Source organism: Lysinibacillus sp. NPDC056220, assembly GCF_049315265.1.
GTDB lineage: Bacteria > Bacillota > Bacilli > Bacillales_A > Planococcaceae > Lysinibacillus > Lysinibacillus pinottii.
Map to the genome: position 1 here is coordinate 1 of NZ_JBMOXD010000010.1, position 57,671 is coordinate 57,671.

Sequence of the window (57,671 nt, forward strand, 5' to 3'; positions counted from 1 at the left end):
CCCGTTCCCATACCGAACACGGAAGTTAAGCTCTTTAGCGCCGATGGTAGTTGGGGGCTTCCCCCTGTGAGAGTAGGACGTCGCTAGGCAACAAAAACAGTCAGCTGTGTGCTGACTGTTTTTTTAGTTAATTCTTTTTATGCATATTACTGTATTCTATCCAAAACTCGGCGTTTTTAATTCCAACTTCTCTTGGATCAAAAATAGGATCTAGACCGGCCTTTTTTTGTCGGTCATAATCTTGCAAAACTCGAATGGCTGGTTTGGTTAATAATACAATAGCAATAAAGTTCAAATAACTCATACTCCCAAATCCAATGTCTCCAAGTCCCCACATAAGACTAACAGATTGAACACTTCCAACATAAACAACTAGTAAGAAGACCATTTTTAATACTAATTTTAAAATGGGGAAGCGTAGCTGATTATCTAAATATACAATGGTTGTCTCTGCAATGTAGTAGTATGCCATTAATGTAGTGAATGCGAAAAGGAATATGGCTGTAGCCACGAATCCACTTCCGAAATCATTGAACACTGTAGATACAGCTGCTTGTGTATAAGCAGTGCCTGCTACGACGCCTGGAATATTTTCAACTAATGGTGTCGTTGTTCCAGAAGGAGTAACATTATACATACCTGTAATGAGAATCATTAAAGCTGTAGCTGTACATACAATGATTGTATCAATATAGATGGAAAAACCCTGAACTAAACCTTGTTTAGCAGGGTGAGATACTTCAGCAGCAGCAGAACTAAATGTTGCTTCTCCCGCTCCAGCTACGTTTGAAAATACCGAGCGTCTTACACCCCAAGCGATTGCAGTCCCCACTATACCACCAAAAATGGCATTTGTACCAAAAGCACTTGTAATAATAAGTTTAACCATACCTGGAATTTCACTTACATTCGCTCCTAAAATAATGAGTGTTAAAATTACATAAGCAAGTGCCATAATAGGAACAACTTTATCTGCAACACGTGCTATACGCTTTACACCACCAAATATGATTAATCCTAAAAGAATAACAATTAGAGCACCTGTTATAAATGGTGGAATATGAAAAGCCGTATTAAAGGAAGTGGCAATGGTGTTCGCCTGGATTCCTGGCACTAGAACACCATATGAGAGACAGATCACACACGCAACAAATATGGCAAATCCCTTTAGTCTCAACCCCTTTTCGATATAATATGGCGATCCCCCGCGATACTGATCATCAGCCTTTTCTTTATATAATTGAGCAAGAGTAGATTCAATAAATGCACTTGCTCCCCCTAAAAAGGCCATAATACCCATCCAAAATACTGCACCTGGTCCACCAGCAGCAATAGCCGTAGCCACTCCTGCAATATTACCAACACCAACCCGCCCAGACAATGCCATACAAAAGGCTTGGAACGATGAGATTCCTTCCTTTGACTCTTTCCGTTCACGTAATAATCGAATCATCTCAGGAATATAACGAAATTGAACAGCTTTTGTTAGGACGGTAAAATAAAGACCTACACCTAATGCTAAGTATACAAGTGCATTCCCCCAAATATAATCGACCAATGTATTAACGATTGTCTCCATAGATGTTTCCCCCTTGTTTTCTTAAATCAAAACGCGAAATTACCACCCTAAAAAATTGTGTACGATCCATTAATAGCCTTCATCTCTTTACCCAAATGATGACTAAAGTGTGTATACAGCTTTAATTTAGATGAATGTTTAAATAGCTAAAACCTCCCTTCATAATTTTTAGGCTCATCATATGTATTGCATGTTTTATGCCATAAAGTAAAAAAGCCTTTTACTCACGAAAATGAGTAAAAGACTTTTACACTTTCATATGGATTTTTAATGAATAGAAAGCGACCCAACAGATTCATTCCAAATTTGCTTCATTTGCTGACGGCCAGCTAAAATTTCTGGATGAAACTGAATATGTGCAGTGGCTCGTGTTTTTTCAACAGCCTGGATGGCAAGCTTAATATCATGGTTGGATGCTCCTCTATTTAGGTGTTGAGCAATTGTAAGAGCTGCAACTTCTCCCTGCGCTAATGCTACCTTGGCTCCTTCAATGCCCGTAATATTTCCTGCTACATATAATCCCTCTAAATTAGTTTCCATTTGTTCATTATGTAAAGGAATGAACCCACCTAATTGTTCGATGTAATGAAATGGACAACCTGCTAAAGAAGCAAGCTCTGCAAGAGGGTACAAACCACCAGCGATACAAATAAAATCTGCTTTGATATGTTGTTCGCTTCCTTTCACAATAGAGCCATCTGTATTCACTGTTGCTAAAATGACCCCTTCAACTTGATTTTTACCAACGATTTCAATAACAGCTTTACGTAACATAATAGGAATATCCCACATTTTCACACCATTTTTGGGATAAAAGGTAATACCAAGCTTTTTCATAAAGTCTTTTTTCATCAATTTGCTGCCTATTTTAACAAGAGGGGAGGGAGCCATATGAGCCACATGCAATAATGAGGTCATAACTTCTAAAGGATTGCTATAACCCTCTGTTAATAAGTTAGTGGGGGGTAATGTAATAGCGGCTACATGAACACCTGCTAATTGTAATTCCATTGCAATAGCTGAAGAAAGTACATTAACTCCGACAATGACACCACGTTTTCCAGGTTTCACACGATGCACATTTGTCATTACTTGTGCTGCTCCAACAGACATGACCCCTGGAAGAGTCCAACCTGGAATAGGGAAAGGCGATTCGGCAGCTCCAGTAGCTAATAGCAGGTGTTGGGTACGAAATGCACCTTTAGTTGTATGGATGACCCACATTTGACCTATTTTTTCTAAGTCAGATACACTCGTTTGTAATAAAAATTCAACATGGACTGCTTTAGCTCGTTCTACTAAACGTTCTGATTCTACAATACCGTTCCACCATGTTCCTGGCTTCTCTTCATAAAGTTGTCCTAGTAATCGCCCTCCAGCATATAAATATTCATCGATAACAAGGACTGCAATATTTTTTTCTGCTAATGTAATAGCCGCCGCAAGACCCGCAGGACCAGCCCCAATTATAATTACTTTATTGTTCATCGTTCTTCCTCCAGTCTCTTACTGTCGTAGGAAGTGTCTGCCCACTTTTTACAGCCATGCCATCTGAAAGAGGAGTTAAGCATGCTCGTTCACCTTCTAAGCCATTTACATTGACACGGCATTCAAAACAATGACCAATATTACAATAGATGCCTCGGGGCTGGCCAGTTTCTTCGTGCAATCTTAAAGTGCGTATTCCTTGTGCTAGCAATGCAGCAGCTAGGGACTCGCCTTTGTAACCTTCAAACAAATGATTGTCATAAGTAAAAGTTACTTTTTCTTTTTGCGTTAAAGCCCCTAAAACTGGGTGGTTTATTATACGCTCTGTCATGATTTTACCTCCCCTAAATTGGAGAATCGTACTGGTCGAATAGGGGCTTGATGTTTTAATGAAACTTCATCATTTTTGCGAGGATGATGAAGATGAGCAATAGAATCTACCATGGTACGGCATGTACGACCGCCACAATAGCCCATTCCTGCACGCGTTCGTAATTTCAGTTCTCGTGCAGAGCACTTATATTTTGATGCGCTTTCTACTAATTCATCGTAACTAATTTCTTCACAACGGCATACAATCATAGATTTATTTTGCATAGTTCCACCTCTACTATATAAAATACTTAACATAGTACATAATGCAAAAACTATGCCAAAGAAAAAAATAAATATGAAGGGGATATCTAGTTGAATGTGAATAATGTGTATAAAAATATTGACATATATTTAATAAAATTAGACATCTATGTTTAATTTCTTTAATCGATTATATAAAGTGGCGCGAGTAATACCTAAGTTTTTAGCACATGTTTTTTTATTACCATTTACTTTGGCAAGCTGGTCTAAAATTATTTCACGTTCATAATGTTCAAGCTGATTGTTAAGCTCTGTTCCTAGAGGAAAATCTATCTTAACGTCCATTGCTTTATCTTTTGGCATCACCGCTAAAATATCAGTAGGGAGGTCTTCCATATGAATGGCCCCCTCATCAGAAAATACAACCAGTCGCTCGATAACGTTCGATAATTCACGGACATTGCCTGGCCAATGGTATTTTAAAAGAGCATTTGCTATTTCAGTTGGGATTCCTTGAATAGGTCGATTATATTTAATTGACTTTTCATATAAAAAGTAATTGCTAATTTCTAATATATCTGATGCCCGCTCCCTAAGAGGAGGAACGGTGAAATTCACCACATTTAGTCGATAATATAAATCTTCTCTAAATTTCCCCTCTGCCACCAATTGCTTCAAATCTCTATTAGTAGCTGCTACTAGGTTAAATTCGACATCCATTTCCTTTGTACCACCAACTGTATAAAAGGTCTTTTCCTGTAGTAATCGCAAAATTTTGACTTGCATTTCTAATGGCATCTCACCGATTTCATCTAAAAATAAAGTACCTCCACGTGCAAGCTCTACCTTACCTTTTTTTCCTTTTTGATGGGCACCAGAAAAAGCTCCTTTTTCATAACCAAAAATCTCACTTTCAAATAGGCCACTTGGAATGGCACCACAATTGATAGCAACAAAGGGTGCTTCAGACTTTTCTCGAATAGCATGAACCGCACGTGCAAATAATTCTTTACCAACGCCACTCTCTCCGTAAATTAAAATATTTGCCTCTGTTTCTGCGACCTTTTTTACTTTTTCTAATACTTCTTTAAGCTTTGGACTATTGCCACGAATAAGGGTGAACGGGTCAAATGCTAAACCATTAGTACTCATCTGTTTCTCTAAATTTAATAATTTCTCAGATGTAATATGGAGCTCTTCGTTTAATTTTTTGACATGGGTAATATCTGTTTCAGCAACGACTGCCCCAATTGTCTTATTATGCAGCATAACTGGATTAGAATTAATCATGACGACGAGATCTTCCCGAGGAAAATGCTGCTGTTGATAAACAGATTTTCTATGCTGTAAAGTATGTAAAATTTCTAGTTGATCTTCTTTGAAAAAATGAGTGATTGGCTTTCCGATAATATTTTCTCCTGACACAGAAAAAATGCTTTCGGCTCCTTTCGTCCAATAAACCACATTTTGTTCAGCATTAATGACTGTGCATGATTCATTTATTGTATTTAAAATGGTTTGTAAATAAGCATTTCCACATTCTAATTCATAGGCAAGATCGTAGGCTAAGGTCTCTCTCCGTAAATATCCTAAATATTTTTTTTCCTCATTACAAACTAGTAAAAATTCGTATTCCTTCATATATTCAATAGCATTCTTGAGTGGGCAATCCAACTGGATGGTATGACAGGCAACATAGTGAACATCGTTTTTTCTTTTACCGCGAACTGCTCCATAAGGTTTATGATTTTCAATCACAAAATATTGCTTGCTGGCATCGTTTATTTTGGAAACAATATCGTCAGTAGATGTTATAGCAAAATTACGCTTTAATATTTTATTCATTATTAAATGATATGGATGCAAGGTAAGTACCCCCTCATTGTTAATTTGTCTAATTATTTAGAATAATATAAATAATTTTGACACATAGTGCCTAGTTTATCAAACAAATTCCAGTTTGGGAGGTTGGCATGTTTTTTGCATCATACAGTCATGAATAGAAAGGAGGAGGGAGATATGAAGAATTCCCATCATGATATCGTAATTATTGGCGGTGGCATTATTGGTGGAGCAATAGCTTATTATTGTGCAAAGGCGGGCCTAGATATCACAGTACTTGAAAAAAACGAACTTGCAAGTGGGACTTCTTCTCGTTGTGATGGCAATATTTTAGCTATTGATAAAGATCCTGGCTTTGACAGTCAAATGTCTTTAGTCAGTCAAAGATTGGTTCATGAGTTAAATAGAGAGTTAGATATGAGCTTTGAATATCGGAATCCTGGCAGCATTCTTGTCTGTGAAAGTGAGCTAGAGATGGAGGCTGCACAGCAATGGGTTAATCGTCAACAAGAGGCGGGTCTAGATTTTACAATGTTAGATCGTGAGGACCTGCGGAACGAATCAAAATACTTCGCAGATGATTTATACGGTGGATTGGAATGTAAAACGGATTCAACAGTGAACCCATACATGCTGACATTTTCTATGTTTCACTCCGCTGAGAAATTGGGTGCAAAGATAAAAAAACATACAGAAGTCAAAAATATTAAGAAGCAGCCAGATGATACATTTTCACTTGAAACGAATGAGGGGTGGATAACCGCAAATAAAGTCATTAATGCTTGCGGAATTTGGGCACCGTTTATTGGACAAATGCTTAGTGTTGATATTCCCATTAAACCTCGTAAAGGACATATTTTGGTGGCATCACGTCAGGAACCAGTAGGACTAAGAAAAGTTATGGAATTTGGTTATTTAATTTCAAAGTTTGGTGGAGAGCGTAAGGTGGATGCGGATATTGAAAAATACGGAGTAGCCTTAGTGTTTGAGCCGACAGAGGCACAAAATTTTTTAATAGGAAGTAGTCGAGAATTTGTAGGATTTGACACGAAGGTGAATCATGATGTGGCAAAAATGATTGCTAGACGTGCGGTACGCTTCTATCCAAAAATTGCTGATATGTCGATTATTCGTACATATGCAGGGTTAAGACCATGGACAGAAGATCATTTACCTATTATTTGTGAAGTAGAGGAAGTACCTGGCTTCTATATCGCTGCAGGTCATGAAGGAGATGGCATTAGCTTAGCTGCAGTTACCGGAAAGCTTATCCAAGAATTACTACAGCACAAAGATTCATGCATTCCTACTGAACCGGTTCATCTTAGTCGTTTTCAGAAAGGAGTGCTTCACGAATGAATTTTCAAAAACTATTTACGACCATTGATACACACACGGGTGGAAATCCGACCCGTTCATTAATAAGTGGGATGCCCAAGCTTGAAGGCAAAACTATGTCTGAAAAAATGTTATTTATGCAAGAGAATTATGACTGGATTCGAAAATTTCTTATGAATGAGCCACGAGGGCATAGTGTAATGTCAGGTGTTATCATTACAGAACCTTGCCAACCAGAAGCCGATTTCGGAGTGATTTATATTGAAACAGGTGGTTATTTACCAATGTGTGGACATGACACAATAGGTGTTTGTACAGCACTTATTGAAGCGAATTTAATAGAGGTTACTACACCCTTTACAAATATAAAATTGGACACACCTGCAGGTTTAATTGATGTACAGATTAAAGTAACGGATGGTGTAGCGAAGGAAGTGACCTTTAAAAATGTACCATCCTTTTTATTAAAAACAATTGAAATTAATGATTCTGAGCTAGGTGTAGTGGAATGTGAAATAGCATATGGTGGGAATTTTTACGGCATTATTGATGCTAGAAAAATCAATCTAGACTTAGCTGTAGACAATTCGACGAAGATTATTAACACGGCTATTCGTCTCCGCAATGCTGTGAATGCTGTGGAGGATATTGTCCATCCGGAGTACTCGTTTATCCATGGACTTACACATATTGAGTTTTATACAGATCCAGTTAACCCATTAGCTGATTTAAAAAATACAGTTGTTGTTCCGCCAGGAGGAATCGACCGTTCTCCTTGTGGCACTGGTACATCTGCCAAAATTGCTACACTCTATTTAAAAAATAAGCTCGTTCTCAATGAGTCCTTCGTCTATGAAAGTATTGTGGGAACAATGTTTAAAGCACGTGTACTAGAAGAAGTAACTATTAGTGGTTTAACAGCTGTTATTCCGGAGGTAACAGGGTCTGCATGGATAATGGGGATGCATCGATTTTTTTACAATGATCAGGACCCATTAAAAGAAGGCTATTTGATGATTCCACCAATGGATCACTAAGGGAGGATAAACATGAATTTTCATAAGTCTTTTCAAACGATAGATACACAAGTAGTGGGAGAAGCCTTTCGCATTATTGTGCAATCTCCAATCATGCTGATGCATGAAGATATTTTGGAAGCGGATCATCAGTTAAATACACAATTTGAAGATACAAAACAATTGCTGTTGAATGAGCCGAGAGGACATCGTGGAATGAATGGCTGTCTTGTTTTACCATCCGCTATTGCTTCCTATCGATTATTATTTTTCCAGCATGCAGCTTCTACAAATTTTAAGTATGAAGCACTTGTAGCCACAATGACTGCATTGATTGAACAAGGAACAATAGAACTCTCAAAAAATAATACTTACTCTATTGAAACAGTCAAAGGTGTCTATGAAGCCTATGTCAAGCTTTCTGAAAAGAGAGATGCAGTATTATCAGTTCATTTAATATTGAAGCCAGCACAATTAGAAGGTGAGCAAGTCATTATCGATAATGAGCGACGATACATTGTTGTAGAAAAACCACAGCAATTTAAAGCAATTGTTTTAGAAGAATTAGCAGAAATCAGTACATGGGGATTACTAGAAAGTGAGAAATATAGTACAGCAGATGGGGTCATTATGTATGAACAATTAAATAGCTCTGTCAGGTCCGTTACCTTTGAGCGAGATGGCTATATATTACGTTCACCTGGTGTAGACAGTATATTGGCATTAATAGCAGTTTTAGGGGAAGAGGCTGTCAGAAAAAATGACAGTATTTTTGGTAGTAGCATTGAAATTATACAAAAACATGAAGCTGGCTACGAAGTTGCATTAACAGCTTATATCACAGGAATCCATCAATTTGTAGTGGACCGTGAAGATCCTTTGCATCATGGATTTATCATTGTGTAATAAAAGAGTTTAGAGGAGGAAGAAAAGATGAAAAAACTTGAAGGTGTATTTCCTGTATTAGTAACGCCGATGAAAAATCAAACAGACATTGATTGGGACGGTTACCGACAAAATATTGAACATTTTATTGAAGCTGGGGTCACAGGTATTGCTATTAATGGTAGTACGGGTGAATTTGTAAGTTTAACTAAAGAAGAACGGTTTAAAGCAGTAGAAGTAGCTGTAGATCAAATTAAAGGGCGAATGACATTGATTGTTGGGACAGCAGCTGAAACAACTGCAGAGGCAATCATCTATACACAGCAGGCAGAACAGGCTGGTGCAGATGCAGCATTATTAATTAATTCCTATTACGCACATCCAAAAGATGAGGAAATATATGTTCATTTTAAATCAGTAGCCGAATCTGTAAAATTTCCCATCATGATCTATAATAACCCGTTTACTTCGGGGGTAGATATTGGCTTAGAAACGATTTTAAAAGTAGGTAGAGATGTTCCAAATATTACACATATTAAAGAATCGAGCGGCAGTATTGGTAAAGCGCGTGATATCGTACGTCAAGGTCAAAATGATATAGAAGTATTTTGTGGCTCTGAGGACTTAGCTATCGAATCACTTTTAGTTGGGGCTGTTGGGTGGATTTCTGTATCTGGAAATATTGTGCCAGAGCTTGTCACAAAATTATATAGTCAAGTAAAAGAGGGGAACTTAGAGGCAGCTTGGGCAATTTACGATCGTTTATTACCTTTATGTGCATTTTTAGAGGGATCGGGTAAATATGTACAAATTACCAAACGTGCAATGGAATTAAAAGGGTGGGCAGGGGGACCCTGTCGTCTACCACGACTCCCACTAACAGAGGAAGAAGATGCACAACTAAAAGCAATTATGACAAATTTAGACGTACTGGCAATCGAACATTATTAATGGAAAAGGGGGAAGACCGATGGAGGCAGTGTTGACATTAAAGCCACAAATAAAGGAATTTCTGCAGTCTACAATTGGCTTATATATCGATGGTAAATATGTGCAAGCTCAATCAGGTAAAACATTAAATGTTTTAAATCCTGCTAATGAAGAGGTCATTGCCGTAGTAAGTGAAGCACAGGCAGAAGATATCGATCTAGCCGTGCATGCTGCTCAACAAGCTTTTGAAGGTCAATGGTCAATGATGGAGGCAGCTGAACGCTCACGAATTATTTATAAATTGGCAGATTTACTAGAAGAGCATCGTGAAGAGCTGGCACAGCTAGAATCATTAGACAATGGAAAACCATATAAAGCTGCTCTTGCAGATGATGTGGATGGCACAGTTCAACATTTCCGTTATTATGCAGGCTGGGCAACAAAAATTACAGGACAGACTGTACAAGTGTCAAAGGATTACTTAAATTACATTGTACATGAGCCCGTTGGAGTTGTAGGTCAAATTATTCCTTGGAATTTTCCTCTTGCAATGGCGGCATGGAAGCTAGGGGCAGCGTTAGCTGTAGGATGTACGGTTGTCATCAAACCAGCAGCTGAAACGCCATTGTCGTTATTATATGTTGGCCAGTTAATGAAACAAGCTGGTTTTCCAGATGGTGTAGTAAATATTGTTCCAGGTACGGGAGAGGCGGGTGAAGCGATAGTTACACATAAAGGTGTAGCAAAAGTAGCCTTCACTGGGTCAACAAAGACGGGAATACACGTGATGAAAAAGGCTGCTGATGATGTGAAAAGTATAACATTAGAGCTTGGAGGAAAATCGCCTGCTATTGTGTTACCAGATGCAGATGTCGAGGAAGCGATCGAAGGAACTTTTGCTGGTACGATGTACAATCATGGACAAAACTGTAGTGCATGTACGCGGGTATTTGTGCATAGTAGTCTATACAATCTATTTATTGAACGACTCGCAGAAAAGGCTAAAGCATTAAAGATAGGGTCAGGTTTAGACCCAGAAACAGATATGGGTCCATTAGTGTCACAAAAGCAATTAAATACAGTTCTTGATTATATCGAAAAAGGAAAAGAGGAGGGTGCTCGTATAGTAGCAGGTGGCGATCGAGCACTGGAAAAGGGATATTTTGTCCAACCAACTATCTTTGCTGATGTACAGGACACGATGATAATTGCTCAAGAAGAGATTTTCGGACCAGTGATGTCCATTCTGTCGTTTGAAACAGTAGATGAGGTAATCGTACGTGCTAATAATAGTAAGTATGGACTTGCTGCAAGCATTTGGACTGAAAATGTAAAAAAGGCACATTATATAGCTAGTAAACTACAAGCTGGGACCGTATGGATTAATGATTTCGGTTTAGAATGGGAAACGATGCCATTTGGTGGTTACAAACAGTCAGGAATTGGTCGCGAAATGGGCGGTGAATATGGTTTGTCCAATTACACTGAGGTGAAAAGTGTATTTGTTAATATGAAGCAATAATTAGTGAGTATGCATTAAATTTGTATAGAAGTAAAAGGAGCTAACTTCAATAGATAGCTCCTTTTCACGTTATTTAAAAGGTATTATTTTACGTCTTGCCGAGGAGGGGATACTCATGTCCTCGCGATATTTAGCTATGGTACGTCGAGATATTTCAATACCTAAAGCAGAGTTAAAATATTCAGCTATTTTTTGATCAGAGAAGGGCTTTGCCTTATTTTCTGATTTGATATAGTCTGATAGCAAAGATTTTACCTTTATTTGTGACACACTATGACCATTTGCTGTCGACAATTTAGAGCTGAATAATTCTTTTAATTCAAATGTACCAAAAGCAGTTTGTACATACTTATTTGTTGTAATGCGACTAACCGTCGATTCATGAACATCTATTTGGTCAGCAATTTCACGCAACGTAAGTGGTTGTATGGCGTCAAGGCCATCAAGAAAGAACTTTCTTTGTTTTTCAATAAGGGCCTTCATAATGTTGATCATTGTATTTCGACGTTGTTCTATGCTGTTCACTAGCCAGTGGTAGTCAGCTAAGTGTTTTTTAAAATAACTCTTTTCTGAGGAATGAGCTTTTATATAAGGAAAGTAGTCAGCATGAATACTAACCTTTGGTAAATAATAATCGTTCAACGAAAAGGTAATCCCACCGTCCACAATATCAACAATAATATCTGGTATTGTTGTATGTACCAATTCCTGATAAAACAATGAGCTTAGCTTTGGCTGTAGTGATTGTATAAAAAGATAGATGATTTGTAAGTCATTTAGGGATATATCCAGCTCTTTTGATATTTTTTTCCAATTATTATGAGCGAGCTCTTCTAGATAATTAGAAATAATGGTATCGGCATGAGCAGGGCTGTTAGGACCATAAATAGTTTGTAATAGTAAACACTCTTTTAAATTGCGTGCACCGATTCCTAGAGGACCAATCGTTTGTAATAAATGAATGCCCTTTTCTATTTCTAGGTCATTATAAGAAGATTGTATGGATTGCTCATAATACCCATTGTCATCTAAATGGTAAATAATATGTTTTAAGAGCTGAATGTCCTTTTCATTATCAAAAGTTAGCCTGACCTGCTGAAACAGCTCATCACGGATATTTTTTTCACATTTTGTAGAAAGATGCCAATTGTTATAGTGTCTGCCACACGTTTTGGAAATCTGTAGATGCTCTTTAAATGTTGGTTCACTTAGCTCGATTAAAGGATTAACGAGTTCTTGTTCACGTATATATTGTTCTAGCTCCTGAGTTGAATATTGGAGTAGCTCAATTGCCTGACGAAGTTGGGCAGACATAACTATTTGTAATTCTTGTGTTTGTTTAATAGAAAGTTGCATACAAAAAACCTCGATTCTCTATCAATCTATCTAACTAACTTAGAAAAATATAGTGACAAGAAACTTTGACATGTGCAACAAAATGAATCATGAGCTTTCAATAAAAAGCTCAAAATGTTGAAATAAAAGGTTTTAAAAAGTGTAAAAAAAGTAAACATCTTATAGTTAAAGTGTAAATAAATTATAAGATAATGAGTTCTTTTGGTGAATGTGTGATTACTTCAACACCATCTTTTGTAATGATGACATCATCTTCTATTCGAACACCTCCAACTTGTGGGAGGTAAATGCCAGGCTCCACGGTAAGTACCATATTCTCCTCTAAAACGTCTTCACAAACTGTCGACATAAATATATCCTCGTGAATATCTAGGCCAATGCCATGACCTGCTCCGTGTCCATAATTGTCCCCGTAGCCTTTAGCTGTAATGTAGTCTCGTGTATAGCTATCTGCATTTTGCCCCGTAATACCAGCCTTCATATTAGAAAGAGCATGTTGTAAGGAGTCGTAAACAATTTGATAAATCTCCTTTAATTGTTCAGGAGGCTCGCCGACTGCAATAGTTCTTGTCATGTCAGAACGATAGCCTTGATAATAAGCGCCAAAATCAAGTGTTATCATGTCACCTTGCTCAATAACTTTTGAAGATGCCACACCATGCGGTAGAGCAGAGCGGTGGCCTGAAGCAACAATCATATCAAATGCTGCACCAGTTGCCCCGTTCTTACGCATATGAGATTCCAATTCATTGGCAATTTCAATTTCTGATAAACCCGGTTTAATGAATGTCAGAATATGCTTAAATGCCTCATCTGAAATCCAAGCTGCTTTCTTAATGATTTCAATTTCCTCTGGTGTCTTAATCATACGCAAATTTTCCACAATAGTAGATAAAGGCTTTAAAGTTGCTGTTAATTTATTAGCCATTAATTGATAAGTGTAGTAAGTTACGTGATGCTGTTCAAAGCCAACAGATTGAATAGATTCCTGATCTAAAATTTCTTGAATCATGTCATATAAACGATTGCGATCTATCTCATGAACCTCAAATGTTTTACTTTGCTCAGTTGCTTGCTGAGTATAGCGGAAGTCCACCAATAAAAGTGCACGTGTGTTAGTCACTATAACCGTTCCTGCACTTCCTGTAAATCCTGTTAAATAACGTCGGTTTTGTGCATTTGTAATAATAATTGCGCTCGTACCTTGTGCTTGTAGAGCATTTCTTAATTGTTCTAATTTTGACATGTTGTTATTCTCCCTTCTTTCATGAAATTATAATGCAAAATCCGTGCCAATTTTTAAAAAATTAGAATCGGCATGGAAATTGCATAGATTTTTATAGTGCGATTTCTTTCGTGCAATAAACATAAAGGGGTTTTGAGGATGGCTAAAAAAACAAAATGGCTCTTCGTATTGTTAGGATTAATGCTCGTTATATTGGTAGGGTGCTACGGAAAACCAACTTCTGGAAATACTGCTAAAAGTAATGAATCAGACAATGCAACTGCTGATGGGGACGACAATATTGCTACACAGGAGCTTCATTTAGTGGCAACAGGAGATTTAACGACGATGAGCTCTTTGGGGAGTGTAGATGCACTTGCTGTAACAGCAATGAACTCTGTATTTGAGGGATTATATCGTATAGGTCCTGAAAATACACCCATCCCAGGAATGGCGGAGTCACATGAAGTTTCGGAAGATGGTACAGTATATACATTTAAAATACGGAAAGATGCTGTTTGGAGTAATGGGTCTCCAGTGACGGCATATGATTTTGAGTATGCGTGGAAAAGAGCAATAAATCCCGAAACTCAAGCAATTTATTCATACTTAATGTTAGATATAAAAAATGCTGCCAATGTGCAAACAGAAGAGGATCCCCTTTATGGGAAGGTGGAGGAAATTGGTATTAAAGCTTTAAATGATGATACATTAGAAGTGCAGCTAAATGCGCCCATCCCATACTTTATTAGCTTAACGACGTATGCCCCGTTTTTCCCATTAAATAAAGAATTTACAGAGTCCCAAGGTGATCAATATGCGCTAGAAGCGGATAATATGATCTATAATGGGCCTTTCATGATGGAATCTTGGCAACATGGTCAAGGATGGACATTCGTTAAAAATGAAAGTTATTGGGATAAGGACACTGTAAAGCTTACTAAAATTACGCAAAAAATTGTTAAAGATACAGCAACGGCTGTCAATCTCTATGAGGCTGGTGAAATAGATACTGCCGAGTTATCTAGTGAGTATGTGGCTCAATATAAAGATAGTCCAGAGTATTCTACGTTTTTAAAGCCAAATACGTATTTTATTCGTATGAATCATGAGAATAAATATTTATCTAATCTAAACATTCGTAAAGCCATTGATATGGCATGGGACAAACAAGGCTTCGCTGATGTGATATTGCAGGATGGTTCCATCCCTGCTTACTATTTAGTACCACAGGGATTATCAACAGATGACAAGGGGAATGATTTCCGTGATGGCAACGGCGATATGAATAAAACAGATATCGAGCTAGCAAAGGAAGCGTGGGCTACTGGATTAAAGGAACTTGGTGTAGACCAAGTAAAGCTGGAGTTTTTAACATATGACCGTGCAGAGTCTAAGAAAGCAGCTGAATTTATTAAAAATCAACTGGAGACGAATTTAGAGGGCTTAGAGCTAACAATTAATATGCAGCCGAATAAGCAAAAGCTTGCATTAGAGGGGGCTGTTGATTTTGATTTAGATTATGGTGGTTGGGGTCCTGACTATCAAGATCCTATGACTTACATTGAATTATTTGAGTCAACTGCTTATTATAATCAATCAAACTACAAAAATGAAAAAGTGGATGCATTCATTAAACAAGCGAAAACTACCTCTGATGTTACAGAGCGTTGGGAACTTATGCAGCAAGCCGAAAAATTAATGATGGAAGATGTAGCATTTGCCCCAACCTTCCAAAAGGGGTTAAGCCGTTTGACAAAACCATATGTAAAAAATTTATATGAGCATCCATTCTCAGCTGACATAAGCTATAAATGGGTAGAAATTGTAAAATAAAAAATGCTGTCCTCTTCTTTCAGAGGACAGCATTTTTTATTTATAGATAGAAAACTATAGATAAAATCGCTGTCGTAGAGCAGCCAATTATACCTGCTAATAAAAGCGGATAAGTAAAGTTGCAGGAGGGAGCATGAACAAATTCTAAATCACCATCTAATTCAAAGGCATAGACACCATTTTTAGTAACACGTGCAAAAAAACGTTTGAAGCTATAGGTGATACCATTAAAAAGCCCACCTTGCACAACAACCAATGAAGCACCTATAATTGTAGAGGTAAGTGATACAAGAAAAATATTGTTAATCAATGTTAAAAAAGTGATTGGTTGATGGAGGAACAAAATAAAGCTAAGGGAAACTATGATCATACAGCTAGCAAGTAAGAGGAAGGTCTTTTTTTTCAAAGTAATATACCTCCTTCTTGGGCAGAACGATAGTGGATAAGCTCCTCTTCTGTCAGCATAACAAAGTGACCAGGGCGTATCTCAACAAAGCTTTCACTTTCAGTATTTCGATTAGCTTGATAGGTAACTTCATTAAAAATAATGCGTTTGCGGTCTCGCTCTAGCTTAGGATCTGGTAATGGAATGGCTGATAATAATGACTTCGTATAAGGGTGTACTGGATAATCATAGAGTTCTTGACTGTTCGCTAACTCAACGATTTTTCCTTGATACATCACACCAATACGATCACTAATATATTTCACCATTGATAAGTCGTGTGCAATAAAAAGATAGGTCAATCCGCGTTCCGTTTGTAACTGTTTCAGCAGATTCACTATTTGTGCCTGAATGGAAACGTCCAATGCAGAAATAGGCTCGTCTGCAATGATGAGCTCAGGCTCTACAGCAAGGGCGCGTGCAATACCAATACGCTGACGCTGCCCACCACTAAGTTCATGAGGATAACGGTTTGCGTACTCTTTTGTTAAGCCCACTATGTTTAATAACTCATATATTTTAGGCTTCCATTCACTTTTAGGCACTTCATGGATGGCCAATCCTTCTGCTATAATATCCATTATTTTCATACGCGGATTAAGAGAAGAATAGGGATCTTGAAAAATCATTTGCACCTTGCTATTGAAGGTAAGCTTGTCTTTTTTTGTTTGATTGTCATTGATATTACGACCATCAACAAGAATTTCCCCGCTCGTAATCGAATGGAGCCCAATAATGGAACGTCCAGTTGTAGATTTACCACAACCTGATTCTCCTACGAGGCCAAAAATTTCCCTTTATAAATATCGAAAGTAATGCCATCTACAGCTTTATTAACTGAGTTTTTCCCTAAAGAGAAATGCTGCTTGACCTCTTTTAATGATAGATATGGATGTTCTTTATCTAAAATAGCTGATGCATTACGCTTCTCTTGCTGTACTTGAGCAAGGTGCTGATGAACCGGTACTATTTTAGGTGCGTGTTTATGCAATAACCAAGTTGCTGCGAAATGGGTGTCGCTGACCTGGAACATAGGTGGCTCCTCTATAAAGTCAATTTTTAGTGCATGTTTATTACGAGCTGCAAAGGCATCACCAGTAGGAGGATGAAGTAGGTTTGGTGGTGTCCCAGGAATAGCATACAATGAATTTGTACCCATATCAGGATTAGGCATGGCTGCCAGCAGTCCTTGTGTATAAGGATGCTGACAATGATAAAAAATTTCATCAACTAAGCCAATCTCAATGATTTTTCCAGCATACATCACGGCAACACGATCAGCCATTTTGGCGACAACACCTAAATCGTGGGTAATAAAGATAATGGATAAATTCATGTTTTGTTGTATATTTTTTAATAATTCTAAAATTTGCGCTTGGATCGAAACATCTAGTGCTGTGGTAGGCTCATCAGCAATAATAATACGTGGTTCACAAGCAAGGGCCATAGCAATGACGATTCGTTGGCGCATTCCTCCAGAAAATTGGTGTGGATACTGTTTATATCGTTTATCAGCTTCTTTAATACCAACGAGTTGCAATAGTTCTATAACACGGTTTGTTATTTGTTTGCCACGTAACGTCGTATGTTTTTTTATACTTTCTGCGATTTGGTGACCAATTGTCATCGTAGGGTTTAAAGCGGTCATTGGATCTTGAAAAATCATAGCTATTTCAGCTCCGCGTATTGCTCGAATTTCCTGCTCACTGGAAGATAAAATATCATGTCCGTTATAAAAAATATGGCCGCTTTTCACCATTGTTGACTCAGTTGGATTGAGACGAAGAAGGCTTTTCGAAGTCACTGATTTTCCTGAGCCAGACTCGCCAACAATAGCTAAGATTTCGCCCTCAAATAAATCAAATGAAATATTGCGTACGGCTTGTACCTCACCATTGTACGTGTTGAAGGAAACACTTAAATTTTTTACTTCTAATATTTTCTTCATTTAGAGCACCTTCCTATTTACGAGTTTTGGGATCGAATGCATCACGCAGTCCATCACCGAGTAAATTAAAGCTAATCATAATTAAGCTAATGACAATAGATGAAATAATCATGCCATGTGGATAAATTCTTAATAATTTATATGAATCGTTGACAATTGTCCCCAAAGAAGCAGTTGGAGGCTGTAGTCCTAGGCCAATGAAGCTTAATAGGGCTTCCGTGAAAATAGCACCTGGTATTGTAAATGTAGTCGCAACAATAATTGGCCCAAGCGTATTGGGAATTAAATGCTTCCATATGAGACGTTGGTTACTAGCACCAAGTGTTCGTGAAGCAAGCACATATTCATAAGATTTTAGCTTCAATATTTGTGCTCGAACAATTCGAGCCATACTAATCCAACCCACAATTACCATTGCAATCGTAATCGAAATAATTCCAGGCTTTAAAATAAGAATCAGCAGTATGTTCACAATTAATCCAGGTATACCGACCAACACTTCAATAATACGTTGCATAATATTATCTGCTCGACCACCATAAAATGCTGAAACAGCCCCATAAGCAACGCCTATAATTAGATCAATGGTTGCTGCTAAAAAAGCAATATAAAGAGAAATTCTTGTTCCTTCCCAGATACGTGTCCAAAGATCTCGCCCTAATTCATCTGTACCGAACCAAAAATATTCCCCAATACCTTTCGCTTCATATTGGTCTATGCCTCGGCTATCGACGCCATTCAAGCCTAAGAAGGAAATATTCTCAAGGATAGGGATTTTTGGCGGTAAATTAGTGCGTGCGATATTTTGTTCATCATAGCCATGGCTATTCATAAAAGGGCCGAAAATGGCAAGTAATAGAACAACAATAATAGTACATAGCCCAATAATAGCTGCTTTATTTTTTCGCAAACCCCGCCAGGCATCCTGCCAAAATGATTGCTCAGGACGATAGGTGAAATCATCCGTAATATCAGTTTCCGGTGCATATTCAAATAATTCCTTTGGATGGCTTTTAGTTGTACTATCTGTCAGTTTACTAGTCATGTATTATCGCCTCCTGTCACACGAATTCGGGGGTCAATCAATCCGTATAAAATATCGATAATTAAAACGACGGTTACAAATAACACCGCATAAAAAATAGTCGTTCCCATAATGAGCTGATAATCATTCGTTATAATTGAATTAACAAATTGCTCACCTAAACCTGGAATACTGAATATCTTTTCAATGACAAGTGAACCAGTAATAGTGTTAACGGTTAAAGGACCAATAATAGTCACGATTGGGATCATGGCATTTCGAATACCATGCTTTGTAATGATAATTGGCTTTGATAATCCTTTAGCTTTTGAGGTTAAGATATATTCTTGACTAAGGACTTCAAGCATTTCCATGCGCGTAAAACGAGCAATTGTTGCAACTACTCCAACTGCTAATGCAATTGTTGGTAAAATGGAATATTCAAAGCCATTCCAAAAGGTAATGGGTAACCAACCCAATTTAACGCCAACCCAATACTGTAAAAAACCTGCAAAGACAAATGATGGAATGGATATACCTAGTACAGCTAATATTGTGGCACTATAGTCAATAATTGTGTTGTGTCTTAGAGCAGCGATAATGCCTAATAGAAGCCCAATAATTGTGCCTACTATTATGGCTTGAAAGCCCAAAATCGCCGATGCACCAATACGTTCTTTAATAATCTTAGTTACTGGACGGTTATCAAAGACAAAAGAAACTCCTAAATCCCCCTGTACAAGATTCGTTAAATAAATTCCGAATTGCACAGGAACGGGCTTGTCTAATCCATATTTTTTGTAAAGAAGCTCTTTTTGTGTCTCTGGAAGGCGTTCATCATTAAATGGTGAACCTGGCAAAGCTTTCATTAATAAAAATGACAGTAGGATAATAATAAAAAGCGTAATAATCATATATCCAATTCGTGTAAATATGTACCGAACCATGGCACCAACCTCCTACTAAAAAGTGTGTTAAAACTATTAAATTATTTGCAAGATTGATGCCAATTGTAAGGAAATAAGAGAAGAAAAAATATGAAAATATATATTGCATATCATTTTTTTATATGATATATTTATAAATGTCTTAAAGAGGTCCCGTGGTGTAGCGGTTAACATGCCTGCCTGTCACGCAGGAGATCGCCGGTTCGATCCCGGTCGGGACCGCCATTTATACTTGATATGATCGCTCTTATGTACTGTTACAGTCATAAGGGCTTTTTTGTATATAAGGAGGATTTTCTTTCTGCTTAGCTTTTTAATCATAAGATCTTTTCAAGCATTTGTTGTATGTATAAACGTATCACTCTATGAAGACCCAATGCACAGGGTGGAAACATAGAGGTTAAAAGCTTTACATTTGGTGAAGCCTTTATGACCAACCTCCCATTGATTTTAATGAAATAACATCTATTGCCCTAAATAACCCCACTACGTTCACTTAAAAAACGCTCAATTTCAATGAATTTAGTTGAATTACTAAAGTAAGTCTAACGAATTGCATATATTTAACATTATCTAAAAATAGTAAAAATTACCGATAAATGATGATGATTTTATAAGGTAAAATGAGTTATGTTTCTAAAATAAAAACTAAGGGTAAAAATTAGAGGTAATTGGATTGACTACGGAGGTGTTTACATGAGCAAAGATCAATTTTTAAAATATTTTTATTTACCTTTGCTTATTGGTTCCATGTTAATGATGGTAGGCTGTGGAGATCCTATTATAGAGATTGAAGAAGCAAATACGTATCACTGGCAAAAAAATATGAACGAAGTAGAATTTGAGAAATTAAAAAATGATATGTCATATATTGAGGTAGTAGAGACAGCAGGTGGTGCAGGTAAAAAGGTGAAAAATAATGAATATCGTTGGAATGATGAAACCTTGTTGACTCAGGCTTATATAGTGAAATTTAAGGATGATAAATTAATTGCTAAAGAGATCGTAGCTGTAAAAGGCCATTCTAATCGATAGTTGTAAAAGAAGACATATTTGACTGTAGGCAGAAGCCATTGAGAAGGTTCACTCTCGATGGCTTTTTCTTCTTATCACATTCATTAAATGGATGCCCATGAGGATACTGATGAGACAATGAAAAATGGAATAATAATAGCTCCTTGAATCTAATCGTTTAATTGTTCACATATTTTTGGATTTTCAAAGCAAGTATAATGAGTATTGGATGCTTTGAACATTTTCGCTAGTTTAGGTAAACTAGAGGTAATGTAGTGATGAGAGGAAAAAGAATATGTATGAAATAATCATGAATTCACTTGATGATACAGAACGTTTTGCCAGCAAACTTGCAAATAAATTAGAAGCTCAGGATACGATTACATTAGAAGGTGATCTAGGTGCGGGGAAGACGACATTTACGAAAGCCTTGGCGAAGGAGCTAGGGGTCAAACGAACAGTCAACAGTCCAACATTTACGATTATTAAGCAGTATGAGGGAAGATTACCGTTTAATCATTTAGATGTATATAGGTTAGCAGAAAGTGATGAAGACCTTGGGTGGGACGAGCTTTTTTATGGAGATGCGGTATCAGTGGTCGAATGGGCGCATTTAATAGAACAGGATTTGCCACAGGATCGCCTAGCGATAGAGATTTACCGAATCGGAGAAAATGAACGACGCTTTGTGTTAATACCTCGAGGAGAACGCTATGAGGCACTATGTGAGGAGCTAATGAAATGATTTGGTTAGGAATAGAAACAGCAAATACACCACTTTCCATTGCAGTTATAAAGGACGGCAAAATAGTGGCCGAGATGGTACAAAATATAAAATTAACGCATTCTGCAGGTGCGATGCCAGCGATTGAAGAAATTCTAGCACGCATAGATGTAAAACCGAATGACTTGGATGCGATTGCAGTATCTGAAGGACCAGGTTCTTATACGGGTGTCCGTATAGGGGTGACATTAGCAAAAACATTAGCATGGACATTACAGAAACCTTTAGTGGGCGTATCTAGTTTAAAAGCATTGGCTGCCAACGCTGCCCTTTATAACGGGTTGGTTTGTCCAATTTTTGATGCTAGAAGACGCAATGTCTATACGGCAGTTTATCAAGGTGAAACTTTAGAGGCACTTGTGGAGGATCATCATGCACATATTGATGATGTATTAGTGCGTTTAAAGGCATTAGAGCAACCTATTCTATTTGTAGGAACAGATGTTGATATATTTTGGGAGAATATTGTGCAGATGCTTGGTGATTATGCAGTACGTGCACCATTTAGTATTGATTTGCCACGTGCGACGGAAGTCATTCATATAGCGACGAAAATGGAGTTACCGAGTGTCGAAGCTACCCATCACTTCGTTCCACAATATAAACGGATTGCCGAGGCTGAGGCAAACTGGCTGAAAGAACAGAAGGAGAAGGAACATGACTAGGAATGTAACTTATCGAAAAATGGTTTCGGACGATGTGCCAGCAGTTTATGAAATTGAATTGGCTTCATTTCCAGTGCCATGGACGTTAGATTCCTTTTACTACGAAGTGCATGAAAATCAGTATGCGCATTATGTGCTGGCTATAGATGAAAATGGTAGTATTATTGGTTTTTGTGGAATGTGGATGGTCATAGATGCAGCTCAAATAACAAATGTAGCGGTAATTGAGCAGGCTCGTGGCAGAGGGATAGGCGAAGGATTGATGCGTGAGGCGATGCATATAGCGCGTTTACATGGAATGGAGGTTATGACGCTTGAGGTACGTGTGACAAATACGGTTGCACAAAATCTCTATCGCAAGCTTCATTTCCAAGATGGTGGTATACGGAAAGGCTATTATACTGATAACGGGGAGGATGCCCTTGTCATGTGGGTGAATTTATAATGAATAATGGGTTGATATTAGCAATAGAATCGAGCTGTGATGAAACAGCTGCAGCAATTATTCGAAATGGTCATGAAATTGTTTCGAATGTTGTTGCGTCACAAATAGAAAGCCACAAACGATTTGGTGGAGTTGTTCCTGAAATCGCTTCACGTCATCATGTTGAACAAATTACAGTGGTTATTGAGGAAGCTTTAGCACAAGCGAATATAAAGCCAGCCGATTTGGATGCTGTTGCCGTTACGGAGGGTCCAGGTTTAGTCGGTGCGCTGCTAATTGGCATAAATGCGGCTAAGGCGTTTGCTTTTGCCAATAATTTACCGATTATTGGTGTACATCATATTGCAGGTCATATTTATGCGAATGCTCTAGTCCAACCAATGGAGTTTCCTTTATTGGCACTTGTTGTATCAGGTGGGCATACGGAGCTTGTTTATATGAAGGAACATGGCTCCTTTGAGGTTATTGGTGAAACAAGAGATGATGCAGCAGGTGAGGCATATGATAAAGTGGCACGAGTTTTAAATTTACCTTATCCAGGTGGCCCACGCATTGATCAGCTCGCTCATGAGGGAGAAGAGGCTGTACCTTTTCCAAGAGTATGGTTAGAGGAGGGGTCTTATGATTTTAGCTTTAGTGGCTTAAAATCAGCGGTCATCAATTATAAACACAATATGGATCAACGTGGCGAAGCCATTTCACCAGCAGGCGTTGCAAAGGGCTTCCAGGAAAGCGTTGTCGAAGTACTAACAGCGAAAACATTGCGTGCTGCTCGCGAATATCAGGTGAAGCAGGTCATCGCAGCTGGCGGTGTAGCAGCCAATAAAGGCTTACGTGCTTCATTAGAGGCAGTGTTCACTGAGGAAGGGATTCCGTTTTTTGTACCACCACTCAAATTATGTACGGATAATGCGGCAATGATTGGAGCAGTTGCCATGCCAATGTATGAAGCGGGTATCCGAGGAAACTTAACGATGAATGGTCGTCCAGGAATGGAGTTAAAATCCTGGGTGTAGTAGTAAGGGAAGGAGGTATCTTATGGAAGATATCTCTTTTTTTATTTGTCGAAAATTTGTTGATAAAAAATGAATGTAATGAAGGGATTCGTAAAATAGTACACTTTAATTGACAAATTTTTCAGAAAATTATCCACAGGTAATGGAGCGAACTAAATACCGAACACGCGTACTTATGCACAAATTGTTGATAACTTGTGCATAACTTGTGATTATTCAATATATAGTAGCATGTTTTACACGGGATGATGTGGATAAAATAATTTTTAATTGTGGACAGTGTGGAAAACTCTGTTGATATGTTGGTATTACTAGATTTATGGTGTGAATAAAACTGTGGGCATTTTTTGTCGAAAAATAGCACTTGACCAATATATATGAAAAATGAAGGAGAGTAAAGAAAAAAGCCATGTGACAATGCACACGGCTTAAATCAAATTACATATTTATATGTTCTAATTCTTCATTTAACTCTAGCCACTCTAATTCTAAAAGCTCATGCTTCTCCTTTGCAGTAGCCAATTCGCCTTGCAGTTGGGCAATTTTTTCATGATCTGTAAAAATTGCAGGATCACAAAGAGCTTCCTCTAGCCTATCAATGATAGTCGTCGTTTCTTGCATCTTGCCTTCTAGTTCTTCGATAGCACGTCTTATTTGTCGTTCACGTTTTTTTGCCTCTTTATCAATTTTGGAGGTTGAGGTCTTATCAGGTAGAGTCTGCTGTAGTTGCGGTTGGGAAGCACTCTTCATTTGTGCTAGCTCAAACAGCTCCTGTTTTTTCTCTACATAATAATCATAGTCCCCTAAATATTCGAACGACCCAGTTCCAGACAACTCCACCACTTTGGTAGCGATACGATTAATGAAGTAGCGGTCATGAGAGACAAATAGAAGCGTTCCAGGATAATCGATCAAAGCATTTTCAAGAACCTCCTTACTATCTAAATCTAGATGGTTGGTAGGCTCGTCGAGAATTAAAAAATTGGCCTTTTGCATCATTAATTTTGAAAGTGCAAGGCGTGCTTTTTCACCACCTGATAAAGAAGAGACCACTTTATCGACATCTTCTCCACTAAATAGGAAGCGTCCCAATACAGTACGTATATCTTTTTCATTCATAAGCGGCCATTCATCCCATAGCTCTTTTAAGACACTTTTATTGCTCGAAAGCTTTGCTTGCTCTTGATCATAATAGCCAATTTGCACATTCGTACCATAACGGATATCACCTGCAAGAGGCGTTAAATCTTTTACAATCGTTTTTAATAATGTCGATTTACCAACCCCGTTTGGTCCAACAAGAGCAATTCGATCCTCGCGAAAAGTACGTAGCTTAATACCACTAGATATACGCTGATCGCCATAGCCGATTGTTAAATCATCAACGGATAAAACATCATTACCACTTTGACGTTCAATCGTAAAACCAAAACTAGCGGATTTTTCATCACCATCTGGCGATTCCATCCATTCTGTTCGTTCAAGCATTTTTCGTCGACTTTGTGCCATTTTTGTTGTAGAGGCACGTGCAATATTCTTTTGGATAAAATCTTCTAGCTTGGCCTTTTCATCTTGCTGACGCTCAAAAAGTTTGACATCACGTTCATAGTTTTTAGCTTTTACATCTAAATAAGCACTGTAGTTACCTGTATATTTTGTGACACGATGGCGTGATACTTCATAGACAATAGAAACAACTTGGTCTAAGAAGTAGCGGTCATGAGAAACAATTAAAATAGCGCCTTCATAGCTCTTTAAATAAGATTCTAACCAAGATAATGTTTCAATATCTAAATGGTTCGTAGGCTCATCGAGAATTAGAAGATCTGGTTTACTAAGTAAGAGCTTAGCTAGTGCTAAGCGTGTGCGTTGGCCACCAGATAGGGAGCTAATGGGTTTATCGTAGTCTTCCGGATAGAATTGCATTCCATGAAGCACTGATCGCATGTCCGATTCATATTGATAGCCGCCAGCATCCTTAAAAGTATGCTGTAGTTGATCATATTCTGACATAACTTTCGCATACAAAGTAGGATTTTCATAAACAGTAGAATCTGCCATTTGCTGTTCGAGCGAGCGGAGCGTTTGTTCTTGGGCTAAAAGGGGTTCGAAAATGGTCATCATTTCATCCCAAATAGTTAACGTAGAATTTAATCCGGCATGTTGCTCTAAATAGCCAACCTGGATGCCCTTTGGAATAATGATATCCCCTGAGTCATAGGACATTTGCCCAGCGATTATTTTTAATAAAGTCGATTTACCTGCACCGTTTCGCCCTACTAAGGCAACACGATCACGGTGTTGAACTTCTAATTTCACACCACTCAAAATTTCATCTGCAAGAAAGGATTTAGTTAGTTGATTGACCTGTAAAACAATCATTCTTGACACCTCAATTCTACCTTAGTGTAATGGATGAACGATTTGCATGCAATGTCGGTGCTTTACTTATTCCAAGCAGTCATGTAAGATTGAAACGATTTCTTTTTAGTTAGCTGCGTACATAGCGCCATTAACTAAAGAGAAATACGCTAGTGGATTGCAAAAATGTTGTATATAGTTAAGGATAAATGTATTAAAATTAGTAGTTAAATACAGTAAAATTGATTGAGGTTCAACATAAGGAGGAGAAAGTTTGAAACAAGAATTAAAAATTCCACAAGCCACTACAAAAAGACTTCCTCTTTACTATCGATTTATTCAAAACTTTGCACAAGAAGGTATGGAACGTATTTCGTCGAAGGAACTGAGTGAAGCGATGAAAATAGATTCTGCAACCATTCGCCGTGACTTTTCTTATTTTGGTGCACTTGGAAAGAAAGGCTATGGCTACGATGTACAGCATCTATTACAGTTTTTTAGCCAGACGCTTGATCAGCATGAAACAACAAAAGTAGCGTTAATTGGCGTGGGGAATTTAGGCAGTGCATTATTAAAATATAATTTTCAAAAAAACCACAACACACATATTGTTGTAGCATTTGATTCGAAAGCTCCGAAGGATGGCAAAATGATTAGTAACATTCCTGTTTTTCATCCTGATTTGCTAGAAGAAAAGTATGCAGAATACGGGGCAGAGCTAGCAATTTTGACAGTATCACCACGCTCTGCACAAAAAATGGCAGATCGCTTAGCGGCTATGAATGCAAAGGGAATTTTAAATTTTACGCCCGAGCGATTGACTGTGCCAGATAGCATGCAGCTCTTAACCATTGATTTATCGGTAGAATTGCAAGCGCTTATTTATTTAATTCGTAATCAGGAAGTGTGAAAATTTTACATATTTAAAGTGGAGTTCACCGTTTCTGTCAAATAGTAATTTTAAACAAAACGCGGTAATATCAGTGAGAGTGACGAAAAACTTTCACATATAATTAGTTAGCAAAATGGCGAAATATGCGTTAAAATGATGGATATAAAGAGGAGGTGGCTGTAATGGGTGGTATTGGTCCTATGAGCCTCATTATTATCGGAATTGTCGCGTTACTAATTTTTGGTCCTAAAAAGTTACCAGAGCTTGGTAAAGCATTTGGTTCAACACTACGTGAATTCAAAAATGCTACTAAAGGTTTAGCCGACGAAGATGATGATGACAAGAAAAAGAAAGAACTAGATAAGTAAGTTAGGATGTTTGAGGAATGAATCCAAAAGATCTAACTGTCATTGAGCATATAGAAGAATTAAGAAAACGGCTGTTCATTGTTGCCGTTTTCTTTGTTCTCGCTATGGCTGGCGCCTTTTTTGTCGCAAAGCCACTTGTTAAATATCTTCAAACTACAGGAGCAAAATATAATATCGAGCTCCATGCATTTGACGTAGTAACACCACTAGCCATTTATATTCAAGTTGTTTTTTTAATTGCATTTATTCTTTCATCGCCAGTTTTAATGTATCAATTGTGGTCGTTTATTAGTCCAGGGTTAAGGGAAGTAGAGCGAAGAGCAACCTTAAGCTATATACCATATTCTTTTTTATTGTTTATCGCAGGGTTATCATTTTCATACTTTTTACTATTCCCGTATGTCATCAAATTCATGATGAATTTATCAAATGATTTAGATATTCAGCAAACAATTGGTATACATGAGTATTTTACATTTTTATTTAAACTCACAATACCATTCGGTTTTCTATTCCAATTACCTATTGTAGTATTATTCTTTTCACGGATTGGAATATTAAGTCCAGATCTATTAATTCGTATTCGTAAATATTCATATTTTGGTTTATTTGTATGTGCTGCTCTCATTGCGCCGCCTGAATTGGCGTCTCACTTAATGGTATCAGTACCACTGTTTATCCTGTATGAAATTAGTATTATGATATCTCGGGTTGGTTATAGAAAATATCTAAAATCAGAGGAAATTCGATTAAAAGAAGAGCAGGAAGCTGAACAAAAGCGCCAGATTGAAGAGGCATTGGAACAGCAACGACGACAAATAGAAGAATTGAATAATCAGTAATAGTTAAAGCTCGGTGGCCTCATGAAGGCACCGAGCTTTTGTATTTTTGGCAACTTTATATAGCTTTTAAAAAAATTATTGCATTTTTTCTAGTTCTTGAAGAAACTTTTGCAATGGTTCTGCATAGAATTGTACAAGTGTCACAAATCCATTCAACATGACGTGTGCAATAATAGAAGTCCAAATACGTTTTGTTTTGTGATATAAAAAGGCAAAGATTAAACCACAAATTGTATAAAGTAAAATATGAGAGAAGTCGAAGTGTATAATCGCAAAGAATATAGCACTTACTATTGCCGCCACCCAGAAGTTTGTTGTTTGGACAAGTGATCCAAATATAACTCTACGGAAGACGAACTCTTCTAAAATGGGACCGAATACAACAATCGCTAATATGGCAATAGGAGCTCCTTTAGCTATAGCGACAATATCTGCGGTATTTTGGGAACCTCCTTCGATACCAAAAACGGCCATTTCAATAGCTGCTCCAATCATTTGACCAAAAAATACAAGGATGAAGCCAAGAATACCCCAAATAATTGTGAGCGGTATCGTTTCTTTTTTTCCTTGATAAACGTTCCAAAAGGTTTTATCACGAGATGTTAAGATTAAACTTAAAATGAGCGCAATTGCAAAGCTAAGCGCAATATACCAGCCTTGAGTTATAGGCGCTGCTTGCTCAGAAGTTAGGTCGGTCATCTTCATAACGAGCTTGTGAAACGGTAAGAGCAACCATCTACTTGAGATTTGCATTAGGATATAAATCAGTAAAACATATAGAGCGGTTTTTTTATGTTTTGTTACTTTTGGAGAATTAGTCACAGTCAAAATCCTTTCCATTCATAGGCTTCCTTTCTATTGTAGATGAATATGGAAAGAAAACAAAATTTTTCGAAGTTCTGACTTGCAAAAAAAAGTGTGATTGATTATCATAATAATTGTGTTAGCACTCGATGATATAGAGTGCTAATAAATTCAACAATTATTATTATTAGGAGGTTGTTTCACTTGTTAAGACCACTAGGAGATCGTATTGTAATTGAACTAATCGAGGTAGAGGAAAAATCTGCATTCGGTATTGTACTACCTGACTCTGCAAAAGAAAAACCACAAGAAGGTAAAGTTGTAGCAGTTGGGACAGGTCGTGTTTTAGAGAACGGACAACGTGTAGAGCTTGACGTTAAAGTTGACGACCACATTATTTTCTCTAAGTACGCTGGTACAGAAGTTAAATATGAAGGTAATGAATACCTAATTTTACGTGAAAGCGATATTCTCGCAATTATTGGATAATTTTTAATGCACCTTCAATGAAGGTGAATGCTTATTGTTTCTTGAACGAAAAGTGACAATAAGATGAAATTGATATAAATATATTGAAGAAGCTTAACGAATATTCCATTTCAGGAGGGTAAATTCTCATGGCAAAAGATATTAAATTCTCAGAAGACGCTCGTTCATTAATGTTACAAGGTGTAGATAAATTAGCGAATGCAGTAAAAATAACATTAGGTCCAAAAGGACGTAATGTAGTGTTAGAAAAAAAATTCGGTTCACCACTTATTACAAATGATGGTGTGACAATTGCAAAAGAAATCGAGCTGGAAAATCCATACGAAAACATGGGAGCAAAATTAGTAGCTGAGGTTGCTTCTAAGACAAACGAAATCGCTGGTGATGGTACAACTACTGCAACAGTTCTTGCACAAGCAATTATTCGTGAGGGCTTGAAAAACGTGACAGCTGGTGCAAACCCTGTAGGTATCCGTAAAGGGATTGATAAAGCTGTTGCTGCGGCATTAACTGAATTACACACGATTTCGCGTCCTGTAAGCAATAAGGATGAAATCGCACAAGTTGCTGCTATTTCGGCAGCTGATGATGAAGTTGGACAGCTTATTGCTGAAGCGATGGAACGTGTAGGTAATGATGGTGTTATTACAATTGAAGAATCTAAAGGCTTCACAACAGAGCTTGATGTAGTAGAAGGTATGCAGTTTGACCGTGGCTATGCATCACACTATATGGTAACAGATACAGATAAAATGGAAGCAGTTCTGGATAACCCATATATCTTAATTACTGATAAAAAAATTACAAACATCCAAGAAGTATTACCATTATTAGAACAAGTGGTACAACAAGGTCGTCCACTTTTAATTATTGCTGAAGACGTTGAAGGAGAAGCACTTGCAACACTTGTCGTGAACAAGCTTCGTGGTACATTCAACGCTGTAGCAGTAAAAGCACCAGGTTTTGGTGATCGTCGTAAAGCAATGCTTGAAGATATCGCTATCTTAACTGGTGGTCAAGTAATTACAGAGGAATTAGGTTTAGACCTAAAATCAGCTGATATTTCTTCGCTAGGTCGTGCTGCAAAAGTAGTTGTGACAAAAGACAATACTACAATTGTTGAAGGTGTAGGCGGTGCAGATGCAATCGAAGCACGTATTGGCCAAATCCGAGCACAACTTGCTGAAACAACTTCAGAATTCGATAAAGAAAAACTACAAGAACGCCTTGCGAAATTAGCGGGTGGTGTAGCAGTTATCAAAGTAGGGGCTGCAACAGAAACAGAGCTTAAAGAGCGTAAACTTCGTATTGAAGATGCTTTAAACTCAACACGTGCAGCAGTTGAAGAAGGTATCGTATCAGGTGGTGGTACTGCACTTCTTAACGTGTATGCAGCAGTGGAAAAAGTGTCTGAATCTGAAGAAGGCGATGTAGCAACAGGAGTGAAAATTGTTCTTCGTGCTTTAGAAGAGCCAGTTCGTCAAATCGCTAACAACGCTGGTCTTGAAGGCTCTATCATCGTGGATCGCTTGAAACGTGAAGAAATTGGCATTGGTTTCAATGCAGCAACAGGCGAATGGGTAAACATGATGGAAGCAGGTGTAGTAGACCCAGCAAAAGTAACTCGTTCAGCATTACAAAATGCTGCGTCAGTAGCTGCTCTATTCTTAACAACAGAAGCAGTAGTTGCAGATATTCCTGAACCAGCTGGCGCAGGTATGCCAGATATGAGTGGTATGGGCGGCATGCCAGGAATGATGTAATCGAACGCTAAATGCGATTTGAGTAATAAACTTATAAAAGAAACCAGTTCTCAGTTATAAAATTGAGAGCTGGTTTTTTGTTATGGATACGAAATTCAAATTAAAAATTTTTTCCTGTTGTTTTTCTATAAGATATCACTTACAATACAAATTGATAATGATAATCGTTATCAACGATAGTGATTTTGATAGATAGAGGTGACATTTTGGATAAACAGGAAGCTAACAGAATAGGGATGGGCAATATATATTATGTCATAGTTTTACTATTAATTGCCTCCATTGTAATATCTGCCATTTTTTCTGTATCAATTGGGCAGGTCAGTATACCCTTCAAGCAATCAATGGATATCTTGTTGCATGCTGTATCTAATGGGAGATTTGGCACACTTGATAGTATGGATAGTGAATCCTATCTGAATATTATTTTACAGGTCAGAATGCCGCGTGTTATTTTTGCATTGCTCATCGGTATTGGACTTGCTTTATGTGGGGCTGTGATGCAAGCAGTTGTACAAAACCCCCTTGCTGATCCATACATACTTGGCATTTCTTCAGGTGCATCCTTAGGTGCAACTTTTGCCATTCTCGTTGGTTTTGGGAGTAGTGCATTACTGGCACAATTTGGTGTAGCCTTTGGTGCATTTGCTGGAGCTATGCTTACTTCTATGGCAGTGCTTATTTTATCTAGTATAGGTGGTAAAGCAACATCGGTAAAACTTGTTTTATCTGGTGTTGTCATAGGTGCATTATGTAGCTCCTTTTCAAGTCTTATTATCTTTTTTGCCAATAATGCTGAGGGCATAAAAACTGTTACTTTTTGGTCTATGGGAAGTTTAGCCTCTGCAAGCTGGGATAAAACACCGATTTTAGCAATCGTCATTGTATTAGGAGCTGCGTTATTTCTTTTTCAACATCGTGTGCTTAATACGATGCTACTTGGAGATGAATCTGCAATTACATTAGGTATCAATTTAAGTGTTTATCGTAAATTGTATATGATTCTCACATCACTAATAACAGGAACGATGGTTGCTTATGCAGGTATGATTGGTTTTGTCGGCTTAATTATTCCGCATATTACGAGAGGGATTTTTGGAGCAGATCATAAACGATTAATGTTAGGAACGTTACTCTTAGGAGGACTTTTCATGATATGGGCAGATATTTTATCTCGAACATTAATCGAGAATGTAGAACTACCGATTGGCATCATTACTTCTGTCATTGGATCACCATTATTCATCTATATGATTGTAAAAAAAGGTTACAACTTCGGAGGGTAGAACAATGGAATTAGTAGCGAAGGAAATAGAAGTAAAGATTGGAAAGAAGGAAATTGTAAAAAACATATCGATTCATGTAAACAAGCAGCAATTTGTGGGCTTAATCGGACCAAATGGATGCGGAAAGTCAACTTTATTGAAAAGTATTTATAAAAGCTTAGTACCACAAAAAGGGATGGTCTTTTTAGATGATTTAGACGTTTTGAAAAGCCCAGAAAAAAAGATTTCACAGCATTTAGGTGTAGTGGGGCAATTCAATGAAATGCACTTTGATTTAACGGTACAGCAAATGGTGATGTTAGGCAGAACACCTCATAAGAAAATGTTAGAGTCCGATAACCAAAAGGATTTTGACATTGTCGAAGAGGCTTTAACACGGACAAATTTACAAGCTTACAAGGGTCGTAGCTTCCTATCATTATCTGGTGGGGAAAAACAACGGGTTATTTTAGCGAGAACAATCGCCCAGCAACCTAAATTTATGATTTTAGATGAACCAACGAACCATTTAGATATACGCTATCAAATTGAAATACTATCTTGTGTGAGAAGCTTAAATATTGGTGTGTTAGCAGCACTGCATGATTTAGAAATGGCTGCACATTACTGTCATTATCTTTACGCAGTAAAAGATGGTGAGATTTATGCGCATGGTACCCCGGAGCAAGTTTTAACACCCGAGATTATAGAAGCTTTATATCATATCAAGTGTCAAACGTTTACTAACCCAGTGACGAATGGATTAGGCTTTGCATATGGACTATAGGAGGAGCAACAATATGAAGAAAAAATTATTATTAGGAATTGGTTTAGCCGCTGTATTAACGTTAACAGCTTGCGGTAATACTACCAAAAATACTTCAGAAGAAGCACAAACAAAAGAGCATTATCCATTAACTATCGAAAACTTTACAAAGGCTGAAGGTGGTTCGACATGGGAGAAGAAAGATCAAGTATTCGATAAAGCACCTGAAAAAATTATGGCAAATACACGCCCAGCAGCGGAACTACTATTGCATTTAGGACTAGGGGATAAAATCGTTGGTGTTGGTGCAAACTTTGGTGCTGTAGATAAATCTGTAGAAGAGGCATATTCAAAGTTAAATATATTAAGTGATGAATATGTAGGGAAAGAGGTAACATTAGGAACTAATCCAGATTTAGTATTTGGTCGTGGTGGCTTATTTGATAATGCTGAATGGGGGGTAGGCACAGTAGACTCACTAAACGACATGGGCATTAAAACATTTGTATTAGAATCATCCATTACAGGTGGTACATATGATTCTATTTATAAAGATATCGAAAATATCGGTGAAATTTTCAATGTTCAAGACAAGGCCACTAGCTTCATTAAAGAATTAAAAGATCGACAACAAGACATTACTTCAAAATTAGAAAGTATTAAAGAAGAAAAGTCATTTGCTTATTTACATACAAATGATCCAAAAGAACTTTTTGTATACCCCGCGCACGATGAAACATTTTTTAACGACGCATTCAAAATGGTGAAGTTAGATAATATTTTCAAAGATGAAACAGGAGATGTTAGTGTAGAAACATTAATTGCATCAGATCCAGATGTGTTAATTCTTCCAAACTGGGATGGGTCTGATCTGACAAAAGTTCGTGAAGAAATCTATGCTAACCCTAAGCTTTCAAGCATGAAGGCTATTAAAAACAAACAAATTTATATTGTGGATTACAATTATATGTTTGGTTATGGCTATAATACAATAGATGGTATGGAAGCCTTAGCGAAAGAAATGTATCCAGATTTATTTAAATAATATATTGGAGCTGCCCAGACGGTTTATAAAACAGACACAATGGGCAGCTTTTCTATTCATAAAAAAGGGAGGAGAAATGATAGTTTTCTCCTCCTTGTTTTATTACTGTAGAAGCTGATGTTTATTTAATGTTGTTATTTTTACATGGGTAGAGCCATTGTTCCAGCAAATGGTTACAGGATGACGTTGATCGAGATAATGTAATTGCGTTGAAAGATCCGCTCTTGTTTTTTTTATATCGATAGTATCAAGCAAGTGAGGTGATAGGTGAGGGAATAAGCCTGTTTTAAAAAGAGCCTCCTTTAAAGTCCAAAGCTCATAAAAAACATGTAGAGGTTGATGAAGAGCCATGTGGAACTCTTGTTTAGATAATGCAAAGTGCATAATATCTTTATTCACTGGCTTTATTTCTTCAACATCAATTCCTACTCGCCCGTTTGTTGTTAGGGCCAGGACAATCCAATCACCAGAGTGAGAGAGATTAAAATCGCCTTTCCAGTGCTGATGACTCGCTACATTTGGACGACCATATATGTCTTGAGTTATTTGGAATGTGGTCTTATCCATGAATGGGAGGAGCACCCACCTAATAAGCGTGTTACCTAGCAAGGCTCTTTGACGGTCCTGCCACTGCTTGTACTGCTGGATATTTCTTTGAACATGAGAAGGGAGTACATTATGAAATACATTCCATTCTGCTGAAGTTAACGGTTCCCCTAATGGTAGTGCAAAAAGCTGTATATCATTTGTGCTCATCGTATATTGACTTGCGTAGGCTCAGGAAAGTAGCCAGTTTCTATCCCGTATTCAATCATTTGGTGAATAAATGCTGTATTTGGTGCAGCACATTCAATTCTTGCATTGGCTAGAAATTCAATCGTTTTTTTACAGTTAAAGATAAATGGTGAGTCACTAGCTCCATCACCTTCTAGCTGTGCAATAGCTAATGCTAAATATTCCTGTACTTCTATAGAATGATCATCATGTAATAGCCAATTTGTATACTCTTGCTTTGACATAACTTGTAAATCATAGCCAAATTCCTTCAGCATGTCGATTAATTCTAAATAAGTAAGCGATACAGGGTTACATAAATGGAAGACATGACCATTTGATGCTGGCTGATTAGCTAGACATACTAATGCTTGGCTAGCATAATTAATTGGTGTAAAGTCTACATGCCATTGTACAGAAGGTGTTTTACCTAAATAAAGCATAGCTTTAATCATACGGTAAAAGGCGTTATCATCGATATTACGTTGGAATTTTCCTGTTTCAGAATGACAACTCAAATTACCTACTCGATAGATTGAAATAGGAATCATATCATGTACTGCATTTCTTACGAGATTTTCTGCTTCCAGCTTACTTTGTGTATAGACATTATGAAGCTTCGTATCGTAGTTGAAATCACCATTAGCCTCTTCTGCCCCCCATTGAATGGCAGCGAGCTCCTCTGGAATACCGATTGTTGATACATAATGAAAATGAATACCAGGTTTACGCTCTGCCAATTCAAGTAAATAACGTGTCCCATTTACATTGACATTATTAAAATGCTCAGTCGCTCCGAAGTGACGTACATCAGCTCCACAGTGGATGATGGCATCGATTTCATCTATTAGTGTCTGTTCATCTTCACTAGTTAGATGAAGTTTTTTCTTTCCTAAATCGCCTTTAATGATAGTTACTCGATTCTGCATATGTCTACCAATGTTATGTCCAAAGTAAAATTGCATACTTTCCATTAGCTTATCCTCTAAAGTGCTCTTTTCACTTGGTCGAATAAGACAATAGATGTGCGCTTTTGTTGAGACTAGTAGCTCATATAGCACGTGGCTTCCTAAATAACCTGTCGCACCTGTTAATAAAACCGTAGTCATCGGTAATGGCTTCACTATTGGTGAGATTGGTAGCGGACCAGGCTCCATTAAATCCTTATAAACAAGGTTAGTAGGTTGCGTTTGCACGTCTAAATCTTCAGGCTGATGGTTGCAAATATATTGATCTAATTCAGCAATCGTTTGATATTGGAAAAAATCCTGAATCTTTAGGAATGGTATATGCTTCTTCACTTGTACAAGAATTTCAAGTACTTTTAATGAATGTCCGCCAATGTGAAAGAAGTTATCATGAATACCTATTGGGCTGACGTTAAGTACATACTCCCATGCATTTGCTAGTAAATGCTGCGTATCATTTTCAGGGGCAACGTATAAATTACTCCGTGATAAATGTGTATCCATTGAGGCCAACTGCGTGCGATCAATTTTGCCAGTAGGGGATAATGGCATTTCTAGTAATTCGATGAATCGTTCAGGCACCATATAATCTGGTAAAAGATTGTGTAAATAGTCTCTTAAATTGCGTTCCTCTAGCTGAATACCACTTGCCACCGTATAATAAGCAAATAAATGGTTCTGACCATCAGACATTTTCTTAGCTATCACTACAGATTCCTGAATGGTAGGGTAATTGCTTAATACTGTCTCAATTTCTCCAAGCTCAATACGGAAGCCTCTTACTTTAATTTGCGAATCCTTCCGTCCAACAAATTCAATGACACCATTAGGTAAAAGGCGCACTAAATCACCTGTGCGATACATTTTTTGATCTGGTTTAAACAGATGCGGGACAAAGACCTCGGCTGTTTTTTCAGGCTGATGTAAATATCCTGCTGCCAAGCCAACCCCAGCAATACATAGTTCGCCTGTTACATGAACTGGGCAAAGCTGTTCATCCTCATTCACCACATACATCTCATAATTGGCAATCGGTTTGCCGATAGGAATACTAGATTGCATGTCTGTAAGCTGACTTTTTATCTTAAAGTAGGAAGTTAACACTGTACATTCAGTTGGTCCATAAACATTTATAATTTCTGTAGAATATCCGAACTTTTCTTGCCATTTTTGAACAATGGCAGGCAATAGAGCTTCGCCGCCGACGGATAAATATTGTAGTGTCATCAACTTGTCCCGATACTCTACAGGTAAATGTGTGGCTAATTGTGTAAAGAAAGCGTTTGGTACAGTTGCTGTTGTTACTCGCTCTCGTGCAATCATATCAGCAAATGCTTCTATTGAAAGACGCTCAATACTTGTGAGCATATGGAGTCTTGCACCAGAAAAGAAAGCGGTAAAAGTCTCTGTCACAGAGGGATCAAAACTGTAAGAAATAAACTGAGAAAATACACCTTCTTCAGTCGAATGGTAAATTCTTTGATTATCTGTAATTAGGTTAATAACGGCTGTATGTTTAAGCAAAACACCTTTAGGTTTACCAGTAGAACCAGATGTATAAATAATATAGGCTAAATCGGATGGATGTAGGTTACATGGCAAATCCTCTTTTGAAAGGCCACTCTCCATTTGATTGATTGTTAGCACTGTGTGTGATTGGAACTTATTATGTATTAGGTCATTCAGTAAGTCACTATATTCGTTTTTCGTAATGATAAATGGTGCACCTGTATCATGTAACAAATACTGGCAACGTTCTTTTGGATAACTAGGATCGATAGGAACATAAACACCACCCGCTTTTAGCACACCTAACAAACTAATAATAGTTTCCTTACTACGGTCCATGATAATTGCCACATAGTCACCTTTTTGAAGACCATTGGCTAATAGCATATGTGCAACTTGGTTGGACTGTTCATTTAACTGACGATAGGTCATCTTGCCATCTTCATAGGATAGAGCGATACGGTCTGCAAATTGCTGTGCTACTTGATAAAATACTTCTGGTATTGTGATAGTTTTATCATAGTCAGCCATAGTGCGATTTAATGTTTGATAAGCTAATGTATCCTCTTCATTTAATAGCTGTGTATGATTGGATAGTAGCTTCTCTTGTTTAGAAAAATGCTTATTAAACTGTGATGTAGGACAATCAAATTCTCGTTTATTATTCAATCATTACAACCCCTATTCTAGAAAAGGGCAGTCACTTATGCAGGAAATTTTAAGTCCGTTAGCTCTGACAGAAAGTATTCTGTAGAAGCTAAGGGACCAAAAACACCGTATAAGGGCAGCCCTTTCTCTTTTTATTTCACTACAAAGGTATTGACAACATTCAATAATTCTTCAGATAACTCGGATAGTACTTGTGCTTCTTCAGATACTTGCTGTACTGTATTTAGCTGAGAGGCAGAAGTTGCAGCTACTGCTCTTGTACTATCTTTAGAGTTGATGGAGAAGTCCTCCATATCTTTAACAGCAGAAGTGACTTGTTCCATGCCAGCCGCCATTTCTTCAATAGTTGCGGATAGCTCTTGTATTTGCCCTGTTACATGATGAATAGATGTTAAAATTTGACTAAATGATTGTTCTGAATCGTTGATCATGACAATACCATGATCAACTTCCTCTACCGCCCGAACCATGATATTAACAGATTCATTCGTATCGTGCTGAATATGAGATATAAGCGTGGAAATTTCCCGGGCTGAGGCCTCAGACTGTTCAGCTAGCTTACGCACTTCATCAGCTACAACGGCAAATCCACTGCCAGCTTCTCCTGCACGAGCAGCTTCAATGGCTGCATTTAAGGCTAGGAGGTTTGTTTGAGAGGCAATGCCAGTAATAATGCCGACAATTTCTTCAATTTTATTAGAATGATCGCCCAGCAATTTAACAGATGCCGCTGATTGATTGACTGCCTGACTAATCGCATTCATTTGAGCGACAGACTTATTAGTTGAATCATTCCCTCTTTCAGCTTCCTCAGATGCTAAAATAGAAGATTCTGAAATCTGATTGGATGTCATCGCAATACGTTGAATTCCAATACTCATTTCTTCTATTGTAATTGTACTTTCTTTAGCTCTTTGAACTTGAAGATCAGCTGAACTCGCAATTTCTTGCATGGAAGAAGCTACGGTATTGTAGGAATCAGAAGTTTCCTGCATATTCGTAGACAAAATATTAGCTGTGTTTGATACACGTGCTGATACATTTGTTGTACTTTTAATAACAGTTTTTAAGTTTTCAATCATCGAATTAAAGTTTTGAGTAAGCGTTCCTACTTCATCCGTTGAAGTAACTGGTAAAGGCTCAAGCTCTAAATTACCATTTGCTACTTTTTTAGATTGTAAGGATAGCTGCTGAATAGGTGTTAATTTTTTTCTTAAAAGAGTATACACAGCAATAGATGAACCAATTAAGAAAATAACCGTTACTACCAATGTCCAAAGTGCCTCTGACATAGCCTTGCCAGTTACCATCGACACGTCATAATCAATAGCATACGCAGCTAGCATATTTCCATCATCATCTAAAATTGGTGTAAGGCCAGTTTTATAGCTACCAAATTCATCGCTATAGATATCTGTAGCTGTAGCCTCTTTTGTCTCAAAAACCTCTTTAATTCTCGCTAGGAAATCAGGCGATAAACCCATAGCAATCATGTCCTGATTATACTCAGCTCCTAGTTTAAGTATACTAGAAGAAAGGACAGGTGCATTAATATTTTCCCCATTAACAGTTATTAAAAAGAGATTGGTAATGCTATCTGAATAATCATTAATAGCATCCATTTCCTTCGTCAGTCGAAGTGCATCAGGGTTACTGTCTGAAGGATTATCTAATATCGATTTCAATGTGTTAACATCAATTGTTTTGGCTAAGATCATGCCTTTGTCATCAAGTGATTGATTCATATCTGTTAAATTACTATTTCTTACTATATAATAAGAAAGACCTAAAGTAACTAATCCAAACAGTAATAAAATACTTACCATTATAGCAGTTATTTTCTTACTAATAGACATATGCTGCTTCTTACGTTTTTTCATGCTTTTCCTCCTAATTATATTATACCGATTATTTCATGTTAAGGATGAGAAATGGGTATTTAATCGATGAAATAAAAGCTCATTCAATGTAATGTCGTGGTGTCATTCATAGAATTCTAGATGCATTCTCAATAAATATATACCAGTGAAAAATAATCTAATTATCCCCTAACAATAAACTACTATACTGCCAAAAAAAATGATTCACAACCCAGAAAACTTACTATTTGAAGTGTAGATTTTAGTAGATGAATGAGAATTTTTAGTGTTTTAGTCTATGTATTTTTCAGCTTAGACGATATTTTTACGAAAATTTAGAGGCTATTTAATATAAAAAACAAGTATGCTCAAAACTGAGTCAAATTTAATTTAATTAAAATTTGGCTAAAATCTTATTTTTTAATCTCTTGTTAAGTCTTTTTGCCTATTAGGGAATGTCATTTCTTCTAGAAAATACTATTGCTTATCGTAGTTTTGTTACGGGAATAAAATATAAAAATGTAAAAAAAGGCTTTCTCTTTATTCGTAAATGAATAAAGAGAAAGCCTATTATTTTTTACGGCTGTCTGGGATTACCGATGATACCTGGCATTATATTGGGGAGTCCTGGCAATAATGGGGGTGGGAAGCCTGGGAATTGTCCCCCTGGAAATGGCGGATATGGCCTTGGTGGTTGTGGTGGATAAGGTTGTGGTGGATAAGGTTGTGGTGGATAAGGCTGTGGTGGATAAGGTCTTGGTGGATAAGGTCTCGGTGGATATGGCCTTGGTGGGTACGGTTGCGGCGGATAAGGTGTCGGATAGGGTGGTGGATAAGGTGGTGGATAGGAATTACCAGGAGGTGCTCCTGTACCAGCCGCGGTTATTTGGCTAACATCAACAGTCACTATTTGACCGTTATCTAATTGAATTTCAGCAGTTCTTCCTCCTGTTCCAAATGTTCGAATTAATGTACCTGAATAAGTCCCAGTAGGAAGTGTCACCCATATTTTCATTCCTGGACGGAATTGACTGTTAAAATCTTCAGGGGCCAATCTAGGATAAACCAATGAAACACACCTTTCTTCATTTTCTTTAACATATGCCCACTTACTGTGAGTGTTATAGGCTATAGGCTAGTTGATAATTAAGTGGAATATTGTTATAAAATATATCAATTTTCATTATAATAGGGGAAAAGAGCTAAAGGGTGTTTAGCAGATGGCAATCATTAAAGTGAAAAAAATAAACATAAAAAATTTACGGAATGTACGACATGGTGAGATTATTCTGGCTGTTAACTTTGAGACCTTCTTAAAAGCAAATGTTGTTGGACTATACGGACAAAATGGCTCAGGGAAGACAACCATTGTTGATGCGTTTGGTTTATTGAAGACCCTTATCTCAGGTTGGCTTGCTGAAGTGAAGCTGCCCTCGCAAGAGAAGCGGCTAATTTTAGCAGGCGAGGATACAGCCAGTCTTGATTTTGAATTTTTAGTTGAGAATCAATTTGGTACATTTTTTGTCCATTATTATGTAGAGCTGCAGGAGGATCAACATCGGCTCTATACAACACTGGAACGTCTCACGTACCGAGAAAATGACAAAGGAAAACGCTCAAAGGTGTTAATGGCTATGACAGAGAATGGTATTCAAATTCGTAACTCTCATTTGCCTGATATGAGTGAACAAGCACGTATTCAATTGCTTGTTATTCAACAATTAGCAAGAAAGGAATATCGATCCTTTCTCTTTCATAAAGATTTGAAGCCATTATTACAGGAACGGCTTACCGAGCAAGAAATACAGCTGCTCCAAAATATGGCCGTTGATTTTAATCGAGATTTACATGTAGTGAATAATCAAAATATTGCTCCCCTATTTGAAGAACGTATCATGCCATTTAGTATTCATTTAGAGAAAACAAGAGGGCAAATTCCGTATGATTTAAAGGGTCCTGCATTATTGCCAGAGGATGAATTCTATGCCTTATGTGAAGTGATTGAACAGAGTAACCGAGTGCTAGCTGCTATTATTCCAGGTCTAACTATTAAAATCAATATCATTACAAAGCAAACAATGGATGATGGTGGACAAGGCATCCGTTTTGAATTTTTATCGCAGCGTGGAGAGCAGGAATTACCCTTACGAACAGAGTCTGAAGGGATATTGAAGATTATTTCAGTTCTTAGTGTATTGATTGCCGTATATAACAATCCAAATGCTTGTGTCGTGATTGATGAATTAGATTCAGGTGTTTTTGAATATTTGCTAGGTGAGTTGTTAACAGTGATAGATGAGGATGGAAAAGGACAGCTTTTTTTCACATCCCATAATCTACGAGTGTTAGAGGTGCTAGCTATTAAAAATTTATGGTTTACGACAACGAATGAAAATCACCGTTATATGCAGTTAAAGGGCATTAAAGAAGTAAATAATGCCAGAGATGTCTACTTGCGTGCTATTCAGCTTGGCGGCCAGGATGAAGAGGTTTATAAGGAGACTAAAACATTTAAAATTAAGCGTGCTTTTCGTAAGGCAGGTGTGCACCATGACTAAAAAAGTACTTTTAATCATTGTTGAGGGGCAGACGGAGCAAATTATTTTAGAGGATTACTTGGATGCTTACTTCGCGAATGCAACTATACGATTTGATGTCCAGCGTGAGGATGTATTAACAAAATGGGATGCCCATAAACGCATCCCGAATATTAAAAACAGTGTTATACGGGTAATCCAGAGTTATTTAGAAAAATATAAATTTTTGGCGAAGGATTTAACTGCTGTTGTTCATATAACAGATGCAGATGGTTGTTTTATTGCACCAGAATGCGTCCAAGTCGATGAGAAAATTGAGCAAAAATTGTTTTATACTGAGGAAGCCATTTTAGTGAAGTCTAATAAGCGTAAGGAGCAAATTGAACAGCGCAATGAGATGAAGGCGAGAAATGTCAGAATTTTAATTGCCAATGACCATTTTAGTATTAATCGCTTAAAAGTGCCTTATCAATTATTTTATTTCTCTACAAACTTAGAACATGTACTATGGGATGAACGCAATGAAATCCCAACAGAGAAAATCCACAAGGCGGATGAGTTTATAGAAAACTTGTCTGGTACAATCGAAGATTATTTAAAGGCTTATTTGCCAGTCGATACTGAATTACCATATAGGGAAAAAATGAAAAAAAGCTGGTCATATTTAATGGAAGGAAGCCATTCATTACAGCGAGGAACGAATGTACCCCTTTTATTTGAAATGATAAAAACAGACGTACAATAAAACAGGTGACATATGTTTCGTCACCTGTTTTTGTTTTATATCTCTTAATGCGTTTGTTCATAACTTCGAATATGAGCTAAAATGGCTGGGTCCTTAATTTTAGTATCTTCACTTAGCAATAAAAGCTTTGCCATAATTTCAGCTGTCCGTGGATCATCGTCCACCATAGGTAAAAATATACGTCCACGATGCTGAGATGGGACTGCGACAATCGGTATCATCGAACCACCGACTTGATGAACGATACCGCTGCCTAAATGCAAGGAATAGCTTGCTAATTTACCTTCAATAAGGACATGTTGTTTTTTAGTTTCTACGTTGGATAGTTTTAATAATTTAGCTAATTCTTCAACGATAATACTCCGCATGTCAACAGTAGAATGACTGGCCTCAGGGTCGACACCACCAACATGGGCAACGCTGACAACGAGGTCCATATCCCGCATAACCTCGGAGAAGATTGCGGCTGGAATATCATCTAAGACGATATCTTTTCCTGTTAAACGGTTGTAGAAATAAACACCTTCGATTGTAGGTGCTTCGATTTCTGCTGGAGTAAACCAGTCTGCCTGCGCATACAAGGAAGCCACTATATTTTCTTTGTAATACACCTTACGAGGTCCAGTTTCATAACTAATTTGCCAGCCTCGTGTTTTTAACAAGGCTACTGTTTGAGATGGATTGACTTGATGTCCCGCATAACGCAATGATTGTTTTCGTCCTTTTTCGTCTGCATTTATAAGGTATAGTTCACGGAACACTTGTTTAAATGGCTGTTGTATTTTGTGCTCGAACATATAGGCTTGCCATTGTCTCCATTGACCACTTTCAAGAAGATGATAAGGATGAGCAATCATTAAGGTTGTTGTTGGAGCCAAATTCACAACGTTACCTGATAGTACTTGTAAGCCCTCTGGTGTTATCATCCCAACATGCTCGCCGCTAATAAAGACAAGCTTTTGTAAAAGAGGAGCTAGAATTGGGTGAGCTAACAGGTTGATTAGCTCTTCCGCTGAAAATATGGTTTCTAATGCCATTGCCTGCTCAAGTGCTGGACGTGCACGTTTATATTGCTCTTGCAAATCTTTGCGAGCTTCTTGAAGAATGACAACGTCAGCATGCTTTTTTAAAGCAGTAGGTATGTTTTTTAGTCGTTTACCATCTTTTTCAACAATTATCGTAATAGTTGCATCTTCTTCGATTTGTAAATGCGCTGTTATTTGTTCGATAGGCTGTGCTTTAAATAAATGCTGAATATCGATAAAGGCTGATAATTCCATTCGCCATATGAAGCGAGTGGCTTCCCCATCTCCAGCATTACGGGCTAAATTTTCTAGTGCAATACTAGCTGCTCGTGCCTCACTTGCCCTACGTTGAGCGCCAAATTGTTTACTCTCCTTTAAAAACTGTTGAATAAATTGGTAACGATCTAGAGCATCTTTGTCATCTGCTGATTTTAAAGGAATAAGTCCAAGTGCACGTAGTTTATCTTTATTGCGCTTTTCTTGAATTTCTTTCATTAATGGTTTCGGACTAAGTTTGCCAATGGCTGTATCTGCATATAACTGAGCTCGACGATGGTTGGCTCCTTCAGAAGCATATTTTGCTGCATCATATACAACTTTAAATTTCTTCGAACCTAATGTTTGGTAAGCACTTTGGAACCATGCTAAATCAAAGGCGCCATCACCAAAATCTTCTGCCGTTATGCTGGAGAAGAGAGCTATCTGATCTTTGGCAAAATCTGATAAAGAATCTGTAGTATGAGCGATAAAATACCAAGCTGATTCCTTTAGTCCTTCCCAGTCAATCACTTCACTGACAAGGTCAATCCAATGCTGGTTATACATCATAGCTTCAATTAAACGCTCTTTAGAAATCTCTGTTTTTTGCCATGCTTCTTTTAATTGCTGTGCCGTTTCTTCTTTTTTAGGATAGCAGCTAGTTAAAAGGCGGGAGAATACATCTTTCTTCGTTTCAGCCTGCCATATATAGCCTCGCGAAAGCTTTTCACCATCAAGTGCCTGTAAAATTTGCAGGAAATAATCAATCCCTTCAAAGTAAGAAATGCTACTAGCCAGCTTGGTAACAGCTGTTGGAGTATCACCACGCTTCAGTTCTATAGCTAAGATGCGATCTATAGCTTCATTACGAATAGCAAGGAAATCCGTTAAGTCATCAAACGATTGATAGCGATCTAGTAGTTTACTTGGTTCAGTAAATATTTCTGAGGCAAGAGTATTCGTAAAAATGGCTTCATATAAATGGTCTTGCTTTAATAGACCAGCTTTAAAGGCATCTAAATATTGGAATAATGATAAATCGTATAGAATTGGGCTATAATTTTCTTTTTGCATACGTTTTGTTAGCTCTTCATTGATGGCAAGCATTTTAGCATAGTCTTCATAAGTTGCATAATTCGATAGTCGATCGACAAATGCCTCAATAATATCTAAGTCGATAATTGTAGAGGTAGATTGATAGTAGTAATAACCTTTATCTCTTACATTCACTTGCCATTGATCAGCAGGGATTTGATGTAATAGCTGAAGCACAATACCAGCTGCCTGATTGAAGCTATTAAATGCCGGTGTATGTCTTTCTAGTAATGAAACTGCTTCTGTATGCAGTGTTGTCTCTCCTGAAATATTTTTGATATCTTGTGACAAAACAGAAAAAATTTGTTGAAGTGTATAGTGATATTTCAAGGAATTAAATTGAGCAACATATTTTTTTATTTCTTCATACTGAAAGAATGGTTGTATAAGAACATGGGCTGCTTCAGAAAGGTCATGCGCAGCAGGGTATTCAGATAGATGACTATAAAAATTAAAATACGCTAAGTCTTCACTGCTAAAGGATGATGATTGAATCCATTGAACAATAGCCTCTGGGATAGGATAAACATCCAAACTAGCATGTCGCTGACTGTCTGTTTTAGTGGCCAATATACTGTATTTTTGTCCTAAAGTAGTGGTCATTTTAGTGTCATTCCATTGAAAAGTTTCATATTCAAAATCAGCATATTCATCAAGAATATGAATAAGTTGCTCTAACTTGAAGAGAAGCTTATCTAAATCATATTGGAAAAATTTTTCAATGGGTGTAGGTGTTTGTACATATAAAGGTATAAGCTGTTGCCAAGGTTCTTCACTGTTCATTTTGATGGAGCTATTGGTAATGCTATCGTATGAAATAGGGGCATGTGGTGTATACAAGCCAAAGCCATTGCTTTCGTTATATTCTGGTACATCCCTTGCTACTAATTGTTCTAAAAATACTTGTTCATTTTTTGTTATCTTTGGTAATAGTGAGCATAATGCCGTAATTTGCTCGTTAGCTAAATTGTAGTCCTTAGAGGCCTCTAATAATAATTCAAGACCGCCAAGCCTCTTTAGCTGTTTATTATCTTTTATTAATCGTTCAGCGCTTTGCAATACATGATCTTGTGGTTGTACTTTCAAGAGTGAAATAGCTTCTTTTCGCAGAGCCCCAGATTTATTAGCTAAAAGATCCTCAATTTTTGCTATTTCTTCTTGGGTTGGTGTCAGGGCATGTATTTTTTTTAATGCAAGGGAACGATTGATAGAGCTTCGATCTCGTAAAGAATTGAATAGAAATTCACGCTGTCCTTGTGTGATTGGATCAAGACAATAAATATTCAATAGACCAATCCTACTTGATGGTGGATAAGCATCTGAACGTGCGATGATTCGTTGGAATAACTCTTCATCCTGAAGATAATGCGCAAGAATGATTTGTGTTGAAATTAAGTCTTCGAATGACAAGTATACAAAGACAAAAGATAAAGGCTTGCCTGTAATGGATAATCCGTCTTTTGTCATTTCATTTTTTGCCCATTCAAGCTGTTCAAATAAAGGATATTCTATGCCTTGTAGCTGTGAATTTTCTTTCATAAAGCCTTGAAGTGTTTTTTCCCATTCGTTATCTCTCGCATATTCACTATTTATATAGTGGTTGGCATGAATGAAATTATTCCATGCAAATGCAAATAACTCGATATCCTTCGTTGTTAAAATTAATTCCTTCACAAAAGGCGCTGTAAAGGAGATTTTTGATAGATTCTTTAAAAAGGCTAATGTTGTAAGCTGAATATGCTTGTCTCGCTTTAAGAGATCAGCTAATAGCAATTCTAGCTTCGTATAGTCTTTTGTAGAAGTCGCCCATAATGCGACGTAAATATCAATGGTACGTTCACTTTTTAGCAGCTGTTCGGTGAAATGATCATCTTCCATCGCTTGGATGGCTAAAGACAAAACTTCTTCCGTAATTTTTTGATTTTCAAAGCTACTATAGCCAAGTCCCATCCATGTATCGACCGCTCGAATAACAGAGGAGAACCTTGTTAGTTGATGTTCCTGGATAAGTTTCATCATTTTTAGTTGTGCATCTAGATTCCCATGGTCAATATTTTCTACAATTGCTTGTCGAAGCCCTTCTTGACGTGCAGCCGCTACTAATAATTTACCAAGTGCTTCATGCATCCGACCATTGCTTGATTTAAAAATGCCACGAATGAGGGGATGACCGAAAAAGCTACTGCGGTGCTCATCAAATAAAATACTTTCTATCTTTTCTTCAATGATAGGATTTTCTAAGGATAACTCTTCAGCAAGCAATTGCTCAAATACATGAAAGCTCATTACTTTTTCATTTTCGTTTTTCAATACATAGGAGCTATAGTTAGGGTATGTACCATGCTCATATTGGCTGTGGTGAGCTAGTAAATCTTGTAAACCAATTTCCTCAAATGTCAGCATCTCCTCTATTAATTGTAGACATTGAAAAAGATGATCTTGTACGGACGAGGCTGACCGAAATGAGCGACGTAAACTATCAGTTTGGAATATCGTAGCATCAAAACGTAAAGCTAATTTCTTGATATGGAATGCCCGTTCCTGTGAAGCAAAAAGTGTAAGCACTTCTAATAATGGTCCGCTAAATAGTTCCTCTAGTGATTGAACGTGCTGTTCTGTAATAAGCTGTTCAATATCATAATTCCGATTGTCCATATATTTTAGTAATGCAGCCGCTAATGGCTGTATAGTTGACGGTGCTGTGTCAACTATACTTTGAAAATGTGTTTTTTGTTCATGTGAAAGTGTCATGAAACATTCCTCCTTACCAAATTCGTCCTGCAAGCATTGTTAATTTAATAAATGTAAAAACATCGTCCTCCTGTACAGCTAGTGGTGAGTTAAGCGAATCTATGGTCTCCTCATTATGAAGGACTAAAAAAAGTTCATCTTGAAAAGCTTGGAGCATTGTAGAGACGGCTTGGTCTACTGGTTGGAATGAATCGTTTTTTTTCTCTCCAAAATGGACTTTGCCGTACTGAGCAGCATGATCTAATTGCTGATCGGTTAAATATAGATGGAGAGGCGTATCTACCATTTTTTCGTTATATTGTTGTACCTGTTGTGTGACAATCTTTATAAGTAAATCCTGTAAATTTATGACAGGCTCTTCGATAAAAAATGGAATCTTTTGAAGCTTACGTGATTTCTTACCGATTACTTTTTGTTGGTAAAATAAACGCAATCTAACACCTCCTTACAATAATTTCATTATACAAGAGGGGTAGCTATGAAAAGAATAAGGCATACGAAGCTAGTTGCATAAATATTTTTGGGAAATGTGTAACAAAAAATAGTGTATTACGGATGATTTGTAAGGTAAAAAGAGGGGGAAGTTCTGCTAAAGGATACTTCAAAAATAGAACGTTTGTACGATTATTTTCGTTGGGGTATGTATCATTTTGCGCTCTAACACAAATAGTAGAGAAAAGACAGAGGATGTTACGCAAGTATTTTTCAGGAATAAATACGTATGGAAATATATACTAAAAAAGAAGGTGCTTTTCTTACTTGAACAATTATTTGCCCAAGCTGTAAAGCTATTAAAAAATCCATTCCTGCTTCTAGTGAATGGATTTTTTATGAGATTTCTAGTAAGACATCATTTCATTCCTTATTTCATAAACTTTATAGGTATGATTTATCAAGCTAGAAGGAGGCAAAGTCATTCAAATACATGTTGTACGGGCTGGCGAGTCTTTATGGGGTATTGCGGAGGCATATGGGACTACAGTTCAAAGTATTGTAGACGCCAATAAAATTCCAGAGCCAAATCGTTTAGTCGTGGGGCAAGCACTCGTTATTCCAATTGTCGGCAGTTTTTATTATGTACAGCCAGGAGATAGTCTATGGTCAATCGGGCAACGATTGGGTATTAACTATGTAACACTTGCACAAGTAAATGGTATTAATCCAAACCAACCATTAGCTGTTGGGATGAGATTATATATTCCGCAACCACCAAAAACCAGAGCAGAAACGTTAGCATACTTAGAACCAAGGGGTACTTCTGTTAGTGAGGTGCTTTTGGATCAAGCCAGAGAAGCGGGTCCCTATTTAACATACTTGGCTTTATTTAGCTACGAAGCCAGACGAGATGGCACCTTACGGATACCGCCTAGTCAAGGTGTACCTCAGATTACGGATGATACTGGGGCTTCTTTGGCAATGGTTGTTACGAATCTGGAAAACTTCAGTTTTAGTGGAGAGCTAGCGAGAGATATTTTTCAAAGTACGGCTGTTCAGGATTTACTCTTTGATAATATTCTTGCAGAGGCTAATAAGCTAGGTGACGTTAAGGATATCCATTTTGATTTTGAAAATTTACCAGGCGATCAACGAGAAGCCTATAACAATTTTTTAAGAAGAGCTGTGGAGAAGTTTCATGCTCAGGGTTACACAGTATCTACTGCGTTGGCTCCAAAAACAAGTGCAAGTGATCGAGGTCCATGGACTGCGGGACATGATTATAGGGCACATGGTGAGATAGTGGACTTTGTTTTACTAATGACCTATGAATGGGGTTATTCAGCAGGACCACCAATGGCTGTTTCCCCACTTCCTGAAGTGGAGGAAGTGGTCAAGTATGCGGTGAGTGAAATACCTGCAGGCAAAATTATGCTGGGACAAAATTTATATGGTTATGATTGGAAGTTACCATTTGTTCAGGGGGGGCCTATTGCAGAAGCATTGAGTCCTCAACGAGCTATTGAGACTGCCAAACGTTACAATGCGGCAATTCAATATGATTGGAGAGCACAAGCTCCGTTTTTTGAATACTATGATGAACAAGGTAGGGCACATATTGTATGGTTTGAAGATGCAAGATCCATTCAAGCTAAATTTAATCTTGTTAAACAATATAATCTTCGGGGGATCGGCTATTGGAAATTAGGACTACCATTCCCTCAAAATTGGCTATTAATTGGTGCTAACTTTGATGTGGTAAAGAAATGATATGCGATAGAAGAATAGGGTTTACCCAATGTATTTTCTGCGTAGTTGGTAATTATCTGTAAAATTGTTTCTAAATATAGGAATCTGTATTATAATTATGGTAAATTGTATTTTAGGAGGGATATTTTGGGTAAATTTAAAAAGTTAGGAATCATTTTAACATCAACAGCTTTTTCTGTTGGTATGCTAGCACCAATATCGCAGGCATCAGCAAATGTAAAGGAATCATCGGAGCGTATTGAAATTCAAGTAGCTTCAACTGAAACAAAAATTACAAAAAATATGCTGATAAAAAAGCTCCGTTCACTATTCCCGGAAGAGTTCAAATTTGTAGCGGATCAAGATTTTAATTCTGGACCTGGACATTTCTATAGAGATGATACAACGGTTCGATATGAACTAAATTTCTATAAAACCATTAAAGGTAAAGATGTACATGGTAGTTTTGTATTTAAGGGTGATGATTTAGAATTAGAACACTTTTATTATCAGCCTGCAAATATGGCAGAGGCAATCTATCCAGCAAAGTATTCAGAGAATGAAGCACAAAAAATTGCGCAAAAATTCCTGGGTAAATTTGTGAATTCGGATAATTTTAAACTTCGAGATGATAATAACGAATATGGTTTTAATATTACTAGACCGTTATCAGAACCAATTACTTACTCCTTTACCTATTCACCAATTTATAATGGGGTTCTTATTGGAGATCAAAGTATAACTATTAATGTTCTGGCAAATGGTGATGTTACCGGGATGTCTAGTAATGCAGAGTCTATTAGTAAAGCTTCTTTTGATAATTTAGATCAAAAAAAGAAAGAAGAAGATGTGTTGGCGCAAGTTCGTGAAAACCTAGCTATGGAACTTCGTTATTATATTGATTATGATTACAGATCTGACCAAAGTAACGTGAAGCTTGTTTATGCGCCTGTTACAGGGTTCAATGGTGTACATGCTCTTAATGGGCAATGGCAGACAGCAAATGGCTTCACTGAACAGTTGCCGAAGACAAAGAGTGTTGAAAAAATTTCAGCACAATCGCTACCTCCAAGAAAGAACGGTATAACGGCAACTGAAGCTGAAGAATTCGCAAAAAATTTCTTAAAAGTTGATGAGAGTAAAGCAAAGCTTACGATCGATTTAGTAGATGAAAGAGAAAATGACAATGGTGAGACGATCTACTCTGTAAACTATACGTATATGTATGGCAATGGTGGATCGGGTAGCTCTTTAGAAATTAATAAGGCGACAGGTGAGCTAGTTCAGTATCATGACCTATCGAGAGACTTTTTAACAGATAACAAAGTAAACGCTATTTCTAAGGACGCTGCATTGAAGAAGGCAATCGATTACTTAAAGGAATGGGCACCTTCGTATTTACATGAATATTCAATGCCAATAGAGGATGCTGTATTTGATCAATATAGTAAGGACTATTACTTCACCTTCCCACGCATCATGAATGGAATTGCAGTTGTAGGAGATGGTTTACATGTAGGGATTGGGGCTGATGGAACCTTACGCTCATTAAGTGTTAATAAGCAGAAGATAGATAACTGGCAGCCGATTAAAAATGTCATATCAGCTGACAAAGCAAAAGAAGCTTATAGCAAAGCACTTACATTGCAATTACAATATGTAAAACAAGATACAGAGAGTAAACTACATTACGATTTAGTCTATGCGCCTACTTACAATGGCAGTTTATATAACCAGATAGATGCTGTGTCTGGTGAATGGCTAAATAATGTAGATGGCTCCACAGAGAAACCAGTTATTTCTCATCCAACAGCTGCCAAAGAGTTGAACTATTTATTCAATCAAAATGTGTTAGATGTAAAAGATATAGCAAACTTTAATGCGGACGCTGCTGTAACAAAAGGAGAAGCATTGAAAATTTTATTGCATTCCTTAACATATGGTTACTATGGTAGTGGAGATGGAGAAAAGCAATCCTTCAACAATATTGATAAAAAACATCCTCTCTATGGGGTAGTAGAGCAAGCTGTTAAAATGGGCATCATTCAGCCAGCTAATCAATTTGCATTAGATGCTACTCTGAGTCGTCAAGAGTTCGCAGAGTGGTCAATCAAACTATTACAATTAGACAATGTTGCTAAGTATAAGGATATTTATAAATTAAACTTTGCTGATGCAGCTTCAATTGATCCAGCGTATACAGGCTATATTGCATTAGCAAATGGTATGGGTCTGATTGACGCACAGCAAAATAACTTTAATGCTACGAAGAGTGTGTCATATGCTGATTTAGCTGTCTCAACAGTCCGTTTAGCAAAGGCTATTCAAGAAAATAAAGTTGATCGCAACTTCTATTATTAAGTTATATGTCATAAAAAGGGCATTTCCTCATTAGAGGAGATGCCCTTTTGGGGTTAGTTTATAGCAGAATGGGGAAATAATATGAAAAGAAAGGAGTGTACAACTAGATGAAATTAAAATTATTATTAGCGATTTCTTTCGTAATGGTTATATTGTATGGCTGTAACAAAGAAGAGGTGAAGGATGTACCTACTAATGCGCCGGCAGATCAGAATGCTTCACAACAGACTGGTGATACGCCTACAGACCAAGTGACATTCAATTTTTTAGAGTTTTCATTAGATGTTGATTATTCTGCTACGGAGTCATACGAGGTAGAGTATGAAAATAAAAAAACAGGTATCTCAGCGAAGTTACAGGATGATCGACAAAATGTAAAGTTACAGGGTGATGAAGCCTATACAAAACTAGAGCCGTTATTTAAGCAGTTAAATTTTGATTCTACCACTCCAAATGATGAAGTGATTGATCAAGTAATTAAAGTTTTTAATATTGAAGATAACTATCAGTCCATTGAAGTCGAAGTAGAGTTTATGGACGGAAATGAGAAGGAATTCAAACGACTACCTTAAAAATGAGACAAGCCAGCTAAAGCGTTAGCTGGCTTTTACATGTATGAACGTTAACGTTCCCAATGTCGATGCTTTGCAAGGAGTTGAATAAAAGAAGGTAAGTTATTAGCAACCCCATTTTTATTGGCGAGATGCTGTGAAAACGATACATTTTTAGCAAGGCCAATTGTTTTAAAGTGCTGGTAGGCTTCTTCAATAAATTGCTCTGCTTTAGCTTGTTGATTCAAATCATGGAAGGAACCAGAAACGTAAATCCCATCATAAAGTACGGAAGAAGCAGTGGCAAATGTTTCATGAATCTCAAAGCCATTTAGTAACCCCTGTTTTGTACTAACTAATTCAACTACTATATTTTTGCTCAGCAGTGTAGCTATTAGCTCATTTAAGTTTTCTTCCGTATTTTCTGCTACAATCACCGCTACTTTAAAAGTTTTGACACTTTCTACTGCATTCAAGATTTGGCTAACAGCAGGGGAAGTTTGCATTATGTGCGGGACCTCTACTTGTACGGGAGGTACGATACCAATATTATCTGCAATAGCTGTAGCAAGGGAATGGCTGACATGAGCAAACATATCAACAACTTGTTTTCGAATGGCTTTGCTTTTTACTTTTCCCAGTTCGAAGCTAAAAGCATTGATGATATGTTCCTTTTCAATCTCTGTCATACTCAGCCAAAATAACCTAGCTTGTGTAAAGTGGTCTTTAAAACTTTCACTGCGGGCGCGTACCTTATGTCCCTCTACTTTTTCCTCATAATGTGTATAGCCACCTTCTTCCTCAGAGACAGGGGACGGTGTATTATCAGCTAAGGAATTTTTATGGTAGCTAACTTGCCCAACATTAATCGTTTGTCGACCATAGCCATCTCGTTGATTATTATGGAAGGGACAGATGGGTTTATTAATAGGGATCTCGTGAAAGTTTGGGCCACCTAATCTTATTAACTGTGTATCTGTATAGGAGAATAAGCGGCCTTGTAATAAAGGATCATTAGAGAAGTCAATGCCAGGTACAACATGTCCTACATGAAATGCAGCTTGTTCTGTTTCAGCAAAAAAGTTGTCCACATTTTTATTAAGCGTCATTTTGCCAAGGATACGGACAGGAACTTCTTCTTCAGGCCATATTTTCGTTGCATCTAAAATGTCAAAATTAAATTTGAATTCATCTTCGAGCGGAATAAGCTGCACGCCGAGTTCCCACTCTGGATAATCCCCTCGTTCAATGGATTCCCATAAGTCTCTGCGGTGGAAATCAGGATCTTTACCAGCTATGATTTGTGCCTCATCCCATACTAACGATTTAACACCTAGAACAGGCTTCCAATGAAACTTAACAAAATGGGACTTCCCTTCAGAATTGATGAAACGATAAGTATTCACACCGAAACCTTCCATCATTCGATAGCTTCGTGGAATTGATCTATCTGACATATGCCACATAACCATATGGGCAGATTCCTGATTGTTTGCAATAAAATCCCAAAATGTATCATGGGCACTTTGAGCTTGAGGAATTTCGTTATTTGGTTCGGGCTTTACTGCGTGTACGAAATCGGGGAATTTAATAGCGTCTTGTATAAAAAATATAGGAATGTTATTTCCGACCAAATCATAATTACCTTCCTGTGTATAAAATTTTGTAGCGAAGCCACGTGCATCGCGGACGGTATCAGCGGAGCCTCTTGAGCCTGCAACGGTCGAAAAACGAACAAAGACAGGTGTTTTCGTTCCTTTACCATTTAAAAATTGTGCTTTTGTAATGTCACTTGCACATTCATAGGTTTCAAAAATCCCGTGTGCAGCCGATCCACGTGCATGAACGACTCTTTCTGGAATACGTTCATGATCAAAATGCGTCATTTTTTCACGAAAATGAAAATCCTCTAGTAAAGTAGGACCTCGATTGCCAGCCTTTAAAGAATGTTCATCCTCAGCTATTTTTAGCCCTTGATTGGTTGTGAGTGGTTGATTTTTATCACTTACTCGGAATGCTTCTAATTGATGTTGTTTTTGATTGATATCTTTTTTCATTTATAGAATCCTCCTTTATAAGTTACAACTACCTTCTACCCGCAGAGGATGATCACAAACATTTTCAGCTCACAATTAAAATACGAAACAAAATGATTGCTGATTAAAAATGGATATGTTATTATTATCTCGAATTAAAGATAATTAAATTCGAAATAAGTGAGGGAGTCGTATGAAGGAAGACAATCGTAACTTAAAAGCATTTACGGTCTTGTTCCGAGCATATCAAACGATTCAGGAAGCAACAAAAAGGGATTTACTTCAATTTGACTTAAATCAAACCGAATTTTCAGTCCTTGAATTTCTGTATCATCGTGGCGAGCAGCCCATTCAAGTAATCGGCAAAAGAATATTAATTGCTAGCAGTAGTATTACGTATGTAATTGATAAGCTTGAACAAAAAGGCTATGTATATCGCAAATCTTGCCCTAGAGATCGACGTGTCACTTATGTATTGCTTACACATGAGGGACAAATTTTAATGGAAGAGATTTTCCCTAAGCATGAACAAAAAATAAATGAAATATTTGAAGTATTGGAGCCTCAGGAGCTGGATACAATGATTTTGTCCCTTAAAAAGGTTGGCAAAAATGCTAATGAACATTAAAAAAATTTAAATAAATATCTCGATTTCGAGATAATAGGAGGAGAATTTTATGAACCATTTAAAAGGTGTACACCACGTAACGGCTATTACAAGCAGTGCTGAAGAAAACTATAAATTCTTTACCTATGTATTAGGAATGCGTTTAGTGAAGAAAACAGTAAATCAGGATGACATTCAAACATATCATTTATTCTTTGCAGATGATAAAGGTAGTGCTGGTACAGATATGACGTTTTTTGATTTCCCTAACATTCAAAAAGGTGTACATGGTACGAACGAAATTTCAAAGACTTCCTTCCGTGTGCCAACAGATGCTTCCTTAGAATATTGGGAAAAGCGCTTTGATCGATTGCATGTAAAGCATACTGGTATTAAAGAGCAGTTTGGTAAAAAAACATTATCATTCGTGGATTTTGATGATCAGCAGTATCAGCTTATTTCTGATGAGCATGATACAGGAATTGCATCAGGTACGCCTTGGCAGGTCGGTCCTATTCCACTTAAATATGCTATTACAGGTTTAGGACCAGTATTTATTCGCGTAGCTAATTTCAATTACTTTAAAGATGTTTTAGAAAAAGTAATGCTGTTTACCGAGATTGGGGAGGAGGGTGACTTCCATCTATTTGAAGTAGGTGAGGGTGGAAATGGAGCCCAAGTGATTGTAGAACACAACACTGTGTTACCAGTAGCGCGCCAAGGTTTTGGTACTGTTCACCATGCAGCCTTCCGTGTAGAGGATCGTGCAGTATTAGATGAATGGACTGCGCGTTTTGAAAGCTTTGGTTTCCACACATCTGGCTATGTAAATCGTCATTTCTTTGAATCATTATATGCACGTGTAGCGCCACAAATTTTATTTGAGTTAGCAACAGATGGCCCAGGATTTATGGGGGATGAGCCGTACGAAACTTTAGGAGAAAAACTTTCATTACCACCATTCCTAGAACCAAAACGTACCCAAATTGAAGGCCTTGTTCGCCCTATAGATACTGTAAGAAGTTCCATTACGTTCGATAAAGAATATGAGTAATATTATTTTATTCAGTAGAGAATTTTTTCACTACTGAATGGTTACATATTGGATTGGGGGTTTAATGAATGGAATTTTCCAAATTAATTGATAAGCGTCGATCGGCGAACAATTTTTTAAAGGACGTAAAAATGACTGAGGAAGATATACGTCCAATTTTAGAGGATGTTAAACTTGCTCCGTCAGCTTTTAACTTACAGCATGCCAATTAC

Annotated in this window: 48 protein-coding genes, 1 tRNA gene and 1 rRNA gene (1 of these 50 running past the window's edge); 29 read left to right on the forward strand and 21 right to left on the reverse strand. The window is 37.4% G+C overall.

The genetic code is table 11. The features are described 5' to 3' along the window. Positions 1-89: ribosomal RNA gene (gene rrf, locus ACOZBY_RS19915) — 5S ribosomal RNA — on the forward strand; the annotation flags it as partial. Positions 90-127: 38 nt separating this feature from the next. Here rrf and ACOZBY_RS19920 read toward each other — a convergent pair. From ACOZBY_RS19920 to ACOZBY_RS19940, 5 genes are all read right to left on the reverse strand, one after another. Then, entirely contained in the window at positions 128-1,579 is a 1,452-nt protein-coding gene (locus ACOZBY_RS19920) for an alanine/glycine:cation symporter family protein (protein WP_422762628.1), read from the reverse strand. 267 nt (positions 1,580-1,846) lie between these two features. Next, the gene (locus tag ACOZBY_RS19925) at positions 1,847-3,067 is read right to left on the reverse strand and encodes an NAD(P)/FAD-dependent oxidoreductase (RefSeq protein WP_422762629.1); all 1,221 of its coding nucleotides are present in this window, start codon (positions 3,065-3,067) and stop codon (positions 1,847-1,849) included. Next, positions 3,057-3,398, reverse strand: a complete 342-nt coding sequence (locus tag ACOZBY_RS19930; RefSeq protein ID WP_422762630.1) for a (2Fe-2S)-binding protein — start codon at positions 3,396-3,398, stop codon at positions 3,057-3,059. The genes ACOZBY_RS19925 and ACOZBY_RS19930 overlap by 11 nt, the downstream gene beginning before the upstream one ends. Then, positions 3,395-3,664, reverse strand: coding sequence for a (2Fe-2S)-binding protein (locus tag ACOZBY_RS19935; protein ID WP_012291914.1), 270 nt, complete (start codon positions 3,662-3,664; stop codon positions 3,395-3,397). Before ACOZBY_RS19935 ends, ACOZBY_RS19930 begins: the two co-directional genes overlap by 4 nt. Positions 3,665-3,802: 138 nt before the next feature. Next, positions 3,803-5,488, reverse strand: a complete 1,686-nt coding sequence (locus ACOZBY_RS19940; protein WP_422762644.1) for a sigma-54 interaction domain-containing protein — start codon at positions 5,486-5,488, stop codon at positions 3,803-3,805. Between the two features lie 174 nt (positions 5,489-5,662). Here ACOZBY_RS19940 and ACOZBY_RS19945 point away from each other — a divergent pair, with 174 nt between their 5' ends. The 5 genes from ACOZBY_RS19945 to ACOZBY_RS19965 are packed head-to-tail and all read left to right on the forward strand — an operon-like array spanning position 5,663 to position 11,176. Continuing rightward, complete coding sequence (locus tag ACOZBY_RS19945; protein WP_036160363.1) at positions 5,663-6,844, forward strand: NAD(P)/FAD-dependent oxidoreductase; 1,182 nt, start codon at positions 5,663-5,665, stop codon at positions 6,842-6,844. Further along, positions 6,841-7,860: a proline racemase family protein gene (locus tag ACOZBY_RS19950; RefSeq protein WP_012291917.1), complete on the forward strand. Its 1,020-nt coding sequence runs from the start codon at positions 6,841-6,843 to the stop codon at positions 7,858-7,860. Before ACOZBY_RS19945 ends, ACOZBY_RS19950 begins: the two co-directional genes overlap by 4 nt. Before the next feature lie 12 nt (positions 7,861-7,872). Further along, entirely contained in the window at positions 7,873-8,745 is an 873-nt protein-coding gene (locus tag ACOZBY_RS19955) for a proline racemase family protein (RefSeq protein ID WP_012291918.1), read from the forward strand. Positions 8,746-8,772: 27 nt separating this feature from the next. Then, complete coding sequence (gene dapA, locus ACOZBY_RS19960; RefSeq protein ID WP_012291919.1) at positions 8,773-9,675, forward strand: 4-hydroxy-tetrahydrodipicolinate synthase; 903 nt, start codon at positions 8,773-8,775, stop codon at positions 9,673-9,675. Positions 9,676-9,694: 19 nt separating this feature from the next. After that, positions 9,695-11,176, forward strand: a complete 1,482-nt coding sequence (locus tag ACOZBY_RS19965; RefSeq protein ID WP_036160366.1) for an aldehyde dehydrogenase family protein — start codon at positions 9,695-9,697, stop codon at positions 11,174-11,176. A gap of 69 nt (positions 11,177-11,245) precedes the next feature. Here the strand turns inward: ACOZBY_RS19965 and rpoN are convergent, their stop codons facing one another. Further along, entirely contained in the window at positions 11,246-12,532 is a 1,287-nt protein-coding gene (gene rpoN, locus ACOZBY_RS19970; RefSeq protein WP_012291921.1) for an RNA polymerase factor sigma-54, read from the reverse strand. A 181-nt stretch (positions 12,533-12,713) separates the two neighbouring features. Continuing rightward, positions 12,714-13,778, reverse strand: coding sequence for a M24 family metallopeptidase (locus tag ACOZBY_RS19975; protein ID WP_422762631.1), 1,065 nt, complete (start codon positions 13,776-13,778; stop codon positions 12,714-12,716). Between the two features lie 138 nt (positions 13,779-13,916). On the opposite strand from ACOZBY_RS19975, the gene ACOZBY_RS19980 reads away from it, so the two are divergent. After that, on the forward strand, positions 13,917-15,593 hold the full coding sequence (locus ACOZBY_RS19980) for a peptide ABC transporter substrate-binding protein (protein WP_012291923.1): 1,677 nt from the start codon (positions 13,917-13,919) through the stop codon (positions 15,591-15,593). A gap of 40 nt (positions 15,594-15,633) precedes the next feature. On the opposite strand, the gene ACOZBY_RS19985 is transcribed toward ACOZBY_RS19980, so the two are convergent. The 5 genes from ACOZBY_RS19985 to opp3b are packed head-to-tail and all read right to left on the reverse strand — an operon-like array spanning position 15,634 to position 19,957. After that, complete coding sequence (locus ACOZBY_RS19985; RefSeq protein ID WP_230591226.1) at positions 15,634-15,999, reverse strand: DUF3899 domain-containing protein; 366 nt, start codon at positions 15,997-15,999, stop codon at positions 15,634-15,636. Next, entirely contained in the window at positions 15,996-16,829 is an 834-nt protein-coding gene (locus tag ACOZBY_RS19990; RefSeq protein ID WP_422762645.1) for an ATP-binding cassette domain-containing protein, read from the reverse strand. Before ACOZBY_RS19990 ends, ACOZBY_RS19985 begins: the two co-directional genes overlap by 4 nt. Next, positions 16,814-17,986, reverse strand: coding sequence for an ABC transporter ATP-binding protein (locus tag ACOZBY_RS19995; protein ID WP_422762632.1), 1,173 nt, complete (start codon positions 17,984-17,986; stop codon positions 16,814-16,816). The genes ACOZBY_RS19990 and ACOZBY_RS19995 overlap by 16 nt, the downstream gene beginning before the upstream one ends. A 13-nt stretch (positions 17,987-17,999) precedes the next feature. Further along, the gene (opp3C, locus tag ACOZBY_RS20000) at positions 18,000-19,031 is read right to left on the reverse strand and encodes an oligopeptide ABC transporter permease (protein ID WP_012291927.1); all 1,032 of its coding nucleotides are present in this window, start codon (positions 19,029-19,031) and stop codon (positions 18,000-18,002) included. Continuing rightward, positions 19,028-19,957 carry an oligopeptide ABC transporter permease gene (gene opp3b, locus ACOZBY_RS20005; protein ID WP_422762633.1) on the reverse strand — a complete coding sequence of 310 codons (930 nt, stop codon included), beginning with the start codon at positions 19,955-19,957 and terminating at the stop codon, positions 19,028-19,030. Before opp3b ends, opp3C begins: the two co-directional genes overlap by 4 nt. A gap of 149 nt (positions 19,958-20,106) precedes the next feature. Here opp3b and ACOZBY_RS20010 point away from each other — a divergent pair. The 6 genes from ACOZBY_RS20010 to tsaD all read left to right on the forward strand — a co-directional run bounded on the left by ACOZBY_RS20010 (position 20,107) and on the right by tsaD (position 23,881). After that, positions 20,107-20,182, forward strand: a tRNA-Asp gene (locus ACOZBY_RS20010). A 471-nt stretch (positions 20,183-20,653) separates the two neighbouring features. Then, complete coding sequence (locus ACOZBY_RS20015) at positions 20,654-20,992, forward strand: hypothetical protein (RefSeq protein WP_012291929.1); 339 nt, start codon at positions 20,654-20,656, stop codon at positions 20,990-20,992. A 274-nt stretch (positions 20,993-21,266) separates the two neighbouring features. After that, positions 21,267-21,716, forward strand: coding sequence for a tRNA (adenosine(37)-N6)-threonylcarbamoyltransferase complex ATPase subunit type 1 TsaE (gene tsaE / locus ACOZBY_RS20020; RefSeq protein WP_012291930.1), 450 nt, complete (start codon positions 21,267-21,269; stop codon positions 21,714-21,716). After that, positions 21,713-22,420 carry a tRNA (adenosine(37)-N6)-threonylcarbamoyltransferase complex dimerization subunit type 1 TsaB gene (gene tsaB, locus ACOZBY_RS20025; protein WP_031416319.1) on the forward strand — a complete coding sequence of 236 codons (708 nt, stop codon included), beginning with the start codon at positions 21,713-21,715 and terminating at the stop codon, positions 22,418-22,420. The genes tsaE and tsaB overlap by 4 nt, the downstream gene beginning before the upstream one ends. Further along, positions 22,413-22,865, forward strand: coding sequence for a ribosomal protein S18-alanine N-acetyltransferase (rimI, locus tag ACOZBY_RS20030; RefSeq protein ID WP_031416320.1), 453 nt, complete (start codon positions 22,413-22,415; stop codon positions 22,863-22,865). Before tsaB ends, rimI begins: the two co-directional genes overlap by 8 nt. Then, positions 22,865-23,881 (forward strand): tRNA (adenosine(37)-N6)-threonylcarbamoyltransferase complex transferase subunit TsaD, encoded by a 1,017-nt coding sequence (gene tsaD / locus ACOZBY_RS20035; protein WP_012291933.1) that lies wholly within the window; start codon positions 22,865-22,867, stop codon positions 23,879-23,881. The genes rimI and tsaD overlap by 1 nt, the downstream gene beginning before the upstream one ends. A gap of 438 nt (positions 23,882-24,319) precedes the next feature. Here tsaD and ACOZBY_RS20040 read toward each other — a convergent pair whose 3' ends face one another. Next, positions 24,320-26,263: an ABC-F family ATP-binding cassette domain-containing protein gene (locus tag ACOZBY_RS20040; protein WP_422762634.1), complete on the reverse strand. Its 1,944-nt coding sequence runs from the start codon at positions 26,261-26,263 to the stop codon at positions 24,320-24,322. Positions 26,264-26,516: 253 nt separating this feature from the next. On the opposite strand from ACOZBY_RS20040, the gene ACOZBY_RS20045 reads away from it, so the two are divergent. The 3 genes from ACOZBY_RS20045 to tatC all read left to right on the forward strand — a co-directional run bounded on the left by ACOZBY_RS20045 (position 26,517) and on the right by tatC (position 28,344). Next, the gene (locus tag ACOZBY_RS20045) at positions 26,517-27,152 is read left to right on the forward strand and encodes a redox-sensing transcriptional repressor Rex (RefSeq protein ID WP_012291935.1); all 636 of its coding nucleotides are present in this window, start codon (positions 26,517-26,519) and stop codon (positions 27,150-27,152) included. 164 nt (positions 27,153-27,316) lie between these two features. Then, on the forward strand, positions 27,317-27,502 hold the full coding sequence (locus tag ACOZBY_RS20050) for a twin-arginine translocase TatA/TatE family subunit (RefSeq protein WP_010857065.1): 186 nt from the start codon (positions 27,317-27,319) through the stop codon (positions 27,500-27,502). Positions 27,503-27,519: 17 nt separating this feature from the next. Next, positions 27,520-28,344 carry a twin-arginine translocase subunit TatC gene (gene tatC, locus ACOZBY_RS20055; protein WP_012291937.1) on the forward strand — a complete coding sequence of 275 codons (825 nt, stop codon included), beginning with the start codon at positions 27,520-27,522 and terminating at the stop codon, positions 28,342-28,344. Between the two features lie 75 nt (positions 28,345-28,419). Here tatC and ACOZBY_RS20060 read toward each other — a convergent pair whose 3' ends face one another. Next, the gene (locus ACOZBY_RS20060) at positions 28,420-29,184 is read right to left on the reverse strand and encodes a CPBP family intramembrane glutamic endopeptidase (RefSeq protein WP_031416324.1); all 765 of its coding nucleotides are present in this window, start codon (positions 29,182-29,184) and stop codon (positions 28,420-28,422) included. A gap of 168 nt (positions 29,185-29,352) precedes the next feature. Between ACOZBY_RS20060 and groES the strand changes: the two genes are divergently transcribed. From groES to ACOZBY_RS20085, 5 genes are all read left to right on the forward strand, one after another. Then, positions 29,353-29,637: a co-chaperone GroES gene (gene groES, locus ACOZBY_RS20065; RefSeq protein WP_024363933.1), complete on the forward strand. Its 285-nt coding sequence runs from the start codon at positions 29,353-29,355 to the stop codon at positions 29,635-29,637. A gap of 128 nt (positions 29,638-29,765) precedes the next feature. Next, positions 29,766-31,400: a chaperonin GroEL gene (gene groL, locus ACOZBY_RS20070; protein WP_012291939.1), complete on the forward strand. Its 1,635-nt coding sequence runs from the start codon at positions 29,766-29,768 to the stop codon at positions 31,398-31,400. 206 nt (positions 31,401-31,606) lie between these two features. Continuing rightward, positions 31,607-32,686 (forward strand): FecCD family ABC transporter permease, encoded by a 1,080-nt coding sequence (locus ACOZBY_RS20075; protein ID WP_422762635.1) that lies wholly within the window; start codon positions 31,607-31,609, stop codon positions 32,684-32,686. 4 nt (positions 32,687-32,690) lie between these two features. Next, positions 32,691-33,452, forward strand: coding sequence for an ABC transporter ATP-binding protein (locus tag ACOZBY_RS20080; protein ID WP_422762636.1), 762 nt, complete (start codon positions 32,691-32,693; stop codon positions 33,450-33,452). A 13-nt stretch (positions 33,453-33,465) separates the two neighbouring features. Then, entirely contained in the window at positions 33,466-34,476 is a 1,011-nt protein-coding gene (locus ACOZBY_RS20085; protein ID WP_012291942.1) for an ABC transporter substrate-binding protein, read from the forward strand. Between the two features lie 102 nt (positions 34,477-34,578). Here the strand turns inward: ACOZBY_RS20085 and ACOZBY_RS20090 are convergent, their stop codons facing one another. The 4 genes from ACOZBY_RS20090 to ACOZBY_RS20105 form a co-directional block, all read right to left on the reverse strand. After that, entirely contained in the window at positions 34,579-35,232 is a 654-nt protein-coding gene (locus ACOZBY_RS20090; protein ID WP_031416327.1) for a 4'-phosphopantetheinyl transferase family protein, read from the reverse strand. Beyond that, positions 35,229-38,396 (reverse strand): non-ribosomal peptide synthetase, encoded by a 3,168-nt coding sequence (locus ACOZBY_RS20095; protein WP_012291944.1) that lies wholly within the window; start codon positions 38,394-38,396, stop codon positions 35,229-35,231. Before ACOZBY_RS20095 ends, ACOZBY_RS20090 begins: the two co-directional genes overlap by 4 nt. 131 nt (positions 38,397-38,527) lie before the next feature. Next, the gene (locus ACOZBY_RS20100; protein ID WP_012291945.1) at positions 38,528-40,276 is read right to left on the reverse strand and encodes a methyl-accepting chemotaxis protein; all 1,749 of its coding nucleotides are present in this window, start codon (positions 40,274-40,276) and stop codon (positions 38,528-38,530) included. A gap of 556 nt (positions 40,277-40,832) precedes the next feature. Next, positions 40,833-41,324 (reverse strand): hypothetical protein, encoded by a 492-nt coding sequence (locus ACOZBY_RS20105; protein WP_243432630.1) that lies wholly within the window; start codon positions 41,322-41,324, stop codon positions 40,833-40,835. 151 nt (positions 41,325-41,475) lie between these two features. Between ACOZBY_RS20105 and ACOZBY_RS20110 the strand changes: the two genes are divergently transcribed. Together ACOZBY_RS20110 and ACOZBY_RS20115 are read left to right on the forward strand one after the other, a co-directional pair. Continuing rightward, positions 41,476-42,813 (forward strand): AAA family ATPase, encoded by a 1,338-nt coding sequence (locus tag ACOZBY_RS20110; RefSeq protein WP_012291947.1) that lies wholly within the window; start codon positions 41,476-41,478, stop codon positions 42,811-42,813. After that, positions 42,806-43,537: a hypothetical protein gene (locus ACOZBY_RS20115; protein ID WP_036164141.1), complete on the forward strand. Its 732-nt coding sequence runs from the start codon at positions 42,806-42,808 to the stop codon at positions 43,535-43,537. Before ACOZBY_RS20110 ends, ACOZBY_RS20115 begins: the two co-directional genes overlap by 8 nt. A gap of 44 nt (positions 43,538-43,581) precedes the next feature. Here the strand turns inward: ACOZBY_RS20115 and ACOZBY_RS20120 are convergent, their stop codons facing one another. Then, a complete protein-coding gene (locus ACOZBY_RS20120; protein ID WP_422762637.1) occupies positions 43,582-48,666 on the reverse strand; it encodes a DUF4132 domain-containing protein in 5,085 nt (1,694 codons plus the stop codon). 13 nt (positions 48,667-48,679) lie between these two features. Then, positions 48,680-49,099 (reverse strand): hypothetical protein, encoded by a 420-nt coding sequence (locus tag ACOZBY_RS20125; protein ID WP_036164143.1) that lies wholly within the window; start codon positions 49,097-49,099, stop codon positions 48,680-48,682. A 599-nt stretch (positions 49,100-49,698) separates the two neighbouring features. Here ACOZBY_RS20125 and ACOZBY_RS20130 point away from each other — a divergent pair. The 3 genes from ACOZBY_RS20130 (at position 49,699) to ACOZBY_RS20140 (ending at position 53,783) form a co-directional block, all read left to right on the forward strand. Continuing rightward, positions 49,699-50,871, forward strand: a complete 1,173-nt coding sequence (locus ACOZBY_RS20130; RefSeq protein ID WP_422762638.1) for a glycosyl hydrolase family 18 protein — start codon at positions 49,699-49,701, stop codon at positions 50,869-50,871. 126 nt (positions 50,872-50,997) lie between these two features. Further along, positions 50,998-53,211 carry a YcdB/YcdC domain-containing protein gene (locus ACOZBY_RS20135; RefSeq protein ID WP_422762639.1) on the forward strand — a complete coding sequence of 738 codons (2,214 nt, stop codon included), beginning with the start codon at positions 50,998-51,000 and terminating at the stop codon, positions 53,209-53,211. 107 nt (positions 53,212-53,318) lie between these two features. Next, positions 53,319-53,783 carry a YusW family protein gene (locus ACOZBY_RS20140; RefSeq protein WP_012291954.1) on the forward strand — a complete coding sequence of 155 codons (465 nt, stop codon included), beginning with the start codon at positions 53,319-53,321 and terminating at the stop codon, positions 53,781-53,783. 50 nt (positions 53,784-53,833) lie between these two features. Here the strand turns inward: ACOZBY_RS20140 and ACOZBY_RS20145 are convergent, their stop codons facing one another. Continuing rightward, a complete protein-coding gene (locus tag ACOZBY_RS20145) occupies positions 53,834-55,819 on the reverse strand; it encodes a catalase (RefSeq protein WP_031416335.1) in 1,986 nt (661 codons plus the stop codon). 172 nt (positions 55,820-55,991) lie between these two features. On the opposite strand from ACOZBY_RS20145, the gene ACOZBY_RS20150 reads away from it, so the two are divergent. From ACOZBY_RS20150 to ACOZBY_RS20160, 3 genes are all read left to right on the forward strand, one after another. Then, complete coding sequence (locus ACOZBY_RS20150) at positions 55,992-56,426, forward strand: MarR family winged helix-turn-helix transcriptional regulator (RefSeq protein ID WP_012291956.1); 435 nt, start codon at positions 55,992-55,994, stop codon at positions 56,424-56,426. Positions 56,427-56,475: 49 nt separating this feature from the next. Then, positions 56,476-57,459 (forward strand): ring-cleaving dioxygenase, encoded by a 984-nt coding sequence (locus ACOZBY_RS20155; RefSeq protein WP_012291957.1) that lies wholly within the window; start codon positions 56,476-56,478, stop codon positions 57,457-57,459. Positions 57,460-57,527: 68 nt separating this feature from the next. After that, a protein-coding gene (locus ACOZBY_RS20160; protein ID WP_012291958.1) for a nitroreductase family protein crosses the window boundary here: on the forward strand, positions 57,528-57,671 show its beginning. Its footprint extends 474 nt past the window's final position; only the first 144 of its 618 coding nucleotides appear in the window; its start codon is at positions 57,528-57,530; the stop codon falls past the right edge of the window.

Excerpts from the sequence above, each read along its gene's own strand:
- ACOZBY_RS19920 (WP_422762628.1), bottom strand. The coding sequence starts at position 1,579 with ATGGAGACAATCGTTAATACATTGGTCGATTATATTTGGGGGAATGCA.
- ACOZBY_RS19925 (WP_422762629.1), bottom strand. The coding sequence starts at position 3,067 with ATGAACAATAAAGTAATTATAATTGGGGCTGGTCCTGCGGGTCTTGCG.
- ACOZBY_RS19930 (WP_422762630.1), bottom strand. The coding sequence starts at position 3,398 with ATGACAGAGCGTATAATAAACCACCCAGTTTTAGGGGCTTTAACGCAA.
- ACOZBY_RS19935 (WP_012291914.1), bottom strand. The coding sequence starts at position 3,664 with ATGCAAAATAAATCTATGATTGTATGCCGTTGTGAAGAAATTAGTTAC.
- ACOZBY_RS19940 (WP_422762644.1), bottom strand. The coding sequence starts at position 5,488 with ATGAATAAAATATTAAAGCGTAATTTTGCTATAACATCTACTGACGAT.
- ACOZBY_RS19945 (WP_036160363.1), top strand. The coding sequence starts at position 5,663 with ATGAAGAATTCCCATCATGATATCGTAATTATTGGCGGTGGCATTATT.
- ACOZBY_RS19950 (WP_012291917.1), top strand. The coding sequence starts at position 6,841 with ATGAATTTTCAAAAACTATTTACGACCATTGATACACACACGGGTGGA.
- ACOZBY_RS19955 (WP_012291918.1), top strand. The coding sequence starts at position 7,873 with ATGAATTTTCATAAGTCTTTTCAAACGATAGATACACAAGTAGTGGGA.
- dapA (WP_012291919.1), top strand. The coding sequence starts at position 8,773 with ATGAAAAAACTTGAAGGTGTATTTCCTGTATTAGTAACGCCGATGAAA.
- ACOZBY_RS19965 (WP_036160366.1), top strand. The coding sequence starts at position 9,695 with ATGGAGGCAGTGTTGACATTAAAGCCACAAATAAAGGAATTTCTGCAG.
- rpoN (WP_012291921.1), bottom strand. The coding sequence starts at position 12,532 with ATGCAACTTTCTATTAAACAAACACAAGAATTACAAATAGTTATGTCT.
- ACOZBY_RS19975 (WP_422762631.1), bottom strand. The coding sequence starts at position 13,778 with ATGTCAAAATTAGAACAATTAAGAAATGCTCTACAAGCACAAGGTACG.
- ACOZBY_RS19980 (WP_012291923.1), top strand. The coding sequence starts at position 13,917 with ATGGCTAAAAAAACAAAATGGCTCTTCGTATTGTTAGGATTAATGCTC.
- ACOZBY_RS19995 (WP_422762632.1), bottom strand. The coding sequence starts at position 17,986 with ATGAAGAAAATATTAGAAGTAAAAAATTTAAGTGTTTCCTTCAACACG.
- opp3C (WP_012291927.1), bottom strand. The coding sequence starts at position 19,031 with ATGACTAGTAAACTGACAGATAGTACAACTAAAAGCCATCCAAAGGAA.
- opp3b (WP_422762633.1), bottom strand. The coding sequence starts at position 19,957 with ATGGTTCGGTACATATTTACACGAATTGGATATATGATTATTACGCTT.
- ACOZBY_RS20015 (WP_012291929.1), top strand. The coding sequence starts at position 20,654 with ATGAGCAAAGATCAATTTTTAAAATATTTTTATTTACCTTTGCTTATT.
- tsaE (WP_012291930.1), top strand. The coding sequence starts at position 21,267 with ATGTATGAAATAATCATGAATTCACTTGATGATACAGAACGTTTTGCC.
- tsaB (WP_031416319.1), top strand. The coding sequence starts at position 21,713 with ATGATTTGGTTAGGAATAGAAACAGCAAATACACCACTTTCCATTGCA.
- rimI (WP_031416320.1), top strand. The coding sequence starts at position 22,413 with ATGACTAGGAATGTAACTTATCGAAAAATGGTTTCGGACGATGTGCCA.
- tsaD (WP_012291933.1), top strand. The coding sequence starts at position 22,865 with ATGAATAATGGGTTGATATTAGCAATAGAATCGAGCTGTGATGAAACA.
- ACOZBY_RS20040 (WP_422762634.1), bottom strand. The coding sequence starts at position 26,263 with ATGATTGTTTTACAGGTCAATCAACTAACTAAATCCTTTCTTGCAGAT.
- ACOZBY_RS20050 (WP_010857065.1), top strand. The coding sequence starts at position 27,317 with ATGGGTGGTATTGGTCCTATGAGCCTCATTATTATCGGAATTGTCGCG.
- tatC (WP_012291937.1), top strand. The coding sequence starts at position 27,520 with ATGAATCCAAAAGATCTAACTGTCATTGAGCATATAGAAGAATTAAGA.
- ACOZBY_RS20060 (WP_031416324.1), bottom strand. The coding sequence starts at position 29,184 with ATGGAAAGGATTTTGACTGTGACTAATTCTCCAAAAGTAACAAAACAT.
- groL (WP_012291939.1), top strand. The coding sequence starts at position 29,766 with ATGGCAAAAGATATTAAATTCTCAGAAGACGCTCGTTCATTAATGTTA.
- ACOZBY_RS20080 (WP_422762636.1), top strand. The coding sequence starts at position 32,691 with ATGGAATTAGTAGCGAAGGAAATAGAAGTAAAGATTGGAAAGAAGGAA.
- ACOZBY_RS20085 (WP_012291942.1), top strand. The coding sequence starts at position 33,466 with ATGAAGAAAAAATTATTATTAGGAATTGGTTTAGCCGCTGTATTAACG.
- ACOZBY_RS20090 (WP_031416327.1), bottom strand. The coding sequence starts at position 35,232 with ATGAGCACAAATGATATACAGCTTTTTGCACTACCATTAGGGGAACCG.
- ACOZBY_RS20100 (WP_012291945.1), bottom strand. The coding sequence starts at position 40,276 with ATGAAAAAACGTAAGAAGCAGCATATGTCTATTAGTAAGAAAATAACT.
- ACOZBY_RS20110 (WP_012291947.1), top strand. The coding sequence starts at position 41,476 with ATGGCAATCATTAAAGTGAAAAAAATAAACATAAAAAATTTACGGAAT.
- ACOZBY_RS20115 (WP_036164141.1), top strand. The coding sequence starts at position 42,806 with ATGACTAAAAAAGTACTTTTAATCATTGTTGAGGGGCAGACGGAGCAA.
- ACOZBY_RS20120 (WP_422762637.1), bottom strand. The coding sequence starts at position 48,666 with ATGACACTTTCACATGAACAAAAAACACATTTTCAAAGTATAGTTGAC.
- ACOZBY_RS20140 (WP_012291954.1), top strand. The coding sequence starts at position 53,319 with ATGAAATTAAAATTATTATTAGCGATTTCTTTCGTAATGGTTATATTG.
- ACOZBY_RS20145 (WP_031416335.1), bottom strand. The coding sequence starts at position 55,819 with ATGAAAAAAGATATCAATCAAAAACAACATCAATTAGAAGCATTCCGA.
- ACOZBY_RS20150 (WP_012291956.1), top strand. The coding sequence starts at position 55,992 with ATGAAGGAAGACAATCGTAACTTAAAAGCATTTACGGTCTTGTTCCGA.
- ACOZBY_RS20155 (WP_012291957.1), top strand. The coding sequence starts at position 56,476 with ATGAACCATTTAAAAGGTGTACACCACGTAACGGCTATTACAAGCAGT.